Origin of the sequence: Escherichia sp. WS547 (genome assembly GCF_046486065.1) — a bacterium.
Taxonomy (GTDB): Bacteria; Pseudomonadota; Gammaproteobacteria; order Enterobacterales; family Enterobacteriaceae; genus Escherichia; species Escherichia coli.
In genome coordinates, this window is sequence record NZ_JBJQMA010000033.1 from 1 (window position 1) to 44,384 (window position 44,384).

At 52.3% G+C, this 44,384-nt stretch carries 34 protein-coding genes, 1 pseudogene and 1 riboswitch; of the genes and pseudogenes, 21 read left to right on the forward strand and 14 right to left on the reverse strand.

Going from position 1 to position 44,384, the window contains the following annotated elements; translation table 11 throughout:
* Window positions 1-1,612 (forward strand): RHS repeat-associated core domain-containing protein (locus ACJHWK_RS21760; protein WP_410234926.1); only part of this gene is annotated, 1,612 nt, incomplete at its 5' end.
* A 1-nt stretch (window position 1,613) separates the two neighbouring features.
* The gene (locus ACJHWK_RS21765; RefSeq protein WP_001521836.1) at window positions 1,614-1,937 is read left to right on the forward strand and encodes an RHS element protein dsORF-f3; all 324 of its coding nucleotides are present in this window, start codon (window positions 1,614-1,616) and stop codon (window positions 1,935-1,937) included.
* 69 nt (window positions 1,938-2,006) lie between these two features.
* Here ACJHWK_RS21765 and ACJHWK_RS21770 read toward each other — a convergent pair.
* From ACJHWK_RS21770 to metJ, 3 genes and pseudogenes are all read right to left on the reverse strand, one after another.
* Window positions 2,007-2,699: pseudogene (locus ACJHWK_RS21770) on the reverse strand (IS1-like element IS1H family transposase).
* Window positions 2,700-2,843: 144 nt separating this feature from the next.
* Window positions 2,844-3,452, reverse strand: coding sequence for a YiiX family permuted papain-like enzyme (locus ACJHWK_RS21775; protein ID WP_001521838.1), 609 nt, complete (start codon window positions 3,450-3,452; stop codon window positions 2,844-2,846).
* A gap of 59 nt (window positions 3,453-3,511) precedes the next feature.
* Window positions 3,512-3,829 (reverse strand): met regulon transcriptional regulator MetJ, encoded by a 318-nt coding sequence (metJ, locus tag ACJHWK_RS21780; protein ID WP_000852812.1) that lies wholly within the window; start codon window positions 3,827-3,829, stop codon window positions 3,512-3,514.
* 276 nt (window positions 3,830-4,105) lie between these two features.
* Here metJ and metB point away from each other — a divergent pair, with 276 nt between their 5' ends.
* Both metB and metL read left to right on the forward strand, forming a co-directional pair.
* The gene (metB, locus tag ACJHWK_RS21785; RefSeq protein ID WP_001295694.1) at window positions 4,106-5,266 is read left to right on the forward strand and encodes a cystathionine gamma-synthase; all 1,161 of its coding nucleotides are present in this window, start codon (window positions 4,106-4,108) and stop codon (window positions 5,264-5,266) included.
* A 2-nt stretch (window positions 5,267-5,268) separates the two neighbouring features.
* Window positions 5,269-7,701: a bifunctional aspartate kinase/homoserine dehydrogenase II gene (metL, locus tag ACJHWK_RS21790; protein ID WP_170886265.1), complete on the forward strand. Its 2,433-nt coding sequence runs from the start codon at window positions 5,269-5,271 to the stop codon at window positions 7,699-7,701.
* Here metL and ACJHWK_RS21795 read toward each other — a convergent pair.
* Window positions 7,665-8,795, reverse strand: coding sequence for a hypothetical protein (locus tag ACJHWK_RS21795; protein ID WP_001521840.1), 1,131 nt, complete (start codon window positions 8,793-8,795; stop codon window positions 7,665-7,667). The genes metL and ACJHWK_RS21795 overlap by 37 nt on opposite strands.
* A gap of 132 nt (window positions 8,796-8,927) precedes the next feature.
* On the opposite strand from ACJHWK_RS21795, the gene ACJHWK_RS21800 reads away from it, so the two are divergent.
* The 4 genes from ACJHWK_RS21800 (at window position 8,928) to yijE (ending at window position 15,261) form a co-directional block, all read left to right on the forward strand.
* Window positions 8,928-10,481, forward strand: a complete 1,554-nt coding sequence (locus tag ACJHWK_RS21800) for a bifunctional metallophosphatase/5'-nucleotidase (RefSeq protein WP_000694075.1) — start codon at window positions 8,928-8,930, stop codon at window positions 10,479-10,481.
* A gap of 381 nt (window positions 10,482-10,862) precedes the next feature.
* Complete coding sequence (gene metF / locus ACJHWK_RS21805; protein WP_000007512.1) at window positions 10,863-11,753, forward strand: methylenetetrahydrofolate reductase; 891 nt, start codon at window positions 10,863-10,865, stop codon at window positions 11,751-11,753.
* A gap of 328 nt (window positions 11,754-12,081) precedes the next feature.
* Entirely contained in the window at window positions 12,082-14,262 is a 2,181-nt protein-coding gene (gene katG, locus ACJHWK_RS21810) for a catalase/peroxidase HPI (RefSeq protein ID WP_001296626.1), read from the forward strand.
* A gap of 93 nt (window positions 14,263-14,355) precedes the next feature.
* Window positions 14,356-15,261: a cystine transporter YijE gene (gene yijE / locus ACJHWK_RS21815; protein ID WP_001306638.1), complete on the forward strand. Its 906-nt coding sequence runs from the start codon at window positions 14,356-14,358 to the stop codon at window positions 15,259-15,261.
* Between the two features lie 26 nt (window positions 15,262-15,287).
* On the opposite strand, the gene ACJHWK_RS21820 is transcribed toward yijE, so the two are convergent.
* The 4 genes from ACJHWK_RS21820 to ptsP form a co-directional block, all read right to left on the reverse strand.
* Window positions 15,288-15,905, reverse strand: coding sequence for a DUF1287 domain-containing protein (locus ACJHWK_RS21820; protein ID WP_001521841.1), 618 nt, complete (start codon window positions 15,903-15,905; stop codon window positions 15,288-15,290).
* 330 nt (window positions 15,906-16,235) lie between these two features.
* Window positions 16,236-17,339, reverse strand: coding sequence for a bifunctional L-1,2-propanediol dehydrogenase/glycerol dehydrogenase (gldA, locus tag ACJHWK_RS21825; protein WP_000373992.1), 1,104 nt, complete (start codon window positions 17,337-17,339; stop codon window positions 16,236-16,238).
* A gap of 10 nt (window positions 17,340-17,349) precedes the next feature.
* Complete coding sequence (fsa, locus tag ACJHWK_RS21830; RefSeq protein ID WP_000424838.1) at window positions 17,350-18,012, reverse strand: fructose-6-phosphate aldolase; 663 nt, start codon at window positions 18,010-18,012, stop codon at window positions 17,350-17,352.
* Window positions 18,013-18,023: 11 nt separating this feature from the next.
* Window positions 18,024-20,525, reverse strand: coding sequence for a phosphoenolpyruvate--protein phosphotransferase (ptsP, locus tag ACJHWK_RS21835; RefSeq protein WP_001521842.1), 2,502 nt, complete (start codon window positions 20,523-20,525; stop codon window positions 18,024-18,026).
* 308 nt (window positions 20,526-20,833) lie between these two features.
* Here ptsP and ACJHWK_RS21840 point away from each other — a divergent pair, with 308 nt between their 5' ends.
* Genes ACJHWK_RS21840 through ACJHWK_RS21860 form a run of 5 tightly spaced genes read left to right on the forward strand, consistent with a single transcriptional unit; the run spans window position 20,834 to window position 25,783 of the window.
* Window positions 20,834-21,913 carry a PTS fructose transporter subunit EIIC gene (locus ACJHWK_RS21840; protein WP_001004446.1) on the forward strand — a complete coding sequence of 360 codons (1,080 nt, stop codon included), beginning with the start codon at window positions 20,834-20,836 and terminating at the stop codon, window positions 21,911-21,913.
* 14 nt (window positions 21,914-21,927) lie between these two features.
* Window positions 21,928-22,248 (forward strand): PTS fructose-like transporter subunit IIB, encoded by a 321-nt coding sequence (locus ACJHWK_RS21845; protein WP_001521843.1) that lies wholly within the window; start codon window positions 21,928-21,930, stop codon window positions 22,246-22,248.
* A gap of 50 nt (window positions 22,249-22,298) precedes the next feature.
* Complete coding sequence (locus ACJHWK_RS21850; RefSeq protein ID WP_001521845.1) at window positions 22,299-24,596, forward strand: formate C-acetyltransferase; 2,298 nt, start codon at window positions 22,299-22,301, stop codon at window positions 24,594-24,596.
* Window positions 24,562-25,440, forward strand: coding sequence for a [formate-C-acetyltransferase]-activating enzyme (locus tag ACJHWK_RS21855; protein ID WP_001521846.1), 879 nt, complete (start codon window positions 24,562-24,564; stop codon window positions 25,438-25,440). Before ACJHWK_RS21850 ends, ACJHWK_RS21855 begins: the two co-directional genes overlap by 35 nt.
* A gap of 1 nt (window position 25,441) precedes the next feature.
* Window positions 25,442-25,783 (forward strand): PTS fructose-like transporter subunit IIB, encoded by a 342-nt coding sequence (locus ACJHWK_RS21860; RefSeq protein ID WP_001521848.1) that lies wholly within the window; start codon window positions 25,442-25,444, stop codon window positions 25,781-25,783.
* Here ACJHWK_RS21860 and ACJHWK_RS21865 read toward each other — a convergent pair.
* The 4 genes from ACJHWK_RS21865 to argE form a co-directional block, all read right to left on the reverse strand.
* Window positions 25,770-26,621, reverse strand: a complete 852-nt coding sequence (locus ACJHWK_RS21865; protein ID WP_000274636.1) for an AraC family transcriptional regulator — start codon at window positions 26,619-26,621, stop codon at window positions 25,770-25,772. The genes ACJHWK_RS21860 and ACJHWK_RS21865 overlap by 14 nt on opposite strands.
* A gap of 148 nt (window positions 26,622-26,769) precedes the next feature.
* Window positions 26,770-28,503 (reverse strand): phosphoethanolamine transferase CptA, encoded by a 1,734-nt coding sequence (locus tag ACJHWK_RS21870; protein ID WP_000556303.1) that lies wholly within the window; start codon window positions 28,501-28,503, stop codon window positions 26,770-26,772.
* 182 nt (window positions 28,504-28,685) lie between these two features.
* Entirely contained in the window at window positions 28,686-31,337 is a 2,652-nt protein-coding gene (gene ppc, locus ACJHWK_RS21875) for a phosphoenolpyruvate carboxylase (protein WP_001005578.1), read from the reverse strand.
* Between the two features lie 301 nt (window positions 31,338-31,638).
* Entirely contained in the window at window positions 31,639-32,790 is a 1,152-nt protein-coding gene (gene argE, locus ACJHWK_RS21880; RefSeq protein WP_001521851.1) for an acetylornithine deacetylase, read from the reverse strand.
* Window positions 32,791-32,943: 153 nt separating this feature from the next.
* Here argE and argC point away from each other — a divergent pair, with 153 nt between their 5' ends.
* The 4 genes from argC (at window position 32,944) to oxyR (ending at window position 37,350) form a co-directional block, all read left to right on the forward strand.
* A complete protein-coding gene (gene argC / locus ACJHWK_RS21885; protein WP_000935367.1) occupies window positions 32,944-33,948 on the forward strand; it encodes an N-acetyl-gamma-glutamyl-phosphate reductase in 1,005 nt (334 codons plus the stop codon).
* 7 nt (window positions 33,949-33,955) lie between these two features.
* The gene (gene argB, locus ACJHWK_RS21890) at window positions 33,956-34,732 is read left to right on the forward strand and encodes an acetylglutamate kinase (RefSeq protein ID WP_001362445.1); all 777 of its coding nucleotides are present in this window, start codon (window positions 33,956-33,958) and stop codon (window positions 34,730-34,732) included.
* A 60-nt stretch (window positions 34,733-34,792) separates the two neighbouring features.
* Window positions 34,793-36,166: an argininosuccinate lyase gene (argH, locus tag ACJHWK_RS21895; RefSeq protein WP_001230093.1), complete on the forward strand. Its 1,374-nt coding sequence runs from the start codon at window positions 34,793-34,795 to the stop codon at window positions 36,164-36,166.
* Between the two features lie 266 nt (window positions 36,167-36,432).
* The gene (oxyR, locus tag ACJHWK_RS21900) at window positions 36,433-37,350 is read left to right on the forward strand and encodes a DNA-binding transcriptional regulator OxyR (RefSeq protein ID WP_001025938.1); all 918 of its coding nucleotides are present in this window, start codon (window positions 36,433-36,435) and stop codon (window positions 37,348-37,350) included.
* On the opposite strand, the gene sthA is transcribed toward oxyR, so the two are convergent.
* The gene (gene sthA, locus ACJHWK_RS21905; protein WP_001120810.1) at window positions 37,333-38,733 is read right to left on the reverse strand and encodes a Si-specific NAD(P)(+) transhydrogenase; all 1,401 of its coding nucleotides are present in this window, start codon (window positions 38,731-38,733) and stop codon (window positions 37,333-37,335) included. The genes oxyR and sthA overlap by 18 nt on opposite strands.
* A 331-nt stretch (window positions 38,734-39,064) precedes the next feature.
* Here sthA and fabR point away from each other — a divergent pair, with 331 nt between their 5' ends.
* Together fabR and ACJHWK_RS21915 are read left to right on the forward strand one after the other, a co-directional pair.
* Window positions 39,065-39,715: an HTH-type transcriptional repressor FabR gene (gene fabR, locus ACJHWK_RS21910; protein ID WP_001309117.1), complete on the forward strand. Its 651-nt coding sequence runs from the start codon at window positions 39,065-39,067 to the stop codon at window positions 39,713-39,715.
* Window positions 39,715-40,074: a YijD family membrane protein gene (locus ACJHWK_RS21915; RefSeq protein ID WP_000806411.1), complete on the forward strand. Its 360-nt coding sequence runs from the start codon at window positions 39,715-39,717 to the stop codon at window positions 40,072-40,074. Before fabR ends, ACJHWK_RS21915 begins: the two co-directional genes overlap by 1 nt.
* 39 nt (window positions 40,075-40,113) lie before the next feature.
* Here ACJHWK_RS21915 and trmA read toward each other — a convergent pair whose 3' ends face one another.
* Window positions 40,114-41,214, reverse strand: a complete 1,101-nt coding sequence (gene trmA, locus ACJHWK_RS21920) for a tRNA (uridine(54)-C5)-methyltransferase TrmA (RefSeq protein ID WP_170886267.1) — start codon at window positions 41,212-41,214, stop codon at window positions 40,114-40,116.
* A gap of 113 nt (window positions 41,215-41,327) precedes the next feature.
* Window positions 41,328-41,518, forward strand: a riboswitch (cobalamin riboswitch).
* Window positions 41,519-41,582: 64 nt separating this feature from the next.
* Here trmA and btuB point away from each other — a divergent pair.
* Window positions 41,583-43,427: a TonB-dependent vitamin B12 receptor BtuB gene (gene btuB, locus ACJHWK_RS21925; protein WP_001328536.1), complete on the forward strand. Its 1,845-nt coding sequence runs from the start codon at window positions 41,583-41,585 to the stop codon at window positions 43,425-43,427.
* Window positions 43,372-44,229, forward strand: a complete 858-nt coding sequence (gene murI / locus ACJHWK_RS21930) for a glutamate racemase (RefSeq protein WP_001445912.1) — start codon at window positions 43,372-43,374, stop codon at window positions 44,227-44,229. Before btuB ends, murI begins: the two co-directional genes overlap by 56 nt.
* Window positions 44,230-44,384 lie beyond the last annotated feature (155 nt).

Consider the following 44,384-nt stretch of genomic DNA (forward strand, 5'->3'; position numbering starts at 1 on the left):
CTGGAACGACAACGGCGAACTCATCCGCATCAGCAGCCCGCGCCAGACCCGGAGTTACAGCTACAGCGACACCGGCAGGCTGACCGGCGTCCACACCACGGCAGCGAACCTTGATATCCGCATCCCGTATGCCACGGACCCGGCGGGCAACCGCCTGCCCGACCCGGAGCTGCACCCGGACAGCCCCCTCAGCGCATGGCCGGATAACCGTATCGCCCGTGACGCGCACTATCTTTACCGGTATGACCGTCACGGCAGGCTGACGGAGAAAACCGACCTCATCCCGGAAGGGGTTATCCGCACGGATGATGAGCGGACTCACCGGTACCATTACGACAGCCGGCACCGGCTGGTGCACTACACGCGGACACAATATGCAGAGCCGCTGGTCGAAAGTCGCTATCTTTACGACCTGCTGGGCCGCAGGGTGGCAAAACGGGTATGGCGGCGTGAACGGGACCTGACGGGCTGGATGTCGCTGTCATGGAAACCGGAAGTGCCCTGGTACGGCTGGGACGGCGACCGGCTGACCACAATACAGAACGACAGAACCCGCATCCAGACGGTTTATCAGCCGGGGAGCTTCACGCCACTCATCAGAGTTGAAACTGCCACCGGTGAGCTGGCGAAAACGCAGCGCCGCAGCCTGGCGGATGCGCTTCAGCAGTCCGGCGGTGAAGACGGTGGCAGTGTGGTGTTCCCGCCGGTGCTGGTGCAGATGCTCGACCGGCTGGAAAGTGAAATCCTGGCTGACCGGGTGAGTGAGGAAAGCCGCCGCTGGCTGGCATCGTGCGGCCTGACGGTGGAGCAGATACAAAACCAGATGGACCCGGTGTACACGCCGGCGCGAAAAATCCACCTGTACCACTGCGACCATCGCGGCCTGCCGCTGGCGCTTGTCAGCACGGAAGGGACAACAGCGTGGTACGCAGAATACGATGAATGGGGTAACCAGCTGAATGAAGAGAACCCGCATCAGCTGCAGCAGCTCATCCGCCTGCCGGGTCAGCAGTATGATGAGGAGTCCGGCCTGTATTACAACCGCCACCGCTATTATGACCCGCTGCAGGGGCGGTATATCACTCAGGATCCGATTGGGCTGAAGGGGGGATGGAATTTTTATCAGTATCCGTTGAATCCGATCTCAAATATAGATCCATTAGGATTATATGAATTTAAATCAAAAAATATAGATGATATTGGAATATTTGCATTGGCAATGTGTAATGGAGAATCAATTAACGAGAATAAAGAATATGGTGGGCTAATATGTAAGAAGCAAGGTGAATATTTCCCCATGAATCCGATAAGTTCAAATGATAATGATAGTGTAGACTTGCGAAATATAAAATGCCCTGAAGGTTCAGAGAGAGTAGGCGATTATCACACTCACGGTTTTTACTCTGACGATAAAGGCAATAAAGTAACAAAAGAAAATGATGTTTATGATAGTCTAAATTTTTCAAGCAAAGATTTAACGAATTCTTATATGAATGGAATGGGAAAAAAAGAATACAGTAGTTACTTGGGAACACCAAATAACACCTATCTAAAATATAATCCCAAAGCTAAAGGGAATGGAGTTACAATTATCAGGCAAGGGAGTAATTAAAATGAAGGTAATACAATGTTGTTATTTCCTTGCTTTAGTCTCCAGTCATTTAATGGCTGGAGTTATGAGTGATGACAATATATTTTTAAGTAATTCGGATTTAGCTGCTTTATATTGTGTGGCTAAAATATTTCCAGATGGAGAAAATATTTTAATATATAAAGTAAATATAATTAATGCTAGTTCAAAAAAAGATGTATTTTTTTATGAAAGCCCAACATCAACCCACAATGACATAATGGGGGGCGGGGGAATGTCATATGCCTATGAATATGATGTAAAATATAATATATGTCATTTGAGAAAAAAGAGCAGAATGAGGTAAAAATCTTTGGCTGTGTATTCAGTCTGGTAATCATCCAAGGAAAGCTCATCAGAAGGGTGATGACTCCAATTAGTAGAACATATATTTTCGATAAAAGCACCGATGACTTTTTCATGAAGTTCTACAGAACGCGAGAAACAGATGGTTCTGCGGGCCAGACGTTTGATTCGGGTTCTCAGGGTCAGATTGTTACGCTCAATGTGCTGAGTAAAAATCTTACCAGTCAGATGCTTCTCCTTTGGTAACTCTCTAGCGTAACTACCCCATTCGTCAGTGGTCAACATGCCGATGGTAAAAGGGTAAGCAGCGCCAGCAGTTCACGACAGGTTTCATCAGTCCGGGGGCCAAAAGTGTAGGCCAGAACACCACCAGTTTTCGTGTTGTACACGTACCAGAGCCAGTGCTGTCGCGCTTTACTGCCGACAAAGCTCCATTGCTGACTAAGTTCGCAGATGAGTGCCACATCAGCATGAGCGACCGGGGATGACGTTATTTTTCGTGGCGAGAGTTTTTTAAAGTTCGGATGACTGTATTAATGCCGATTTTCAGCGTACGGGCAGTATAGCGAACCCCGGCACCGTTGAAAGCCATTTCAGCGATTTGGTCTTTAACTCCTGGTTTACGGGGCTCGTAACAGTAACTGAGCTGAAATACCCGGTGACAGTCACGGCCGCGGAATCGATCATGTCTTTTGGGGTTCTGCCCGTGACGGTAAACCTGAACGGACTGGCAACGGGGACAATGAAGGTTAACTGTGACCATGAAACAACCTTAAAAGCGAGTATTATATCCTTAATTCAACTAATTGGAGGCATCACCGTTTACCGGAGCGACAGCTTGCGGAAAGGTCGTGCAACTACAAAGCAACAAACAGACTACGGCGGGAATTATTTTTTTTATCATCCATTACCACGAAAACAGCGGCCATTCTTTGGCAACAGTGGTGAGTTGTGGCGCATCGAAAACGGCTTGTGGCGAGACCACCGTTTCCTCAAGCGGAATATTCTTGCCGTAACGTTCTTTGAGCTTTGCCTGAACTTGTGGGCTGCTCAGGTCGAACTCTTTCAACTTCTGCTGTTCGCCCACGCGCATTCCCAGCGCATTCTGATAAACCTTCCACACCACTTCCGAACAGTACTGGCGATCGTCGCTCCACGAGAAGCTGAAATCGTACGGTTTGCCGAGATAACGTTTTGCCGTTTGCGCCAGTTTTTGCTGTTGTTTAACACTCAGTCCGCCTTCAACGCGGCGAACAACGTATTTGCCCTTTTCACCATGGGCAATCCACTGCTTGAGCGGGGTGTATTTCACCGGGCCGACCGCTTCAAAAACGTAGGGCTTTTTGTTACGCATCACCAGCATACCGGTGTGGCTGTAATCGGAATGGGTCGCCAGTTGGATCGCTTTACTTTGCGATGAGCGAGAGATCTGAAAGATGATGTCGCCGGTTTGTGGTTGCCAGGCAAATGCAGGCACAGAAACCAGCAGACCGGGGATCAGTAGCCTGATTTTCATCGTTAAACGTCCATGTATAAAAAAAGCGGCAGGTTAACTCCGCGCCGCTCTTTTCCGCTTTAGTATTCCCACGTCTCCGGGTTAATCCCCATCTCACGCATGATCTCTTTTGCCGCTTCCGGGATTTCGTCGCTGCGCTCTTTACGCAGATCGGCATCATCCGGCAAAGGTTGCCCGGTAAAGGCATGCAGAAACGCTTCGCACAGCAGCTCGCTGTTGGTAGCGTGACGCAGGTTGTTCACCTGACGACGCGTGCGTTCATCGGTGAGGATTTTTAACACCTTAAGAGGAATGGAAACCGTAATCTTTTTGACTTGTTCACTCTTCTTGCCGTGCTCAGCGTATGGGCTGATATATTCGCCGCTCCATTCAGCCATGAGATACTTAATCCTCTTCGTCAATAAATTGAGACCAGACCACACAGTTAGTGTGGGTACTGACCGTAAACCCGCATAGTTTACCGTACAGGCGTTACCGTGACATCGTGTAATGCACCTGTCGGCGTGATAATGCATATAATTTTAACGGCTATTTGGGATTTGCTCAATCTATACGCAAAGAAGTTTAGATGTCCAGATGTATTGACGTCCATTAACACAATGTTTACTCTGGTGCCTGACATTTCACCGACCAAGCCCAGGGAACTTCATCACATGACGCGTAAACAGGCCACCATCGCAGTGCGTAGCGGGTTAAATGACGACGAACAGTATGGTTGCGTTGTCCCACCGATCCATCTTTCCAGCACCTATAACTTTACCGGATTTAATGAACCGCGCGCGCATGATTACTCGCGTCGTGGCAACCCAACGCGCGATGTGGTTCAGCGTGCGCTGGCAGAACTGGAAGGCGGTGCCGGTGCCGTACTTACTAATACCGGCATGTCCGCGATTCACCTGGTAACGACCGTCTTTTTGAAACCGGGCGATCTGCTGGTTGCGCCGCACGACTGCTATGGCGGCAGCTATCGCCTGTTCGACAGCCTGGCTAAACGTGGTTGCTATCGCGTGTTGTTTGTTGATCAAGGCGATGAACAGGCATTACGGGCAGCGCTGGCAGAAAAACCCAAACTGGTACTGGTAGAAAGCCCAAGTAATCCATTGTTACGCGTCGTGGATATTGCGAAAATCTGCCATCTGGCAAGGGAAGTCGGGGCGGTGAGCGTGGTGGATAACACCTTCTTAAGCCCGGCATTACAAAATCCGCTGGCATTAGGTGCCGATCTGGTGTTGCATTCATGTACGAAATATCTGAACGGTCACTCAGACGTGGTGGCCGGCGTGGTGATTGCTAAAGACCCGGACGTTGTCACTGAACTTGCCTGGTGGGCAAACAATATTGGCGTGACGGGCGGCGCGTTTGACAGCTATCTGCTGCTACGCGGGTTGCGAACACTGGTGCCGCGTATGGAGCTGGCGCAGCGCAACGCGCAGGCGATTGTGAAATATCTGCAAACCCAGCCGTTGGTGAAAAAACTGTATCACCCGTCGCTGCCAGAAAATCAGGGGCATGAAATTGCCGCGCGCCAGCAAAAAGGCTTTGGCGCAATGTTGAGTTTTGAACTGGATGGCGATGAGCAGACGCTGCGTCGTTTCCTGGGCGGGCTGTCGTTGTTTACGCTGGCGGAATCATTAGGGGGAGTGGAAAGTTTAATCTCTCACGCCGCAACCATGACACATGCAGGCATGGCACCAGAAGCGCGTGCTGCCGCCGGGATCTCCGAGACGCTGCTGCGTATCTCCACCGGTATTGAAGATGGCGAAGATTTAATTGCTGACCTGGAAAATGGCTTCCGGGCTGCAAACAAGGGGTAAAAATGAGTGTGATTGCGCAGGCAGGGGCGAAAGGTCGTCAACTGCATAAATTTGGTGGCAGTAGTCTGGCTGATGTGAAGTGTTATTTGCGTGTCGCGGGCATTATGGCGGAGTACTCTCAGCCTGACGATATGATGGTGGTTTCCGCCGCCGGTAGCACCACTAACCAGTTGATTAACTGGTTGAAACTAAGTCAGACCGATCGTCTCTCTGCGCATCAGGTTCAACAAACGCTGCGTCGCTATCAGTGCGATCTGATTAGCGGCCTGCTACCCGCCGAAGAAGCCGATAGCCTCATTAGTGCCTTTATCAGCGATCTTGAGCGCCTGGCGGCGCTGCTCGACAGCGGTATTAACGACGCGGTGTATGCGGAAGTGGTGGGCCACGGCGAAGTGTGGTCGGCGCGCCTGATGTCTGCGGCACTTAATCAACAAGGGCTGCCAGCGGCCTGGCTTGATGCTCGCGAGTTTTTACGCGCTGAACGCGCTGCGCAACCGCAGGTTGATGAAGGGCTTTCTTACCCGTTGCTGCAACAGCTACTGGTACAACATCCAGGCAAACGTCTGGTGGTGACCGGGTTTATCAGCCGTAACAACGCCGGTGAAACGGTGCTGCTGGGGCGTAACGGTTCCGACTATTCCGCGACACAAATCGGTGCGCTGGCGGGAGTTTCCCGCGTAACCATCTGGAGCGACGTCGCCGGGGTATACAGCGCCGACCCGCGTAAAGTGAAAGATGCCTGCCTGCTGCCGTTGCTGCGTCTGGATGAGGCCAGCGAACTGGCGCGTCTGGCGGCTCCCGTTCTTCACGCCCGTACTTTACAGCCAGTTTCTGGCAGCGAAATCGACCTGCAACTGCGCTGTAGCTACACGCCGGATCAAGGTTCCACGCGCATTGAACGCGTGCTGGCCTCCGGTACTGGTGCGCGTATTGTCACCAGCCATGATGATGTCTGCTTGATTGAGTTTCAGGTGCCCGCCAGCCAGGATTTCAAACTGGCGCATAAAGAGATCGACCAGATCCTGAAACGTGCTCAGGTGCGCCCACTGGCGGTTGGCGTGCATAACGATCGCCAGTTGCTGCAATTTTGCTACACCTCAGAAGTGGCCGACAGTGCGCTGAAAATCCTCGACGAAGAGGGATTACCTGGCGAACTGCGCCTGCGTCAGGGGCTGGCGCTGGTGGCGATGGTTGGGGCGGGTGTCACCCGTAACCCGCTGCATTGCCACCGCTTCTGGCAGCAACTGAAAGGCCAGCCGGTCGAATTTACCTGGCAGTCCGATGACGGCATCAGCCTGGTGGCAGTACTGCGCACCGGACCAACCGAAAGCCTGATTCAGGGGCTGCATCAGTCCGTCTTCCGCGCAGAAAAACGCATCGGCCTGGTATTGTTCGGCAAGGGCAATATCGGTTCCCGCTGGCTGGAACTGTTCGCCCGTGAGCAGAGCACGCTTTCGGCGCGTACCGGCTTTGAATTTGTGCTGGCAGGCGTGGTGGACAGCCGCCGCAGCCTGTTGAGCTATGACGGGCTGGACGCCAGCCGCGCGTTAGCCTTCTTCAACGATGAAGCGGTCGAGCAGGATGAAGAGTCGCTGTTCCTGTGGATGCGCGCCCATCCGTATGATGATTTAGTGGTGTTGGACGTTACCGCCAGCCAGCAGCTTGCTGATCAGTATCTCGATTTTGCCAGCCACGGTTTCCACGTCATCAGCGCCAACAAACTGGCGGGAGCGAGCGACAGCAATAAATATCGCCAGATCCACGACGCCTTCGAAAAAACCGGGCGTCACTGGCTGTACAACGCCACCGTCGGTGCGGGCTTGCCGATCAACCATACCGTGCGCGATCTGATCGACAGCGGCGATACTATTTTGTCGATCAGTGGGATCTTCTCCGGCACGCTCTCCTGGCTGTTCCTGCAATTCGACGGTAGCGTGCCGTTTACCGAGCTGGTGGATCAGGCGTGGCAGCAGGGCTTAACCGAGCCTGATCCGCGTGATGACCTTTCCGGCAAAGACGTGATGCGCAAGCTGGTGATTCTGGCGCGTGAAGCGGGTTACGACATCGAACCAGATCAGGTGCGCGTGGAATCGCTGGTGCCTGCCCATTGCGAAGGCGGTAGCATCGACCATTTCTTTGAAAACGGCGATGAACTTAACGAGCAGATGGTGCAACGACTGGAAGCGGCCCGCGAAATGGGGCTGGTGCTGCGCTATGTGGCGCGTTTCGATGCCAATGGCAAAGCGCGTGTGGGCGTGGAAGCGGTGCGTGAAGACCATCCGCTGGCATCACTGCTGCCGTGCGATAACGTCTTTGCCATCGAAAGCCGCTGGTATCGCGATAACCCTCTGGTGATCCGTGGGCCTGGCGCGGGGCGCGACGTCACCGCAGGGGCGATTCAGTCGGATATTAACCGCCTGGCGCAGTTGTTGTAATCCTGAGCCAGAGAAAGCAGTATTTGCGTAACGCGCCCTGCGGAAAGCGGGGCGCTGTGAGTAAATACTGCTTGTTTATGTAGCCAGTCGATAAAATGTCTGCTGGTTGCTAAAGAGAGCATTTCTGCTTTGCTGTTATTTCCGCCCGTTAATGCACATACCATTTTACGATTTTTGCCCTGAACCCAGAGTTGCCACTGATTTTTCCACCAGCCGTGATAAGTTGTTCCCTGAAAACGCCAGGGCATATTATCGGTATCGTCAGCTATTTCCTCTTCAATAAACCAAATCTCACCTTGCTGTTGGCGAAACAGATCAGCCCATGCCGTAATAATGGCACCTCTTAAAAAACACTCGTGTGAAATTACATGTGTTTTTACTGTAGGGAATAAAATATTCAGTACTCTGAAATGCCCGTGTGCAGTGATAACCGGACGCAGAATAACACCTTTAGCATTGCGTTTGAGCGCTGCGCTGCCATATTGAATCTCATCAAACTGACTGCGGCGTAGAAATTGTGCTTCGCGCATATCAACGCGTTGTACAATATTACTCTCGTGTAACTCTGGTTCTGCATTCCCTCTGTATCGATAATGCAGACTTTCTCCAGCCTGATGCTGCGTGTAATTAGTAGAAAGATGAAGAATATTACCGCGAAGAGCATCAAAACTGATTAAAACATACAGTTTCTGCCCGCCGCTGGCTCCCTGAAATGGCACCAGAAGAGCAACCGTTTCGATTATTTCAGGAGGCGTTATTTCTTTCTGATATTGTTTAGGTGTCCAGACTTTTTTGCAGTTACGACATTGAATGCGTTGCGACCCCTGTGGATTGTGGCCATAACAAATCGTCTTTGTGCCATAACATACCGGGCAGAAATGACCTTTCTCAGTTGCAAAAGTAGATAAGTGAACTGACAACCAGTCACGAAATTGCTGTTCGTCAAACAACGGCGGGTAACTTCCACATGCCCGACAGTGCAGTGCCGGATAACCCAGTCGATAGTCTGGCCAGCTGTAATCTGTCGATGTTGGTTGCCCTAAATTACGACAACCAAACGACTTGCAGGCATTAATCGTAAACAGAGTCGACATATATCACCAACGATTTCACAAGGTCGTTGATTTTGTCCGGCAACTATCCCCTGCGGATGTGATTACTCTCACATAAATAACTCTTTCAGAACGTAATGTAGCAATCCTTTAAATCACTGAAAGGGACTATTTATGAAAATTAAAATACTTGCTGCGGGTATCGCATTAACATTGCCGTTCTGGGCTTGCGCCAAAGATGTCACCATCATTTATACCAACGACCTCCATGCGCATGTCGAGCCTTATAAAGTGCCGTGGATCGCTGATGGTAAACGGGATATTGGCGGCTGGGCAAATATCACTACGCTGGTTAAGCAAGAAAAAGCAAAAAATAAAGCGACATGGTTTTTTGATGCGGGTGATTATTTTACCGGGCCATATATCAGCAGCCTGACCAAAGGTAAGGCTATTATCGATATTATGAATACTATGCCGTTTGATGCCGTCACGATAGGCAACCATGAATTTGACCACGGCTGGGACAACACATTATTACAGTTGAGTCAGGCAAAATTCCCTATTGTGCAGGGCAATGTTTTTTATCAGAACAGCAGTAAATCATTCTGGGATAAGCCATATACCATCATCGAAAAAGACGGTGTGAAAATAGGCGTTATAGGTTTGCACGGTGTATTTGCCTTTAATGACACGGTATCTGCGGCAACGCGAGTGGGGATTGAAGCGCGTGATGAAATTAAATGGCTACAACGTTATATCGATGAACTTAAAGGCAAGGTTGATTTGACCGTCGCCCTGATCCATGAAGGTGTTCCGGCCCGCCAGTCCAGTATGGGAGGCACAGATGTGCGTCGCGCGCTGGATAAAGATATTCAGACGGCAAGTCAGGTGAAAGGGCTGGATATTTTGATCACCGGACATGCGCATGTGGGTACGCCGGAACCGATTAAAGTCGGCAATACGCTCATCCTCTCCACTGACAGCGGCGGGATTGATGTGGGCAAACTGGTTCTCGACTACAAAGAGAAGCCGCATGATTTTACGGTGAAAAACTTCGAGCTTAAAACCATTTACGCCGACGAGTGGAAGCCCGATCCGCAAACAAAACAGGTGATCGACGGCTGGAATAAAAAGCTTGATGAAGTGGTGCAACAAACGGTCGCGAAATCGCCGGTTGAATTAAAACGTGCCTATGGTGAATCGGCTTCCCTCGGGAACCTGGCGGCTGATGCTTTACTGGTAGCGGCGGGTAAAAACACCCAATTGGCGTTAACCAACTCTGGCGGCATTCGCAATGAGATCCCCGCAGGGGCGATTACGATGGGCGGCGTCATCAGTACCTTCCCGTTTCCCAACGAACTGGTGACGATGGATCTCACGGGTAAACAATTACGCAGTTTGATGGAACACGGCGCAAGTTTAAGTAATGGCGTTTTACAGGTATCGAAAGGCCTGGAAATGAAGTACGACAGCAGTAAGCCGGTTGGTCAGCGGGTAATCACGCTGACTCTGAATGGCAAACCGATTGAAGATGCGACGATTTACCACATTGCTACTCAGAGTTTCCTTGCTGATGGTGGAGATGGTTTTACCGCCTTTACCGAAGGGAAAGCGCGTAACACAACGGGCGGTTATTACGTTTATCACGCCGTGGTTGATTACTTCAAAGCGGGTAACACCATCACGGATGAACAGATCAACGGTATGCGCGTGAAAGATATCAAGTAAAAGTACGTATTGAGTTGATTCATCTGTTTGTTACCAGTTGATTTTGCAGATCCAGTATTCGGCCTACGCGAGGGCGCAGGCCGAATCAGATGCCTTAGCATCACCATCCGGTGGCAGGACGTTGTTTTTCGAATAAGCCCAGGTGTCGCTGTGTTGTCAGAATATCAGTCAAAACGTGCGAGGTGGATTGCGCTATAGAGAAATCTTTTATCGCCTCTAATTAAGATGAGTTTTTTTCAACTTCCCTGATTTTTCCTCACCATCATTGGTCATTTTTCGGTTGACGCCCTTTAGCTTTTCCTTCATCTTTACATCTGGACGTCTAAACGGATAGATGTGCACAACACAACATATAACTACAAGCGATTGATGAGGTAAGGTATGAGCTTTTTTCACGCCAGCCAGCGGGATGCCCTGAATCAGAGTCTGGCAGAAGTCCAGGGGCAGATTAACGTTTCGTTCGAGTTTTTCCCGCCGCGTACCAGTGAAATGGAGCAGACCCTGTGGAACTCCATCGATCGCCTTAGCAACCTGAAACCGAAGTTTGTGTCGGTGACCTATGGCGCGAACTCCGGCGAGCGCGACCGTACGCACAGCATTATTAAAGGCATTAAAGATCGCACTGGTCTGGAAGCGGCACCGCATCTTACTTGCATTGATGCGACGCCCGACGAGCTGCGCACCATTGCACGTGACTACTGGAATAACGGTATTCGTCATATCGTGGCGCTGCGTGGCGATCTGCCGCCGGGAAGTGGTAAGCCAGAAATGTACGCTTCTGACCTGGTGACGCTGTTAAAAGAAGTGGCAGATTTCGATATCTCCGTGGCGGCGTATCCGGAAGTTCATCCGGAAGCGAAAAGCGCTCAGGCGGATTTGCTCAACCTGAAACGCAAAGTCGATGCCGGAGCCAACCGCGCGATTACTCAGTTCTTCTTTGATGTCGAAAGCTACCTGCGTTTTCGTGACCGCTGCGTATCGGCGGGCATTGATGTGGAAATTATTCCGGGAATTTTGCCGGTATCTAACTTTAAACAGGCTAAGAAATTTGCCGACATGACCAACGTGCGTATTCCGGCGTGGATGGCGCAAATGTTTGACGGGCTGGATGACGATGCCGAAACCCGCAAACTGGTGGGCGCGAATATTGCGATGGATATGGTGAAGATTTTAAGCCGTGAAGGAGTGAAAGATTTCCACTTCTATACGCTTAACCGCGCTGAAATGAGTTACGCGATTTGCCATACGCTGGGTGTTCGACCTGGTTTATAAATAGTGTGGCTTTTGTGAAAATCACACAGTGATCACAAATTTTAAACAGAGCACAAAATGCTGCCTCGAAATGAGGGCGGGAAAATAAGGGTGTCAGCCTTGTTTTCTCCCTCATTACTTGAAGGATATAAAGCTAAAACCCTTTTTTATAAAGCATTTGTCCGAATTCGGACATAATCAAAAAAGCTTAATTACGATCAATTTGATCTACATCTCTTTAACCAACAATATGTAAGATCTCAACTATCGCATCCGTGGATTAATTCAATTATAACTTCTCTCTAACGCTGTGTATCGTAACGGTAACACTGTAGAGGGGAGCACATTGATGAGCACGTCAGACGATATCCATAACACGACAGCCACTGGCAAATGCCCGTTCCATCAGGGCGGTCACGACCAGAGCGCAGGTGGGGGCACAACCACGCGCGACTGGTGGCCAAATCAACTCCGTGTTGACCTGTTAAACCAACATTCTAATCGTTCTAACCCGCTGGGTGAGGACTTTGACTACCGCAAAGAATTCAGCAAATTAGATTACTACGGCCTGAAAAAAGATCTGAAAGCCCTGCTGACAGAATCTCAGCCGTGGTGGCCTGCCGACTGGGGCAGCTATGCCGGTCTGTTTATTCGTATGGCCTGGCACGGCGCGGGGACTTACCGTTCAATCGACGGACGCGGCGGCGCGGGTCGTGGTCAGCAACGTTTTGCACCGCTGAACTCCTGGCCGGATAACGTAAGCCTCGATAAAGCGCGTCGCCTGCTGTGGCCAATCAAACAGAAATATGGTCAGAAAATCTCCTGGGCCGACCTGTTTATCCTCGCGGGTAACGTGGCGCTGGAAAACTCCGGCTTCCGTACCTTCGGTTTTGGTGCCGGTCGTGAAGACGTCTGGGAACCGGATCTGGATGTTAACTGGGGTGATGAAAAAGCCTGGCTGACCCACCGTCATCCGGAAGCACTGGCGAAAGCACCGCTGGGCGCAACCGAGATGGGCCTGATTTACGTTAACCCGGAAGGCCCGGATCACAGCGGCGAACCGCTTTCTGCGGCAGCAGCTATCCGCGCGACCTTCGGCAACATGGGCATGAACGACGAAGAAACCGTGGCGCTGATTGCGGGTGGTCATACGCTGGGTAAAACCCACGGTGCCGGTCCGACATCAAACGTAGGTCCTGATCCAGAAGCTGCACCGATTGAAGAACAAGGTTTAGGTTGGGCGAGCACTTACGGCAGCGGCGTTGGCGCAGATGCCATCACCTCTGGTCTGGAAGTGGTCTGGACCCAGACGCCGACCCAGTGGAGCAACTATTTCTTCGAGAACCTGTTCAAATATGAGTGGGTACAGACCCGCAGCCCGGCTGGCGCAATCCAGTTCGAAGCGGTAGACGCACCGGAAATTATCCCGGATCCGTTCGATCCGTCGAAGAAACGTAAACCGACAATGCTGGTGACCGACCTGACGCTGCGTTTTGATCCTGAGTTCGAGAAGATCTCTCGTCGTTTCCTCAACGATCCGCAGGCGTTCAACGAAGCCTTTGCCCGTGCCTGGTTCAAACTGACGCACAGGGATATGGGGCCGAAATCTCGTTACATCGGGCCGGAAGTACCGAAAGAAGATCTGATCTGGCAAGATCCGCTGCCGCAGCCGATCTACAACCCGACCGAGCAGGACATTATCGATCTGAAATTCGCGATTGCGGATTCTGGTCTGTCTGTCAGCGAGCTGGTATCGGTAGCCTGGGCGTCTGCTTCTACCTTCCGTGGTGGCGACAAACGCGGTGGTGCCAACGGTGCGCGTCTGGCATTAATGCCACAGCGCGACTGGGATGTGAACGCCGCAGCCGTTCGTGCGCTGCCAGTTCTGGAGAAAATTCAGAAAGAGTCTGGTAAAGCCTCGCTGGCGGATATCATCGTGCTGGCAGGTGTGGTTGGCGTTGAGAAAGCCGCAAGCGCCGCTGGTTTGAGCATTCATGTACCGTTTGCGCCGGGTCGCGTTGATGCGCGTCAGGATCAGACTGACATTGAGATGTTCGAACTGCTGGAGCCAATTGCTGACGGTTTCCGTAACTATCGCGCTCGTCTGGACGTTTCCACCACCGAGTCATTGCTGATTGATAAAGCACAGCAACTGACGCTGACTGCGCCGGAAATGACCGCGCTGGTGGGCGGGATGCGCGTACTGGGTGCCAACTTCGATGGCAGCAAAAACGGAGTCTTCACTGACCGCGTGGGCGTATTGAGCAATGACTTCTTCGTGAACTTGCTGGATATGCGTTACGAGTGGAAAGCGACCGACGAATCGAAAGAGCTGTTCGAAGGCCGTGACCGTGAAACCGGCGAAGTGAAATACACAGCCAGCCGTGCGGATCTTGTCTTTGGCTCTAACTCTGTCTTGCGTGCGGTGGCTGAAGTTTACGCCAGCAGCGATGCCCACGAGAAGTTTGTTAAAGACTTCGTGGCGGCATGGGTGAAAGTGATGAACCTCGACCGTTTCGACCTGCTGTAATCTGACCTTCTTCAGCGACTGTCTTTCAGGCAGTCGCTGAAGTTTCTTTACCGGCGTATAGTGTCCACAGGAAAACTACACACTGGATCTCTCATGTCTGCCGCAGGAAAGAGCAACCCACTGGCAATCAGTGGCCTGGTTGTGCTCACACTTATCTGGAGTTATAGCTGGATTTTCATGAAGCAAGTCACCAGCTACATCGGTGCCTTCGACTTCACCGCCTTACGCTGCATTTTCGGCGCTCTCGTTTTATTCATCGTCCTTTTATTACGTGGTCGCGGAATGCGCCCGACGCCGTTTAAATACACCTTAGCCATTGCCCTGTTACAAACCTGCGGGATGGTTGGCCTGGCGCAGTGGGCGCTGGTCAGTGGAGGAGCGGGGAAGGTGGCGATCCTGAGCTATACCATGCCGTTCTGGGTGGTGATTTTCGCCGCGTTGTTTCTCGGTGAACGCCTGCGACGTGGGCAATATTTCGCGATACTGATTGCCGCTTTCGGCTTATTTTTGGTGTTGCAGCCGTGGCAACTCGATTTCTCTTCGATGAAAAGTGCCCTGCTGGCAATCCTCTCCGGTGTTAGTTGGGGGGCGAGCGCGATTGTCGCGAAACGCCTATACGCCCGCCATCCACGCGTGGATTTATTGTCGTTAACATCCTGGCAGATGCTTTATGCGGCGCTGGTGATGAGTGCGGTCGCTTTACTGGTGCCACAACGTGAAATTGACTGGCAGCCCACCGTGTTCTGGGCTCTGGCCTACAGTGCGATTCTGGCGACGGCGCTGGCGTGGAGCTTATGGTTGTTTGTATTGAAAAACTTGCCTGCCAGTATTGCCAGCTTAAGCACACTGGCCGTTCCCGTTTGCGGCGTACTCTTTTCCTGGTGGCTGCTCGGTGAGAATCCGGGGGCCGTTGAAGGTAGCGGTATTGTGCTGATTGTGCTGGCACTGGCGCTGGTGAGCCGTAAGAAAAAAGAAGCTGTCAGTGTAAAAAACATCTGAATTTTTTCTTCATGTGGGGCGATCGCTTATTTAACAAAATACCGATAGTGCCCCACCATCCGCCAGCTAAACAGCACGTCTTCTTCCTGCGCGCCTGCGCCAATGTTATGTATCACCAGCGGCGTACCGTCGCGGGCAAAGCCATGTGACACCACCCCAATATGCGCCAGCCCGTTATCCAGTCGCCAGGAGACAATATCGCCCGCTTGATAGTCACTGGGGTTCTTGCTGGTGGGGCGTGTTTTATCATGGCGGCTAAACCAGGTTTCCAGATTAGGCACCCGACGGTGATCGATGTTGCTGTCCGGGCGCTTTAACTGCCATTTTTGCGGGTACTCAGCAAAATTCTTCGCCATATCTTCGTGAACCAGTTTCTGCAAATCGACCTTCTGGCTGCGCAAGGCGCGGATCACCACATCGGAACATACGCCGCGTTCTTGCGGGACATCACCGCCAGGATAGGTAAGCTGCACATACGCCGGATCGTAAAATAGCGTGCTGCCGATTTGCTGTCTGGCACCGTCTGCGATGGCAAGGTTGGTGTTGGCCTGGATTTGTACCACGGTTGGTGGAACGGCCGGAGATTTTAAGGAGTTGCTAGTAAACGCCGTTAGCAGGCTGACCAGCGCCAGTGAAGCTTTCATCTGGTTCGTCCGTGAAAATAAGAGTCACAGATTCGACCTTCCGGGCTAACGATTGTTCTGTAGAGAAAATGTCCAGAAGCGGATAAAAAATTCCTGAACAACGTGGGAGTTTCAGACGGGTGATAACGTATAAAAAGTGCTCGAACAGTCCCCTCTCCCCTTTGGGGAGAGGGTTAGGGTGAGGGGAACAGGCCAGCTCCGGGGCGAATATTTACCCTCACTCCGACCCTCTCCCTGAAAGGGCGAGGGGGAAAAACATGCCCGCAGTGACGAGTGAGCCACTTTGCCTGCACTCTCAAACTCCCGGACAAGCCGGGAGTTTGGAGTAGGTTATTCCCACTCTTGCAGGAAACGCTGACCGTACTGGTCGGCTACCAGCAGTGCAGCGTAAACCTGATCTGGCGTCGCGCCGCCAGGCATGTTGTGGATGGTTTCACCTTCTGCACATGCCGCTTCTGCCACAATTCGCATTTTCGCCGGGACATCTTCTTTAATATCCAGTTGAGCGAGAGTTATTGGCAAACCTACCGCATGGCTAAGTGCAGCTACGGTTTCGATTTCCTCCACCGGCGCATTTTCCAGAACCAGCTGCGTCAGCGTACCAAATGCCACTTTTTCACCGTGATAATAGTGATGTGCATCTGGAATAGCGGTCAGGCCGTTATGCACTGCGTGCGCCGCAGCCAGACCACCACTTTCAAAGCCTACACCGCTTAAATAGGTGTTCGCTTCAATCACGCGTTCCAGCGCAGGGGTTACTACATGCTGTTCGGCGGCAAGCATCGCTTTTTCGCCTTCTTCCAGCAGGGTGTTGTAGCACAGTTCAGCCAGTGCCAGCGCCGCCTGGGTGCACTTGCCGCCCGCCATGGTGGTCGCGCCGCTACGAGAGCAGGCACGCGCTTCAAACCAGGTTGCCAGCGCATCGCCGATACCCGCCGCTAACAGACGCGCAGGTGCGCCAGCGACGATTTTGGTGTCGACAATGACCATATTCGGGTTATTTGGCAACATCAGATAGCGGTCAAATTCACCATCATCGGTGTAGATAACAGACAATGCGCTGCACGGTGCGTCGGTAGAGGCGATAGTCGGTGCGATCGCTACCGGAACACCCATGAAATGTGCCAGTGCTTTGGCAGTATCGAGAGTTTTTCCGCCACCGATACCGAGAATTGCGCCACACTGCGCAGTCTCCGCGATGCCACGCAGACGGTCGATCTCATTTTGCGAACATTCACCGCCAAACGGCGCAATTTCTACTACCAGTCCAGCATCTTTAAAGCTTTTCTCGACAGTGGATTGAGCAAAACCTAAAACAAATTTGTCACCCACCACTAACCAGCGTTCTGCCAGCGGCTTCAGGTATTCGCCCAGACGATTAATCACATCAGCGCCCTGGATGTATTTACCCGGTGATTGAATAATGCGGTCCATAATTGCTCCTTTAGAGATGAGTAGTGCCAAATGCGGCATTCCAGTCGTGTTCGAACTTCTCTATAGCTGACTCTACCGCAGGGGTGTTGAGCATTTGTTGCGCTACATCTAAGGGCAGGGTGATGGATTCACATCCTGCCAGTAAACAGTCCAGCGCCTGACGCGGCGTTTTAAAGCTGGCCGCCAGCACCATGCTTTCTGGTGCGTGCATTTCTAACAGTGCTTGCAGCTCCTGAACCGTACGAATGCCGTCTCCGCCCTGGGCATCTACGCGGTTAACATACGGAGCAACGTATTTTGCCCCTGCCAGTGCGGCTAATAACCCTTGTGCGGCGCTATATACAGCGGTGCCAAGTGTAGTAATACCCTCTTTTTTCAGTATTTTAATTGCTGCCAGACCTTCGGAAGTCACCGGGATTTTCACCACAATACCCGGAATGGCGTCGCGCAGGCGCTTCGCTTCTTCCACCATCCCCTGCGCGTCGCGGCTCATGGTCTGAGCAAACAGAATGCCCTCATCACCAATCGCTTTTTGCAGACGCGGCAGCACTTCCCATATGGACTCCTTGCTGGCAGCGATAATGCTCGGGTTAGTTGTCACCCCGGCAATCGGGAATATGCGTGCCAGACGTTCGACTTCTGCGACGTTAGCGGTGTCCAGATACAGTTCCATGATGTTTCCTTTTACAGTTCCAGTTCATGTTGCAGCAGGCTGGCGATAGCGTCGGCAGAGGCGGCGTTAACCAGCGCGTTACGGAATTCTTCGTGCATGATGCGGCGAGCGAGGCGCGAGAAAATGCGCATGTGCTGATCGCCCGCAGCGTGTTTGTTCAGCGTTAACATAATGATGAATTGCGCTTCATCATCGCCCCAGCGCACCGGCGCTTGCAGACGCGCTACGCTGATGGTGGATTGCTCAATATGTTCCGATTTGCTGTGGGGAATGGCAAAACTAAAGCCCAGACCGGTAGAGAAAACGGCCTCGCGCGCCCACAAGTCGGCTTCCAGTTTACGCGGATAGCGGCAGCGGCCCGCCAGCAGCAGGTTATCGGTCATGCCTTTGAGCACTTCTTCTTTGCTGCGCCAGTCGCTTTCCAGTGTGATGCACTCGGCGGTGACCAGCGGTGCGTCTTGTTGGGTCATGCGGAATTGCGCCAGCAGATGTTCCACTTCCAGCGAAGTACGGCAGGCCATTGCCTGGTTGAGCAACTTGCGGCACTCACGGCTATCAAGTTGCGCCATTCGCGCTTTCGCCGCCGGAATTGACGGTGCGCTCATGCTCAGCTCATCCAGCCCTAAACCGACCAGCAATGGCAGCACGGAACCTTTCGCTCCCAGTTCACCGCACAGACCAATCCATTTGCCCTGGCGATGCACCGCCTGCACGGCGTAATCGAGCGCCCGCAAGAATGCTGGATTCAGGCTGTTATAGTGACGAGTAACCTTAGCGTTATCGCGATCCACTGCCAGCAGATATTGCGTCAGGTCATTACTACCGATACTAAAGAAATCAATCTCTTCGCAGCATTGATCGATGATGAACATCACCGACGGCACTTCCAGCATAATGCCGAGCTGGATCTTCTCATCAAACGGAATGTGTTCGTTACGCAGTTGCTGTTTGGCTTCCGCCAGTTTTTCTTTCACCCATAAGATCTCTTCCATTGAAGAGATCATCGGGATCATGATTTTCAGGCTGCCGTGAGCGGAGGCACGGAGAATCGACCGTAGTTGTGTGGTAAATAACGACGCGTACTCTTCATAAATACGCACGGCGCGATAACCGAGGAACGGGTTTGCCTCTGCGGGAATGTTCAGATAATCAACGGGTTTGTCACCGCCAATATCCATAGTGCGCACAATAATGCTGCGTCCGTTGGCGGACTCCAGCGCCTGACAAAAAATGTTGTACAGCTCGCTTTCGCCCGGTGCACTGGTGCGATCCATATAGAGCATTTCAGTGCGGAATAAACCAACGCCTTCCGCACCATTGCCGAATGCGGCCTGCGCTTCCACGGAGTGAGCGATGTTAGCGGCAATTTCAATGCGGATACCGTCAGCGGTACGGGCTTGTTGGGTCAGCCAGACACGCTGTTGCTCACGCAGGGCGTCCTGTACGCGGGCTTCCTGCTGATAATAACGAGCTACGGCTTCCCCTGGCTCAACCACAATCGCCCCAGCGTTGCCGTCGATATAAATCGTTTGATGCTGCCACGGAGTGAGGGCATCAATATCCACACCAACCAGCGTCGGAATGTTGAACGAACGGGCAAGGATCACCGTATGTGAGGTGGTGCCGCCGCTTTTGAGCAACAATCCTTTGAGGTGATTTTTATCCAGTTCGAGGAACTGGCTGGGGGTCAGTTCATCAGCCATACAAATGGCGGGCTGCGTCAGTTTGCCCGGTGCCGGGAAGCGTTGCTCACCGTAGATTTGCTGGAGTAACTGGAAGCAGACGTCGCGTACGTCCAGGGCACGTTCTTGCAGGTAGCTGCTGCTGGAACGAGCGAACTCTTCGCAGAAGTGGTGTGCACTGGCGACAATCGCTTCGGCACAGCTTAATCCCTCGCTGACGCCTGCCAGTAAGTGCTGACGTAAAGAAGTATCGCCAGCCAGGGATCGGTGAGCTTCCAGTATCGCGCTGGTAGCACCGTCGCTATCCAGCAGACGAAATTCAATGTTTTTCATCACCAGTGTCAGGCCGTTTTCCAGCGCGGATTGCTCGGCGTCAACGCCTTTGGCAGCAGGAAGATTACCCAGCGCATTGAGATCTAAAGAAGAGATCGGCGTCAGAATGCCGCCTGCGCTACCGCTGCACACGGTGCGGGCGCGGATAATTTGCGGATTCAGATTGGTCAGTGAAACCGGCAGGGGTTCCAGTTCGTCAGATTTAACTTCCACCAGCGGCGCATCGCAGTGGGGGAATTCATCGCGCAGCCATTGGCTTAAACGCTGGTACGCTTCCTGTTCGTCGGCCCCGGAAATCAGTAACTGGCAGTTATCGCCCACCAGCGTATCGGTGCCAATCAGCGCAAGAGCGCTTTTGGCGTTGCCCTTACGGTCAGTGCGCAGGTTATGCCACTCAATTTGTGATGAAAAAGTATTACACAGCGTTTCAACGTGGCTTGCCGGACGCGCATGTACGCCGTTAGGTAGCTCACAAATAAATTCCACAATCAGGGCCATTGCCTCTCTCCCGGTACGGTTTTCTGTTTACAGGATAAGAGCGCACGGCAACGGCCTGCCATGTGACAAATCTGCCAAAAGCTGGACAAATGTAATGTAACCGTCAATTTGCGACGCGTCTCACAAGACGCCGTTTTGCGGCATGCTCCCGGATTATCGCAAGTTATGAGGCGGATCGCATTTTTGTACTGATATTACAAAAGTCCAGTAAATGGCCTTTTTATCCACTGTTTGCTCCGCCTGCGATTGCCTATTGTTTCCTCCATCAAAAATATGGACATGGGCTTTTGCAAGCCCGGGAGCAGCTTATGAATGAGTTGGTGCAGATCCTGAAAAATACCCGTCAGCATTTAATGACGGGCGTTTCACACATGATTCCCTTCGTGGTATCGGGCGGTATTTTGCTGGCGGTTTCCGTCATGTTGTATGGCAAAGGTGCAGTGCCGGATGCCGTCGCCGATCCGAATCTGAAAAAACTGTTTGATATCGGCGTTGCAGGTTTGACGCTGATGGTGCCTTTCCTCGCCGCTTACATCGGTTACTCCATTGCAGAACGTTCTGCGCTGGCTCCATGCGCTATCGGTGCCTGGGTTGGTAACAGCTTTGGTGCGGGCTTCTTTGGTGCACTGATCGCCGGGATTATCGGCGGCATCGTGGTGCATTACCTGAAGAAAATTCCGGTGCATAAAGTTCTGCGTTCGGTGATGCCAATCTTCATCATTCCGATCGTCGGCACACTGATTACCGCAGGCATCATGATGTGGGGGCTGGGCGAGCCTGTGGGGGCATTGACCAACAGCCTGACTCAGTGGCTTCAGGGGATGCAGCAGGGCAGCATTGTTATGCTGGCGGTGATCATGGGCCTGATGCTGGCGTTCGATATGGGCGGTCCGGTTAACAAAGTGGCCTATGCCTTCATGCTGATTTGCGTTGCTCAGGGTGTTTATACCGTGGTGGCCATTGCTGCCGTGGGTATTTGTATTCCGCCGCTGGGGATGGGGCTGGCGACGCTGATTGGTCGTAAAAATTTCTCCGCAGAAGAGCGCGAAACCGGTAAAGCGGCGCTGGTGATGGGGTGCGTTGGGGTTACTGAAGGGGCGATTCCTTTCGCCGCTGCCGATCCGCTGCGTGTTATTCCTTCCATCATGGTCGGTTCAGTTTGTGGTGCGGTAACTGCGGCACTGGTCGGTGCACAGTGCTATGCAGGTTGGGGTGGTCTGATTGTGCTGCCGGTGGTTGAAGGCAAGCTGGGTTATATCGCAGCAGTGGCTGTCGGAGCAGTGGTGACGGCAGTCTGCGTGAACGTGCTGAAAAGTCTGGCGCGTAAAAATGGGTCTTCGACTGATGAAAAAGAAGACGACCTGGATTTGGATTTTGAAATTAATTAATTGAGGAACGAGCCATGACGAAAATTATTGCAGTAACCGCGTGTCCATCTGGTGTTGCCCATACCTATATGGCGGCAGAGGCGCTGGAAAGTGCCGCGAAAGCGAAAGGCTGGGAAGTGAAAGTAGAAACCCAGGGGTCAATTGGTCTGGAAAATGAACTGACAGCGGAAGACGTGGCGAGCGCCGATATGGTGATTCTGACCAAAGATATCGGCATCAAGTTTGAAGAGCGTTTTGCTGGCAAGACCATCGTGCGCGTCAACATCAGCGACGCGGTAAAACGCGCTGATGCCATTATGAGCAAAATTGAAGCTCACCTGGCACAAACCGTTTAAGTTCTTATCCCGCCCGTAAGGGCGGGTTCGCTTTCCCACAGGAGTTCCTCATGACGAATCGTATCTCTCGCCTCAAAACTGCACTGTTTGCCAATACCCGTGAAATCTCGCTGGAGCGTGCGCTGCTTTATACCGCCAGCCATCGGCAAACCGAAGGCGAACCGGTGATATTGCGCCGGGCGAAAGCAACAGCGTATATCCTTGAACATGTTGAAATTTCGATTCGTGATGAAGAACTGATTGCCGGTAACCGCACCGTAAAACCGCGCGCCGGGATTATGTCGCCGGAAATGGACCCTTACTGGCTGCTGAAAGAGTTGGATCAATTCCCGACGCGTCCGCAGGACCGCTTTGCTATCAGCGAAGAAGATAAACGTATCTACCGCGAAGAGTTGTTCCCGTACTGGGAAAAACGTTCGATGAAAGATTTCATCAACGGGCAGATGACGGATGAAGTAAAAGCCGCGACCAGCACGCAGATTTTCAGCATCAACCAGACGGATAAAGGCCAGGGGCACATTATTATTGATTACCCGCGCCTGCTGAATCACGGGCTGGGGGAGCTGGTGGCACAGATGCAGCAACATTGTCAGCAACAGCCGGAGAATCACTTTTATCAGGCAGCGCTGTTACTGCTGGAAGCCTCGCGGAAACACATTCTGCGTTACGCTGAACTGGCGGAAACGATGGCGGCAAACTGCACAGATGCCCAGCGTCGCGAAGAACTGCTGACTATTGCGGAGATCTCCCGCCATAACGCCGAACATAAGCCGCAGACGTTCTGGCAGGCGTGCCAGTTATTCTGGTACATGAACATCATTCTGCAATACGAATCCAACGCCAGTTCTCTGTCTTTAGGGCGCTTCGACCAGTATATGTTGCCGTTCTATCAGGCATCATTAACCCAGTGCGAAGATCCGGCGTTCCTGAAAGAACTGCTCGAATCTTTATGGGTGAAATGCAACGATATCGTGCTGTTGCGCTCCACCAGTAGCGCGCGTTATTTCGCCGGTTTCCCGACCGGCTATACCGCACTGCTCGGCGGGTTAACCGAGAACGGACGTAGCGCGGTGAACGTACTTTCGTTCCTCTGTCTCGACGCCTATCAAAGTGTGCAATTACCGCAACCGAACCTGGGGGTGCGCACTAACGCCTTGATCGACACGCCGTTCCTGATGAAAACCGCAGAAACTATTCGCCTCGGTACCGGTATTCCGCAAATCTTTAACGATGAAGTGGTGGTGCCAGCGTTCCTCAACCGTGGCGTTTCGCTGGAAGATGCGCGCGACTATTCCGTAGTGGGCTGCGTGGAATTATCTATTCCCGGCAGAACCTACGGCTTGCATGACATCGCGATGTTTAACCTGCTGAAAGTGATGGAAATCTGCCTGCATGAAAATGAAGGTAACGCTGCGCTGACTTATGAAGGTTTACTGGAACAGATCCGCGCCAAGATCAGCCACTACATCACCCTGATGGTAGAGGGCAGCAATATTTGTGATATCGGCCATCGCGACTGGGCACCTGTACCGCTGCTCTCGTCTTTTATCAGCGATTGTCTGGAAAAAGGTCGCGATATTACCGATGGCGGCGCGCGTTATAACTTCTCCGGCGTACAGGGGATCGGTATCGCCAACCTGAGCGATTCTCTCCATGCGTTGAAAGGGATGATTTTTGATCAACAGCGTTTAAGTTTTGACGAATTGCTGTCGGTATTAAAAGCCAACTTCGCAACGCCAGAAGGCGAAAAAGTCCGTGCTCGCTTAATTAACCGCTTCGAGAAATACGGTAACGATATCGACGAGGTGGATAACATCAGCGCCGAACTGTTACGCCACTACTGCAAAGAAGTGGAAAAATACCAGAACCCGCGCGGCGGCTACTTCACGCCGGGATCGTATACCGTTTCTGCTCACGTCCCGTTGGGATCGGTGGTTGGCGCGACGCCAGACGGTCGTTTTGCCGGTGAACAACTGGCAGACGGCGGCTTGTCACCCATGCTGGGCCAGGACGCACAAGGGCCAACGGCGGTACTGAAGTCAGTCAGTAAGCTCGATAATACGCTGCTGTCTAACGGTACGTTGCTGAACGTGAAATTCACTCCGGCGACCCTGGAAGGTGAAGCGGGATTACGCAAACTGGCCGACTTCTTACGGGCATTTACCCAGCTTAAGTTACAACACATTCAGTTTAACGTGGTGAACGCCGACACGTTGCGGGAAGCGCAACAGCGCCCACAAGATTATGCCGGGCTGGTGGTGCGCGTTGCCGGATACAGCGCCTTCTTTGTCGAATTGTCGAAGGAGATCCAGGATGACATCATCCGCCGGACAGCGCATCAGCTGTAACGTTGTGGAAACGCGCCGCAATGATGTGGCGCGCATTTTCAACATTCAGCGTTATTCACTGAATGACGGCGAGGGCATTCGTACGGTGGTCTTTTTTAAAGGCTGTCCGCATCTTTGCCCATGGTGTGCTAATCCGGAGTCGATCTCCGGCAAAATCCAGACGGTACGCAGAGAGGCGAAATGTCTGCACTGTGCGAAATGTTTGCGTGATGCGGATGAATGCCCCTCCGGGGCGTTTGAACGGATTGGCCGCGATATCAGCCTTGACGCGCTGGAACGGGAAGTGATGAAAGATGACATTTTCTTTCGCACGTCCGGCGGCGGCGTCACGCTTTCTGGCGGCGAAGTGTTAATGCAGGCGGAGTTTGCTACCCGTTTTTTACAGCGGCTGCGGTTGTGGGGCGTGTCATGCGCCATTGAAACTGCCGGAGACGCGCCAGCCAGCAAGCTGTTACCGCTGGCGAAATTGTGCGATGAAGTGTTGTTCGATTTAAAAATTATGGACGCGACTCAGGCGCGGGATGTGGTGAAGATGAACCTGCCACGCGTGCTGGAGAATCTGCGTTTGCTGGTGAGTGAGGGCGTCAACGTGATCCCGCGTTTACCGCTGATCCCTGGTTTCACGCTCAGCCGGGAGAATATGCAGCAGGCGCTGGACGTGCTGATCCCGCTGAATATCAGGCAGATCCATCTGTTACCGTTTCATCAGTACGGCGAACCGAAATACCGCCTGCTGGGGAAAACATGGTCGATGAAAGAGGTGCCTGCGCCGTCGTCAGTCGATGTGGCAACGATGCGTGAAATGGCAGAGCGGGCCGGATTTCAGGTTACCGTGGGAGGTTAAAATGGCATACCTGGTGGCAGTAACCGCCTGCGTAAGCGGCGTGGCGCATACTTATATGGCGGCGGAACGGCTGGAAAAGTTGTGCCTGTTAGAGAAGTGGGGCGTCAGCATTGAAACTCAGGGCGCGCTGGGAACGGAGAATCGTTTAGCGGACGAGGATATCCGTCGGGCGGATGTTGCTCTGTTAATTACGGATATCGAGCTTGCCGGTGCTGAGCGATTTGACCATTGCCGCTATGTGCAATGCAGCATCTACGCATTCCTGCGTGAGCCGCAGCGGGTGATGAGCGCGGTGCGCAAAGTGCTTTCTGCGCCGCAGCAAACCCATCTCATTCTGGAGTAGTCGGTTTTTCTGTCAGTTGGCTGTGGTACTGCCGACGATATTCCGACGGTGAGCGTTCGGTATTTTTACGAAACAGACGGCAGAAGTAGTTGCTGTCGACAAAGCCGCAGGCGTGCGCCACTTCTTTTACCTTCAGGTCATAGCCTTTCAATAACGTCTTAGCGTGCTCCAGTCGCGTGTGATTCAGGTATTCGTTAAAACCAATGGCCCCCGTTTTTTGAAACAGGTGCGAGAGGTAATTTGGTGAAATATAAAACGCCTGTGCAACAGATTCGCGGGTAAGCGCGGAGGCATAGCGTTCGTCGATATAATCGCGAATAGCTTCAAATAGTGCCTGGCTGCGTGAGGCGGTCTGGATTTGGCTGCCGAGCAAATCGCGGCAGTGGCTAAGCAGGCTGGCGACGATAAGCCTTGCCGTTTGCTGCTCCTGCGGCTGCATTTGCATTTCATTGAGCGTTTGTAGCAGAAAAGAACCTATGCGTGGGCCGCGCCGGGCGACGTGTTGCTTCGCCAGATTTTGATATTGTTTGCCATCCCATTGCACGACGCTGAAGCCGAGTTGCTGTTTGCCAAACAGCACGCTAAAGGTAGTGGCGGGGGCTTGCCATTGTGGAAAATTCCAGCCACCAGCAGGAACGTACAACACATCGCCGGGAACTAACGTTGCTCCAGCACCGGTATCAACAAACTCACCTTCCAGCACAATTTCCAGCCGTGGAAAATCGACCTGATACGCAAGATCGGGCACCGGGCCGTTACTGCTGGCAAAGTAAATCTGGCGCAGGGACAGCGGGCCGTTGATCAGGCGGGAGAGCAGATAGCTGACGTCGTGATACATGTTATTCCCTTAGGTATGTAGACGGGAAAACAGTAACTGGCATTATTAAAAAAGGCCACCTGAAAAGTGTGGCCTGAGGGGAGTTCGATGTAAACATTGCGGCAGTATCGCATCCGGCAAATAGCGCCAGACGCGATACAAAGGTCATTTACTGATTACCTACCTGGTCGCCATATGGCAGCGTGTCGTAATCGATCAGCGCGTTTTTCTTGTACGGGTTACCAATCCAGCGGGTAGTTTCTTTGAACTGCGGATTCACCACTGAACGGGTTGGATCGTAACCGTCGTAAGATAAGCCCGCCAAATCTGACCAGGTGTGGATCAGTTCCGCAAGGCTGTATTTACGATCAACATCCTGTGAGAAATCACGCGGATGAGCCGCTTGCCATTTTTCCGACGTCCACAGCAGGAACGGAATGGTGTACATATGACGCGTCGGGTTGTCTTCGTTACGCCCCTGAGTTTTGTGCGGCGGCGTGTCGTAAACCTCTTCACCGTGGTCAGAGAAGTAAACCAGGAAACCGTTCGGGTCTGCTGCTTTAAAGTCTTTAATCAGGCTGGCAACCACATGATCGTTATACAGGTTAGCGTTGTCATAATCGTTATATGACTCCAGCTCTTCCGCGTTTAATCCCGGCGGAACATGATCGGTATTGCCATCAAACTTGCCCTGATTTTCCGGGTAGCGGTATTTGTATTTGATATGCGTACCCAGCAGATGAACGATGATCAGTTTCTTCGGCGCAGGGTCATTCAGCACTTCCTGGAACGGCTTCAGCACGTTGGTGTCGTATTCACGCGCACTCTGCGTACGTTGCTGGTTCATGTAGTACTGCTTGTCGGTCTGGCGCGAAAATACCGTCAGCATGGTATTGCGGGCGGTCATCGTCTGCTGGTTGGTGATCCAGAAGGTTTTATAACCCGCCTGTTTCATCATGTTCATCAGCGACGGCTGTGTCAGGTACAGGTCCGGGTTCTTTTCATTGGCAAAGGTCAGCGCCTGTTGCAGGATTTCAATGGTGTACGGACGAGACGTCACCACGTTATTAAACACGGTCAGATTCGGATCGGTTTTATGCAGTGCATCCAGCTCCGGCGTGGTTTCACGCGGATAACCGTACAGACTCATGCGTCCACGCTGGGTCGATTCGCCAATTACCAGCACTAAGGTGCGCGGTTCGTTACCCGATTCATCTTTGAAATTAGCCAGCGGCGGCAAGGCATTATTTTCATTCAGTAGCTTTGTTAGCGAGTTTAGTTGCTGACGATACTGATAATAGCCGGTCAGGAATTGCCACGGTGCGGCAGGCTCCATACGCGATGCCAGGTTATCCAACGTTTTCTCAAATGGCTTGTTTTTGATAAACGTATTCATGGCGATCGGATGCAGAATCAAGCCATAAAGTAGGGCAAAAGAGACAACATAACGCCACGGCTTTGGAATATAGACCGGGCGCAGGCGTGTCCACAGCAGAACTGCCACTGCCGTATAGGCCAGCGCGATAAGCACAATTTTCAGGCTGAAATACTGGCTTAAATACTCGCTGGCTTCGTTGGTGTTGGTTTCGAACATCACAAACAGAACGCTCTGCGAGAACTCCTGACCGTAGATGACGTAGTAGCACAGCGCCGCCAGAGAGGCCGCCCATAGCACCACGCCGATTACTGCGGCAATAATTTTAATCCGCTTCGGAAAGAGGAATACCGGGATCAACCACAGCGAACTGAATAACAGCGAGTCGCGAATGCCATTAGTGCCACTATAACCACTGATGTAAATAATGGCCTGTAGCAGAGTAGAGAAAAACCAAAAGTAGAGCAGTGCCCAACCCAGGGCTTTCCAGCTAAAAAGGGGTTTAGCCTGGACTTCTGTGGAATGCATAGTAAGAACCTGTCTTGAAAAAAATATCGCCGAATGTAACGACAATTCCTTAAGGATATCTGAAGGGATATCCAGAATTTGAATAAAATGCAGACAGAAATATATTGAAAACGAGGGTGTTAGAACAGAAGTATTTCAGAAAACCCTCGCGCAAAAGCACGAGGGTTTGCAGGAGGGGAAGATTAGCCGGTATTACGCATGCCTGCCGCAATCCCGGCAATAGTGACCATTAACGCCTGCTCGACGCGAGGATCCGGCTCATGGCCTTCTTTTTCTGCCTGGCGGGAGCGGTGCAGCAACTCGGCCTGCAATACGTTCAGCGGGTCGGTGTAAATATTCCGTAGCTGAATAGACTCTGCAATCCACGGCAGATCGGCCATCAGATGGGAATCGTTGGCAATCGCCAGCACCACTTTGATGTCTTCTTCTTGCAGGTTGCGTAACTCTTTACCTAACGGCCACAGTGCTTTGTCTACCAGGCGTTGGTCATAGTATTCCGCCAGCCACAGGTCTGCTTTGGCGAAGACCATCTCCAGCATGCCGAGACGCGTCGAGAAGAATGGCCAATCGCGGCACATGGCTTCCAGCTCGCTCTGTTTGCCGTCTTCGACCACTTTTTGCAGCGCCGTACCTGCACCCAGCCAGGCGGGGAGCATCAGGCGGTTTTGTGTCCAGGCAAAAATCCACGGAATAGCGCGCAGTGACTCAACGCCACCGGTCGGGCGACGTTTGGCCGGACGTGAACCCAGCGGCAGTTTGCCCAGTTCTTGTTCCGGCGTAGCGGAGCGGAAGTAAGGCACAAAATCTTTGTTTTCACGTACGTAGCCACGGTAGAGATCGCAGGAGATGACTGACAGTTCATCCATAATGCGACGCCAGCTCTCTTTCGGCTCAGGTGGTGGCAGCAGGTTGGCTTCCAAAATCGCCCCGGTGTACAGCGACAGGCTGCTGACGGTGATTTCTGGCAGACCATATTTAAAGCGGATCATCTCGCCCTGTTCAGTCACGCGCAGGCCGCCTTTCAGGCTTCCTGGCGGTTGTGACAGCAGCGCCGCATGAGCAGGTGCGCCGCCGCGACCAATGGAACCGCCGCGACCGTGGAACAACGTCAGTTCAATACCCGCTTTTTCGCAGGTTTTGATTAATGCATCCTGTGCCTGATATTGCGCCCAGGAAGCCGCCATCACGCCCGCATCTTTTGCTGAGTCGGAATAGCCAATCATCACCATCTGTTTGCCCTGAATCAGGCCGCGATACCAGTCGATATTCAGCAACTGGGTCATGACATCGTTGGCGTTGTTCAGGTCATCGAGGGTTTCAAACAGCGGAGCAACCGGCATTGCAAACCCGATACCCGCTTCTTTCAGCAGCAGGTGGACAGCCAGCACGTCGGACGGCGTTTTCGCCATCGAGATCACGTAGGCGGCAATGGAGCCTTGCGGCGCTTCGGCAATCACCTGGCAGGTATCGAGCACTTCGCGCGTTTCGGCGCTTGGTTGCCAGTTGCGCGGCAGAAGCGGACGTTTGGAGTTCAGTTCGCGGATCAGGAACGCCTGTTTGTCGGCCTCTGACCAGCTTTCGTAGTCGCCGATACCGAGGTAGCGGGTCAGCTCGCCCAGCGCTTCGGTATGGCGGGTGCTCTCCTGACGGATATCAATACGGACCAGCGGTACGCCGAAACATTTCACGCGGCGCAGGGTGTCGAGCAGATCGCCGTTGGCGATAATACCCATGCCACACGCCTGAAGTGACTGGTAGCAAGCGTAGAGCGGTTCCCAAAGTTCTTCGTTTTGTGTCAGCAGGCCTTCTGGTTTTGGCAGTTCTTCGCCTTTCAGGCGCGCTTCCAGCCATGCCTGTGTCGCCATCAGGCGAGAACGCAGGTTTTTCATCAGATAGCGATACGGTTCTGCGGCACCTTCTTCGCCAACCAGCGCCAGCAGTTCAGGGGTCGCTTCAACCATCGACAGTTCAGAAACCAGCACCTGAATATCTTTCAGGAACAGATCGGTGGCTTTCCAGCGACTGAGCAGCAGGACGTGGCGGGTGATATCGGCAGTGACGTTCGGGTTGCCGTCGCGGTCACCGCCCATCCACGAGGTAAAACGGACCGGAACAAATTCGACGGGCAGTTTGTAGCCGAGATTCTCTTCCAGTTGTTCGTTCAGTTCGCGCAGGTAATTCGGTACGCCTTGCCACAGGCTGTTTTCTACTACGGCAAAGCCCCATTTGGCTTCATCTACCGGGCTTGGACGCAGTTTACGGATTTCATCGGTATGCCATGACTGGGCGATCAACTGGCGCAGGCGGCGCATCAGCTGGTTGTGTTCGTAGTCGGCGATATCTTTGTTATCGAGCTGTTTTAAACAGGCGTTCACTTCCACCATTTTGTGGATCAGTGTACGACGGGTAATTTCGGTTGGGTGAGCCGTGAGGACCAGTTCCAGCGACAGCGATTCCACTGCTTTTTTGATGGTGTCTTCGCTCAGTTCCGGCTGGTTTTTCAGTTTACGCAGGGTGCGGGCGATCACTTCCGGGTTGCTGGCAGCTTCGCCTTTCGGCGAAATGCTGTGGTATTGCTCGGCGGTGTTGGCCAGGTTCAGGAATTGACTAAACGCACGCGCAACGGGCAGCAGCTCGTCGTTCGACAAATTTTGTAAGGTGGTGAGCAACTCCTGGCGGTTAGCATCATTGCCAGCGCGTGAAGATTTCGACAACTTACGGATAGTTTCTACGCGTTCAAGAATGTGTTCTCCTAACGCATCCTTGATGGTTTCTCCCAGCACTTTGCCGAGCATACTGACATTACTACGCAATGCGGAATATTGTTCGTTCATATTACCCCAGACACCCCATCTTATCGTTTGATAGCCCTGTATCCTTCACGTCGCATTGGCGCGAATATGCTCGGGCTTTGCTTTTCGTCGTCTTTTATAAAGCCACGTAAAAGCGGTGACGTCAAATGCTGCGAAATCGCTTCAGCAAACGAATAAATAGCAGGAATTTACGTCATTAAATTCACGACGCTTTAAATAAGTGTAACTTATGGGAATGTTAAAAAATCGCCTCGAGTAACACCAAAGGTGTAGGTCGGATAAGATGCGTAAGCATCGCATCCGACATTGTTTGGCCTACGTTTTAATGCCAGCAAAAATGGTGAATCACCTGGGTGATCAGTTCGCGGGTGGGCTTGATAAACCTCGTCTCCAGATATTCATCAGGCTGATGAGCCTGATTAATTGAGCCAGGCCCCAGAACCAGCGTCGGGCATAACGTTTGAATAAACGGCGCTTCGGTACAGTAATTCACCACTTCGGTCTTTGCTCCGAGCAATTTCTCAACCACTTCAACCAGTTGATGATTCGGTGGGCATTCATAGCCAGGGATCGGCGGATGCAGCTCGTCGACCGTCAGACGACCCGGCCAGCGTTCGCTCACTGGAGCCAATGCATCGTTGAGCAAACCATTAAGTTCATTGAGTGTCATGCCTGGCAGCGGACGAATATCCATATGCAACTCACAGCAAGCGCAAATACGGTTAGAAGCGTCGCCACCGTGGATATGCCCGAGGTTGAGCGTAGGGTATGGCACGGTAAACGCTTCGTAGTGATAACGTTCTTTCAGGTTATCGCGCAATTGCAAAATATGCCCGATGGCGTCGTGCATTAGTTCGATAGCGTTAACTCCGCGAGCTGGATCGCTGGAGTGGCCCGACTGGCCCTGAATACGGATGGCGTTAGAGATATGACCTTTATGTGCGCGTACCGGTTGTAGTGACGTCGGTTCGCCAATGATGGCGCAATCCGGGCGCAGGGCGGTAGTTTCGGCAAAATAACGCGCTCCGGCCATACTGGTTTCTTCATCGGCAGTCGCCAGAATGTAGAGCGGTTTTTTCAGTTTCGTGACGTCGACTTCGCGTAGCGCATCAAGGATAAACGCAAAAAAGCCTTTCATGTCGGCGGTGCCTAAGCCGTAAAGCTTGCCGTCATGCTCCGTCAGTGTAAACGGATCGCGCGTCCAGCGTCCGTCATCAAATGGCACCGTATCGGTATGCCCCGCCAGCAACAAACCGCCAGCCCCCTGTCCGGTACTTGCCAGCATATTAAATTTGTTGCGAGTTCCTGGCACAGGCTGCACTTCCACATTGAAGCCTAAATCTTTAAACCAGTCCGCCAGCAGAGTGATTAAATCTGCATTGCTTTGATCGAGTGCCTCTTCCGTGGCGCTTATTGAAGGTGTGGCAATCAGAGCACGGTAAATCTCGATAAATGGCGGTAATTTGTTTTTCATTGTTGACACACCTCTGGTCATGATAGTATCAATATTCATGCAGTATTTATGAATAAAAATACACTAACGTTGAGCGTAATAAAACCCACCAGCCGTAAGGTGAATGTTTTACGTTTAACCTGGCAACCAGACATAAGAAGGTGAATAGCCCCGATGTTGAATACGCTGATTGTGGGTGCCAGCGGCTACGCTGGCGCAGAGCTAGTGACCTATGTAAATCGCCATCCGCATATGAACATAACCGCTTTGACTGTTTCAGCGCAAAGCAATGATGCGGGAAAGTTAATCTCCGATTTGCATCCGCAGCTAAAAGGCATCGTTGATCTGCCGTTGCAGCCGATGTCGGATATCAGCGAGTTTAGCCCAGGGGTGGACGTGGTGTTTCTCGCCACCGCCCATGAAGTTAGCCACGATTTAGCGCCGCAATTTCTTGAAGCCGGCTGCGTGGTGTTCGACCTTTCCGGCGCGTTTCGTGTTAACGACGCCACCTTCTATGAAAAATATTACGGCTTTACCCATCAGTATCCGGAACTGCTGGAACAGGCAGCCTACGGTCTGGCGGAGTGGTGCGGTAATAAATTAAAAGAAGCGAACTTGATTGCCGTGCCAGGCTGTTATCCGACGGCGGCACAGCTGGCGCTGAAACCGTTGATTGATGCCGATCTTCTTGACCTCAATCAGTGGCCGGTAATCAACGCCACCAGCGGCGTGAGCGGTGCAGGACGTAAGGCAGCGATTTCAAATAGTTTTTGTGAAGTGAGCCTGCAACCGTATGGCGTCTTTACTCATCGCCATCAACCAGAGATCGCCACACACCTCGGTGCTGACGTTATCTTCACCCCGCATCTGGGCAATTTCCCGCGCGGCATTCTCGAAACCATTACCTGCCGCCTGAAATCGGGTGTGACCCAGGCGCAAGTCGCGCAAGCGTTACAGCAGGCGTATGCCCATAAACCGCTGGTGCGGCTGTATGACAAAGGCGTTCCGGCGCTGAAAAATGTCGTTGGGCTGCCATTTTGCGATATCGGGTTTGCCGTTCAGGGCGAGCATTTGATCATTGTGGCGACCGAAGACAACTTACTGAAAGGCGCGGCGGCACAAGCGGTACAGTGCGCCAATATTCGTTTCGGCTATGCGGAAACGCAGTCTCTTATTTAAGGGTGCAATGATGAATCCATTAATTATCAAACTGGGCGGCGTACTGCTGGATAGTGAAGAGGCGCTGGAACGTCTGTTTAGCGCACTGGTGAATTATCGTGAGTCACATCAGCGTCCGCTGGTGATTGTGCACGGCGGCGGTTGCGTGGTGGATGAGCTGATGAAAGGGCTGAATCTGCCGGTGAAAAAGAAAAACGGCCTGCGGGTGACGCCTGCTGATCAGATTGACATTATCACCGGAGCACTGGCGGGAACGGCAAATAAAACCCTGCTGGCATGGGCGAAGAAACATCAGATTGCGGCCGTAGGTTTGTTTCTCGGTGACGGCGACAGCGTCAAAGTGACCCAGCTTGATGAAGAGTTAGGCCATGTTGGACTGGCGCAGCCAGGTTCGCCTAAGCTTATCAACACCTTGCTGGAGAACGGTTATCTGCCGGTGGTCAGCTCCATTGGCGTAACAGACGAAGGGCAACTGATGAACGTCAATGCCGATCAGGCGGCAACGGCGCTGGCGGCAACGCTGGGCGCGGATCTGATTTTGCTCTCCGACGTCAGCGGCATTCTCGACGGCAAAGGGCAACGTATTGCCGAAATGACCGCCGCGAAAGCAGAACAACTGATTGAGCAGGGCATTATTACTGACGGCATGATAGTGAAAGTGAACGCGGCGCTGGATGCTGCGCGCACGCTGGGCCGCCCGGTGGATATCGCCTCCTGGCGTCATGCGGAACAGCTTCCGGCACTGTTTAACGGTATGCCGATGGGTACGCGGATTTTAGCTTAAGTTTTGTTAGCCGGAGGCGCAGCTTTCCGGCATTAAATTTCAAAATAAGGAAACAGAGTTATGGCACTTTGGGGCGGGCGTTTTACCCAGGCAGCAGATCAACGGTTCAAACAATTCAACGACTCACTGCGTTTTGATTACCGTCTGGCGGAGCAGGATATTGTTGGCTCTGTGGCCTGGTCCAAAGCCCTGGTAACGGTCGGTGTGCTGACCGCAGAAGAGCAGGCGCAACTGGAAGAGGCGCTGAACGTGCTGCTGGAAGATGTTCGCGCCAGGCCACAACAAATCCTTGAAAGCGACGCCGAAGATATCCATAGCTGGGTGGAAGGCAAACTGATCGACAAAGTGGGTCAGTTAGGCAAAAAACTGCACACCGGGCGTAGCCGTAATGACCAGGTCGCGACTGACCTGAAACTGTGGTGCAAAGATACCGTTAGCGAGTTGCTGACGGCTAACCGCCAACTGCAATCGGCGCTGGTGGAAACCGCGCAGAACAATCAGGACGCGGTAATGCCAGGTTACACTCACCTGCAACGCGCCCAGCCGGTGACGTTCGCGCACTGGTGCCTGGCCTATGTTGAGATGCTGGCGCGTGATGAAAGCCGCTTGCAGGATGCGCTTAAGCGTCTGGATGTTAGTCCGTTAGGCTGTGGCGCACTGGCGGGAACGGCCTATGAAATCGACCGTGAACAGTTAGCAGGCTGGCTGGGATTTGCCTCAGCGACCCGTAACAGTCTGGACAGCGTTTCTGACCGTGATCATGTGCTGGAACTGCTTTCTGCTGCCGCTATCGGCATGGTGCATCTGTCGCGTTTTGCTGAAGATCTGATTTTCTTTAACACCGGCGAAGCGGGATTTGTGGAGCTTTCTGACCGCGTGACTTCAGGTTCATCATTAATGCCGCAGAAGAAAAACCCGGATGCGCTGGAGCTGATTCGCGGTAAATGCGGTCGTGTGCAGGGCGCGTTAACCGGCATGATGATGACGCTGAAAGGTTTGCCGCTGGCTTACAACAAAGATATGCAGGAAGACAAAGAAGGTCTGTTCGACGCGCTCGATACCTGGCTGGACTGCCTGCATATGGCGGCGCTGGTGCTGGACGGCATTCAGGTGAAACGTCCGCGTTGCCAGGAAGCGGCTCAGCAGGGTTACGCCAACGCCACTGAACTGGCGGATTACCTGGTGGCGAAAGGCGTACCGTTCCGCGAGGCGCACCATATTGTTGGTGAAGCGGTGGTGGAAGCCATTCGTCAGGGCAAACCGCTGGAAGAACTACCGCTCAGTGAGTTGCAGAAATTCAGTCAGGTGATTGGCGAAGATGTCTATCCGATTCTGTCGCTACAATCGTGCCTCGACAAGCGTGCGGCAAAAGGCGGCGTCTCACCGCAGCAGGTGGCGCAGGCGATTGCTTTTGCGCAGGCTCGGTTGGGGTAAGAACATTTATATGTACAAATTTGAGCCTGGCTTATCGCCGGGCTTTTTTATGGCAAAAAAAAGCGGATCCTGGAGATCCGCAAAAGTTCACGTTGGCTTTAGTTATTCGAGTTGAGAAACTCTCGAAACGGGCAGTGACTTCAAGGGTTAAAAGAGGTGCCGCTCCGTTTCTGTGAGCAATTATCAGTCAGAATGCTTGATAGGGATAATCGTTCATTGCTATTCTACCTATCGCCATGAACTATCGTGGCGATGGAGGATGGATAATGAATATTCGTGATCTTGAGTACCTGGTGGCATTGGCTGAACACCGCCATTTTCGGCGTGCGGCAGATTCCTGCCACGTTAGCCAGCCGACGCTTAGCGGGCAAATTCGTAAGCTGGAAGATGAGCTGGGCGTGATGTTGCTGGAGCGGACCAGCCGTAAAGTATTGTTCACCCAGGCGGGAATGCTGCTGGTGGATCAGGCGCGTACCGTGCTGCGTGAGGTGAAAGTCCTTAAAGAGATGGCAAGCCAGCAGGGTGAGACGATGTCCGGACCGCTGCATATTGGTTTGATTCCCACGGTTGGACCGTACCTGCTACCGCATATTATCCCGATGCTGCACCAGACCTTTCCAAAGCTGGAAATGTATCTGCATGAAGCACAGACCCACCAGTTACTGGCGCAACTGGACAGTGGCAAACTTGACTGCGTGATCCTCGCGCTGGTGAAAGAGAGCGAAGCATTCATTGAAGTGCCATTGTTTGATGAACCAATGCTGCTGGCTATCTATGAAGATCACCCGTGGGCGAACCGCGAATGCGTACCGATGGCCGATCTGGCAGGGGAAAAACTGCTGATGCTGGAAGACGGTCACTGTTTGCGCGATCAGGCAATGGGTTTCTGTTTTGAAGCCGGGGCGGATGAAGATACACACTTCCGCGCGACCAGCCTGGAAACTCTGCGCAACATGGTGGCGGCAGGTAGCGGGATCACTTTACTGCCTGCACTGGCTGTGCCGCCGGAGCGCAAACGCGATGGGGTTGTTTATCTGCCGTGCATTAAGCCGGAACCACGCCGCACTATTGGGCTGGTTTATCGTCCTGGCTCACCGCTGCGCAGCCGCTATGAGCAGCTGGCAGAGGCCATCCGCGCAAGAATGGATGGCCATTTCGATAAAGTGTTAAAAAAGGCGGTTTAAACCGTTTAACGCAGCTACCCGATAGGCTTCCGCCATCGTCGGGTAGTTAAAGGTGGTGTTGACGAAGTACTCAATAGTGTTGCCGCCACCTTTCTGTTCCATAATCGCCTGACCGATATGAATAATTTCGGCAGCGCGCTCACCAAAGCAGTGAATACCCAGAATCTCTTTCGTTTCCCGATGGAACAAAATTTTCAGCGTGCCCACGTTCATGCCGACGATTTGTGCGCGTGCCAGATGTTTGAACTGGGCGCGGCCCACTTCATATGGCACTTTCATCGCGGTCAGCTGCTGTTCGGTTTTGCCCACAGAGCTGATTTCCGGGATGGTGTAAATGCCGGTAGGGATATCTTCAATCAGATGTGCGGTGGCTTCACCTTTCACCAGCGCCTGCGCGGCAATGCGCCCCTGGTCATAGGCTGCCGACGCCAGACTCGGATAACCAATCACGTCGCCCACCGCGTAAACGTGCGGCTGCGCGGTCTGATACATGCTGTTGACCTTCAGCTGTCCACGACTGTCAGTTTCCAACCCAATGTTCTGTAACGCCAGCGAATCGGTATTACCCGTGCGACCGTTGGCATAGAGCAGACAGTCAGCTTTCAGTTTTTTGCCCGACTTCAGATGCATGATCACACCGTCGTCACAGCCTTCGATCTTCTCGTACTCTTCGTTGTGACGAATCACTACGCCACTGTTCCAGAAGTGATAGGAGAGAGAATCTGACATCTCTTGATCGAGAAATGCCAGCAGGCGATCGCGGGTGTTGATCAGATCCACTTTTACATCCATACCGCGGAAGATCGACGCATATTCACAGCCGATCACTCCAGCACCATAGATAAGTACATGGCGCGGTTCGTGGTGCATGCTAAGAATTGAGTCGCTGTCGTAAATGCGTGGATGGGTGAAATCAACATCTGTTGGATGATATGGACGAGAGCCGCAGGCAATAACAAATTTTTCAGCGGTTAGTGTTTCGACGCTGCCGTCCGGGCAATCCAGCGCCAGCGTATGCTCGTCAACAAAGCGAGCGTTTCCCTGCAATATTTCACAGTGATTACGTTCGTAAAATCCCTGACGCATGCGCGTTTGTTGATTAATCACGTTATCGGCATGGTTAAGGATATCGGCAAAAGAAGAGCGGAGCAGTCGCGAATGGTCGCTGTATAGTGGGTTTTGATTAAATTCTATAATGCGGCTGACGGCGTGACGGAGAGCTTTCGACGGGATGGTACCCCAGTGGGTGCAACCGCCGCCAACATTTTGATAACGCTCGATAACTGCGACGCGCGCACCTTGCTTAACCAGGCCCATTGCAGCGCCTTCGCCGCCGGGGCCGGAACCTATTACTATGGCATCGTAATCGTAGGAATGTGGCATGGTAGGGCTTACCTGTTCTTATACATAAAAGCAACAGAATGGTAACATTTTATCGCGGGTAAGCCAATTGATCCCCGTCATTTATCTGGCTATATCGTGAGCGGCCTTTGCTTTGTCTGTTTCTTACTTTTGACCTGAACGTTTTATTGGATTTTTATCGACGATACTCTCCGTTTAAGCGGCAGGTTTCCGTTGTACGTAAAAGAACCGGCCAAAGAATTGCAGTAAATATGTTTTATTGCGTTACCGTTCATTCACAACACTGGAGCAATCCAGTATGTTCATTCTCTGGTATAGTGCCAGCAGTACTTTTGGCAAGGATTCAGACATCGTGATGGGCGTAAGAGCGCAACAAAAAGAAAAAACCCGCCGTTCGCTGGTGGAAGCCGCATTTAGCCAATTAAGTGCTGAACGCAGCTTCGCCAGCCTGAGTTTGCGTGAAGTGGCGCGTGAAGCGGGCATTGCTCCCACCTCTTTTTATCGGCATTTCCGCGACGTAGACGAACTGGGTCTGACCATGGTTGATGAGAGCGGTTTAATGCTACGCCAACTCATGCGCCAGGCGCGTCAGCGTATCGCCAAAGGCGGGAGTGTGATCCGTACCTCGGTCTCCACATTTATGGAGTTCATCGGTAATAATCCTAACGCCTTCCGGTTATTATTGCGGGAACGCTCCGGCACCTCCGCTGCGTTTCGTGCCGCCGTTGCGCGTGAAATTCAGCACTTCATTGCGGAACTTGCGGACTATCTGGAACTCGAAAACCATATGCCGCGTGCGTTTACTGAAGCGCAAGCCGAAGCCATGGTGACGATTGTCTTCAGTGCGGGGGCCGAGGCGTTGGACGTCGGCGTCGAACAACGTCGGCAATTAGAAGAGCGACTGGTACTGCAACTGCGAATGATTTCGAAAGGGGCTTATTACTGGTATCGCCGTGAACAAGAGAAAACCGCAATTATTCCGGGAAATGTGAAGGACGAGTAATGAAACAAGCAAATCAAGATAGAGGTACGCTGCTGCTGGCGCTGGTGGCTGGCTTATCGATTAATGGTACTTTCGCAGCGCTGTTTAGCTCCATTGTGCCATTTTCTGTATTCCCGATTATTTCCCTGGTGCTGACGGTTTATTGCCTGCATCAACGTTATCTTAATCGCACCATGCCGGTAGGCTTGCCGGGTCTGGCTGCTGCCTGTTTTATTCTCGGCGTACTGCTGTACAGCACGGTAGTTCGTGCGGAGTATCCGGATATCGGCTCTAACTTCTTCCCGGCAGTACTCTCCGTCATTATGGTGTTCTGGATTGGCGCGAAGATGCGTAACCGTAAGCAGGAAGTTGCTGAGTAATCGGAATCATGCCGGATGCTGATGCATCCGGCATGGGTTTTACTTCGCGGTCAGTAATACGCCGCACTCCATATGGTGCGTGTAGGGGAACTGATCAAACAGAGCCAGACGTTCAACCTTGTGCGTCTGGCTTAATGTTTCCAGATTCTTGCATAACGTTTCCGGATTGCAGGAGATATACAGAATACGTGGATACGCCTGCACCATTTTCTCGGTTTCACCGTCCAGACCGCTGCGTGGTGGGTCGACAAAAATGGTTTCGCACTGATAACTCTTTAAATCGATCCCTTGCAGGCGGTTAAACTCGCGTACGCCATTCATCGCCTGAGTAAATTCTTCTGCCGCCATACGAATAATTTGTACGTTATCCATATGGTTAGCGGCAATGTTGTATTGCGCGGCAGCGACCGACGGCTTAGCGATTTCGGTGGCTAATACCCGATCAAAATTGCGCGCCAGTGCTAATGAAAAGTTACCGTTGCCGCAGTACAGCTCCAGTAAATCGCCTTTTGAGCCTTTGGTTACGTCCAGCGCCCATTCCAGCATCTGAATATTCATCGCCGCGTTCGGCTGGGTAAAGCTGTTTTCTACCTGACGGTAGATCATCTCTTTCCCTGCGACCGGCAGACGTTCATCGATGTAATCTTGATCCAGCTCGATTTTGGTTTTCGTTGCCCGACCAATCAGATGCACATTCAGATTCTGCGCTCGCAGTGCATCGCGCAGGGCTTCCGCTTCCTGACGCCACTCATCATCCAGCTTCTTATGGTACAGCAGGGAAACCACCGCCTGATTACTCAGCGTGGTGAGGTAATCAATCTGGAACAACTTGTGGCGCAGAACGGGATTATTACGCACACCCGCAATCATCGCCGTCATCAACTGGTTGATAAGTTCACTGGCGGCGGGGAAGCTATCCACGCGGATGCGGCTTTTGGTTTGTTGATCGAAAATGATGTGATACAGGTCATCGCCATCGTGCCAGATGCGGAACTCCGCACGCATCCGGTAATGACTGACCGGCGAGCGAAACACTTCCGGAACCAGGTCAGAAAACGGTGCCATCATACTTTGCAAACGTACCACTTTTTCGGCTAACTGCGCTTCATACTGTTCTGTTGGAAGGTGTTCGGGGGTCATGATGTATCCTGAAAAATTAAAGTACGCGGCGATTGTAGGGATTGCTCATCAGATGTCCAGATCTTGATGTATTCCTATTTGTGAGCTACGTCTGGACAGTAACTTGTTACAACCTGTAGCATCCACTCGCCGGTCCTGTGAGTTAATAGGGAATCCAGTGCAAATCTGGAGCTGACGCGCAGCGGTAAGGAAAGGTGCGATGATTGCGTTATGCGGACACTGCCATCCGGTGGGAAGTCATCATCTCTTAGTATCTTAGATACCCCTCCAAGCCCGAAGACCTGCCGGCTAACGTCGCATCTGGTTCTCATCATCGCGTAATATTGATGAAACCTGCGGCATCCTTCTTCTATTGTGGATGCTTTACAATGATTAAAAAAGCTTCGCTGCTGACGGCGTTTTCCGTCACAGCCTTTTCCGCTTGGGCACAGGATACCAGCCCGGATACTCTCGTTGTTACTGCTAACCGTTTTGAACAGCCGCGCAGCACTGTGCTTGCACCAACCACCGTTGTGACGCGTCAGGATATTGACCGCTGGCAGTCGACCTCAGTCAATGATGTTCTGCGCCGTCTTCCGGGTGTCGATATCACCCAAAACGGCGGTTCAGGTCAGCTCTCATCTATTTTTATTCGCGGTACAAATGCCAGTCATGTGCTGGTGTTAATTGATGGCGTCCGCCTGAATCTGGCGGGAGTGAGTGGTTCTGCCGACCTTAGCCAGTTCCCTATTGCGCTTGTCCAGCGTATTGAATATATCCGTGGACCGCGCTCCGCTGTTTATGGTTCCGATGCAATAGGCGGGGTGGTGAATATCATCACGACGCGCGATGAACCCGGAACGGAAATTTCAGCAGGGTGGGGAAGCAATAGTTATCAGAACTATGATGTCTCCACGCAGCAACAACTGGGGGATAAGACACGGGTAACGCTGTTGGGCGATTATGCCCATACTCATGGTTATGATGTTGTTGCCTATGGGAATACCGGAACGCAAGCGCAGACAGATAACGATGGTTTTTTAAGTAAAACGCTTTATGGCGCGCTGGAGCATAACTTTACTGATGCCTGGAGCGGCTTTGTGCGCGGCTATGGCTATGATAACCGTACCAATTATGACGCGTATTATTCTCCCGGCTCACCGTTGCTCGATACCCGTAAACTCTATAGCCAAAGTTGGGACGCCGGGCTGCGCTATAACGGTGAACTGATTAAATCACAACTCATTACCAGCTATAGCCATAGCAAAGATTACAACTACGATCCCCATTATGGCCGTTATGATTCGTCCGCGACGCTGGATGAGATGAAGCAGTACACCGTCCAGTGGGCAAATAACGTTACCGTTGGCCACGGTAATATTGGTGCGGGCGTTGACTGGCAGAAGCAGAGCACGGCACCGGGCACAGCTTATGTTAAGGATGGATATGATCAACGTAATACCGGCATCTATCTGACTGGGCTGCAACAAGTCGGCGATTTTACGTTTGAAGGCGCAGCCCGCAGCGACGATAACTCACAGTTTGGTCGTCATGGAACCTGGCAAACGAGTGCCGGTTGGGAATTCATCGAAGGCTATCGTTTTATCGCTTCTTATGGCACGTCGTACAAGGCACCTAATCTTGGGCAACTGTATGGTTTCTACGGAAATCCGAATCTGAATCCTGAGAAAAGCAAACAGTGGGAAGGCGCGTTTGAAGGCTTAACCGCTGGGGTGAACTGGCGTATTTCCGGATATCGTAACGATGTCAGTGATTTGATCGATTATGATGATCACACCCTGAAATATTACAACGAAGGGAAAGCGCGGATTAAGGGCGTCGAGGCGACCGCCAATTTTGATACCGGACCACTGACGCATACTGTGAGTTATGATTATGTCGATGCGCGCAATGCGATTACTGACACGCCGTTGTTACGCCGTGCTAAACAGCAGGTGAAATACCAGCTCGACTGGCAGTTGTATGACTTCGACTGGGGTATTACTTATCAGTATTTAGGCACTCGCTATGATAAGGATTACTCATCTTATCCTTATCAAACCGTTAAAATGGGTGGTGTGAGCTTGTGGGATCTTGCGGTTGCGTATCCGGTCACCTCTCACCTGACAGTTCGTGGTAAAATAGCCAACCTGTTCGACAAAGATTATGAGACAGTCTATGGCTACCAAACTGCAGGACGGGAATACACCTTGTCTGGCAGCTACACCTTCTGAACCACGTCCCACCGTGCTGGTGTTTGACTCCGGCGTCGGTGGGTTGTCGGTCTATGACGAGATCCGGCATCTCTTACCGGATCTCCATTACATTTATGCTTTCGATAACGTCGCTTTCCCGTATGGCGAAAAAAGCGAAGCGTTTATTGTTGAGCGAGTGGTGGCAATTATCACCGCAGTGCAAAAACGTTATCCCCTTGCGCTGGCTGTGGTCGCTTGCAACACTGCCAGTACCGTTTCACTTCCTGCATTACGCGAAAAGTTCGACTTCCCGGTTGTTGGTGTCGTGCCGGCGATTAAACCTGCTGCACGTCTGACGGCAAATGGCATTGTCGGATTACTGGCAACCCGCGGAACAGTTAAACGTTCTTATACTCATGAGCTGATCGCGCGTTTCGCTAATGAATGCCAGATAGAAATGCTGGGCTCGGCAGAGATGGTTGAGTTGGCTGAAGCGAAGCTGCATGGCGAAGATGTTTCTCTGGATGCGCTAAAACGTATCTTGCGTCCGTGGTTAAGAATGAAAGAGCCGCCAGATACCGTTGTACTGGGGTGTACCCATTTCCCTCTACTACAAGAAGAACTGTTACAGGTGCTGCCAGAGGGAACCCGGCTGGTGGATTCTGGCGCAGCGATTGCTCGCCGAACGGCCTGGTTGCTAGAGCATGAAGCCCCGGATGCAAAATCTGCCGATGCGAATATTGCCTTTTGTATGGCAATGACGCCAGAAGCTGAACAATTATTGCCCGTTTTACAGCGTTACGGCTTCGAAACGCTCGAAAAACTGGCAGTTTTAGACTGATTTGGTTGAATGTTGCGCGGTCAGAAAATTATTTTAAATTTCCTCTTGTCAGGCCGGAATAACTCCCTATAATGCGCCACCACTGACACGGAACAACGGCAAACACGTCGCCGGGTCAGCGGGGTTCTCCTGAGAATCTCAACAGAGAAAAGCAA

Coding starts and splice junctions, on each gene's coding strand:
- ACJHWK_RS21765 (WP_001521836.1), top strand. CDS start 1,614: ATGAAGGTAATACAATGTTGTTATTTCCTTGCTTTAGTCTCCAGTCAT.
- ACJHWK_RS21775 (WP_001521838.1), bottom strand. CDS start 3,452: ATGAAAATCAGGCTACTGATCCCCGGTCTGCTGGTTTCTGTGCCTGCA.
- metJ (WP_000852812.1), bottom strand. CDS start 3,829: ATGGCTGAATGGAGCGGCGAATATATCAGCCCATACGCTGAGCACGGC.
- metB (WP_001295694.1), top strand. CDS start 4,106: ATGACGCGTAAACAGGCCACCATCGCAGTGCGTAGCGGGTTAAATGAC.
- metL (WP_170886265.1), top strand. CDS start 5,269: ATGAGTGTGATTGCGCAGGCAGGGGCGAAAGGTCGTCAACTGCATAAA.
- ACJHWK_RS21795 (WP_001521840.1), bottom strand. CDS start 8,795: ATGTCGACTCTGTTTACGATTAATGCCTGCAAGTCGTTTGGTTGTCGT.
- ACJHWK_RS21800 (WP_000694075.1), top strand. CDS start 8,928: ATGAAAATTAAAATACTTGCTGCGGGTATCGCATTAACATTGCCGTTC.
- metF (WP_000007512.1), top strand. CDS start 10,863: ATGAGCTTTTTTCACGCCAGCCAGCGGGATGCCCTGAATCAGAGTCTG.
- katG (WP_001296626.1), top strand. CDS start 12,082: ATGAGCACGTCAGACGATATCCATAACACGACAGCCACTGGCAAATGC.
- yijE (WP_001306638.1), top strand. CDS start 14,356: ATGTCTGCCGCAGGAAAGAGCAACCCACTGGCAATCAGTGGCCTGGTT.
- ACJHWK_RS21820 (WP_001521841.1), bottom strand. CDS start 15,905: ATGAAAGCTTCACTGGCGCTGGTCAGCCTGCTAACGGCGTTTACTAGC.
- gldA (WP_000373992.1), bottom strand. CDS start 17,339: ATGGACCGCATTATTCAATCACCGGGTAAATACATCCAGGGCGCTGAT.
- fsa (WP_000424838.1), bottom strand. CDS start 18,012: ATGGAACTGTATCTGGACACCGCTAACGTCGCAGAAGTCGAACGTCTG.
- ptsP (WP_001521842.1), bottom strand. CDS start 20,525: ATGGCCCTGATTGTGGAATTTATTTGTGAGCTACCTAACGGCGTACAT.
- ACJHWK_RS21840 (WP_001004446.1), top strand. CDS start 20,834: ATGAATGAGTTGGTGCAGATCCTGAAAAATACCCGTCAGCATTTAATG.
- ACJHWK_RS21845 (WP_001521843.1), top strand. CDS start 21,928: ATGACGAAAATTATTGCAGTAACCGCGTGTCCATCTGGTGTTGCCCAT.
- ACJHWK_RS21850 (WP_001521845.1), top strand. CDS start 22,299: ATGACGAATCGTATCTCTCGCCTCAAAACTGCACTGTTTGCCAATACC.
- ACJHWK_RS21855 (WP_001521846.1), top strand. CDS start 24,562: ATGACATCATCCGCCGGACAGCGCATCAGCTGTAACGTTGTGGAAACG.
- ACJHWK_RS21860 (WP_001521848.1), top strand. CDS start 25,442: ATGGCATACCTGGTGGCAGTAACCGCCTGCGTAAGCGGCGTGGCGCAT.
- ACJHWK_RS21865 (WP_000274636.1), bottom strand. CDS start 26,621: ATGTATCACGACGTCAGCTATCTGCTCTCCCGCCTGATCAACGGCCCG.
- ACJHWK_RS21870 (WP_000556303.1), bottom strand. CDS start 28,503: ATGCATTCCACAGAAGTCCAGGCTAAACCCCTTTTTAGCTGGAAAGCC.
- ppc (WP_001005578.1), bottom strand. CDS start 31,337: ATGAACGAACAATATTCCGCATTGCGTAGTAATGTCAGTATGCTCGGC.
- argE (WP_001521851.1), bottom strand. CDS start 32,790: ATGAAAAACAAATTACCGCCATTTATCGAGATTTACCGTGCTCTGATT.
- argC (WP_000935367.1), top strand. CDS start 32,944: ATGTTGAATACGCTGATTGTGGGTGCCAGCGGCTACGCTGGCGCAGAG.
- argB (WP_001362445.1), top strand. CDS start 33,956: ATGATGAATCCATTAATTATCAAACTGGGCGGCGTACTGCTGGATAGT.
- argH (WP_001230093.1), top strand. CDS start 34,793: ATGGCACTTTGGGGCGGGCGTTTTACCCAGGCAGCAGATCAACGGTTC.
- oxyR (WP_001025938.1), top strand. CDS start 36,433: ATGAATATTCGTGATCTTGAGTACCTGGTGGCATTGGCTGAACACCGC.
- sthA (WP_001120810.1), bottom strand. CDS start 38,733: ATGCCACATTCCTACGATTACGATGCCATAGTAATAGGTTCCGGCCCC.
- ACJHWK_RS21915 (WP_000806411.1), top strand. CDS start 39,715: ATGAAACAAGCAAATCAAGATAGAGGTACGCTGCTGCTGGCGCTGGTG.
- trmA (WP_170886267.1), bottom strand. CDS start 41,214: ATGACCCCCGAACACCTTCCAACAGAACAGTATGAAGCGCAGTTAGCC.
- btuB (WP_001328536.1), top strand. CDS start 41,583: ATGATTAAAAAAGCTTCGCTGCTGACGGCGTTTTCCGTCACAGCCTTT.
- murI (WP_001445912.1), top strand. CDS start 43,372: ATGGCTACCAAACTGCAGGACGGGAATACACCTTGTCTGGCAGCTACA.